This window comes from Mycobacterium sp. UM_Kg1, from assembly GCF_000972925.1.
In the GTDB taxonomy this organism is placed as follows: domain Bacteria; phylum Actinomycetota; class Actinomycetes; order Mycobacteriales; family Mycobacteriaceae; genus Mycobacterium; species Mycobacterium hiberniae.
On sequence record NZ_JRMK01000024.1, the window covers coordinates 1 to 42,471 of the forward strand.

The 42,471-nt window shown below is 69.5% G+C and carries 41 protein-coding genes and 4 tRNA genes; 27 read left to right on the top strand and 18 right to left on the bottom strand.

What is annotated here, in order from left to right; translation table 11 throughout:
* Window positions 1–74: 74 nt before the first annotated feature.
* From LI92_RS23665 to LI92_RS05870, 4 genes are all read right to left on the bottom strand, one after another.
* A complete protein-coding gene (locus tag LI92_RS23665) occupies window positions 75–224 on the bottom strand; it encodes a hypothetical protein (RefSeq protein ID WP_192829989.1) in 150 nt (49 codons plus the stop codon).
* A 559-nt stretch (window positions 225–783) separates the two neighbouring features.
* A complete protein-coding gene (locus LI92_RS05860; protein ID WP_046317000.1) occupies window positions 784–1,938 on the bottom strand; it encodes a thiolase family protein in 1,155 nt (384 codons plus the stop codon).
* 14 nt (window positions 1,939–1,952) lie between these two features.
* Window positions 1,953–2,369 (bottom strand): Zn-ribbon domain-containing OB-fold protein, encoded by a 417-nt coding sequence (locus LI92_RS05865; RefSeq protein WP_046317062.1) that lies wholly within the window; start codon window positions 2,367–2,369, stop codon window positions 1,953–1,955.
* Between the two features lie 222 nt (window positions 2,370–2,591).
* Complete coding sequence (locus tag LI92_RS05870) at window positions 2,592–3,281, bottom strand: TetR/AcrR family transcriptional regulator (RefSeq protein ID WP_082109577.1); 690 nt, start codon at window positions 3,279–3,281, stop codon at window positions 2,592–2,594.
* Between the two features lie 203 nt (window positions 3,282–3,484).
* On the opposite strand from LI92_RS05870, the gene LI92_RS05875 reads away from it, so the two are divergent.
* A complete protein-coding gene (locus LI92_RS05875; RefSeq protein ID WP_046317004.1) occupies window positions 3,485–4,267 on the top strand; it encodes an enoyl-CoA hydratase in 783 nt (260 codons plus the stop codon).
* A gap of 120 nt (window positions 4,268–4,387) precedes the next feature.
* Window positions 4,388–5,740: a cytochrome P450 gene (locus LI92_RS05880; RefSeq protein ID WP_046317006.1), complete on the top strand. Its 1,353-nt coding sequence runs from the start codon at window positions 4,388–4,390 to the stop codon at window positions 5,738–5,740.
* On the opposite strand, the gene LI92_RS05885 is transcribed toward LI92_RS05880, so the two are convergent.
* The 5 genes from LI92_RS05885 to LI92_RS05905 are packed head-to-tail and all read right to left on the bottom strand — an operon-like array spanning window position 5,709 to window position 11,924.
* On the bottom strand, window positions 5,709–7,199 hold the full coding sequence (locus LI92_RS05885; RefSeq protein WP_046317009.1) for an AMP-binding protein: 1,491 nt from the start codon (window positions 7,197–7,199) through the stop codon (window positions 5,709–5,711). The genes LI92_RS05880 and LI92_RS05885 overlap by 32 nt on opposite strands.
* A complete protein-coding gene (locus tag LI92_RS05890) occupies window positions 7,196–7,981 on the bottom strand; it encodes an SDR family NAD(P)-dependent oxidoreductase (protein ID WP_046317011.1) in 786 nt (261 codons plus the stop codon). The genes LI92_RS05885 and LI92_RS05890 overlap by 4 nt, the downstream gene beginning before the upstream one ends.
* Window positions 7,982–7,984: 3 nt before the next feature.
* Window positions 7,985–9,586 carry an AMP-binding protein gene (locus LI92_RS05895; RefSeq protein WP_046317013.1) on the bottom strand — a complete coding sequence of 534 codons (1,602 nt, stop codon included), beginning with the start codon at window positions 9,584–9,586 and terminating at the stop codon, window positions 7,985–7,987.
* Window positions 9,583–10,320 (bottom strand): GntR family transcriptional regulator, encoded by a 738-nt coding sequence (locus LI92_RS05900; RefSeq protein WP_046317015.1) that lies wholly within the window; start codon window positions 10,318–10,320, stop codon window positions 9,583–9,585. The genes LI92_RS05895 and LI92_RS05900 overlap by 4 nt, the downstream gene beginning before the upstream one ends.
* Window positions 10,317–11,924, bottom strand: coding sequence for an SMP-30/gluconolactonase/LRE family protein (locus LI92_RS05905; RefSeq protein WP_046317017.1), 1,608 nt, complete (start codon window positions 11,922–11,924; stop codon window positions 10,317–10,319). Before LI92_RS05905 ends, LI92_RS05900 begins: the two co-directional genes overlap by 4 nt.
* 134 nt (window positions 11,925–12,058) lie before the next feature.
* On the opposite strand from LI92_RS05905, the gene LI92_RS05910 reads away from it, so the two are divergent.
* From LI92_RS05910 to LI92_RS05980, 15 genes are all read left to right on the top strand, one after another.
* A complete protein-coding gene (locus tag LI92_RS05910) occupies window positions 12,059–13,237 on the top strand; it encodes a CaiB/BaiF CoA transferase family protein (protein ID WP_082109578.1) in 1,179 nt (392 codons plus the stop codon).
* Complete coding sequence (locus LI92_RS05915) at window positions 13,234–14,403, top strand: acyl-CoA dehydrogenase family protein (RefSeq protein ID WP_046317019.1); 1,170 nt, start codon at window positions 13,234–13,236, stop codon at window positions 14,401–14,403. The genes LI92_RS05910 and LI92_RS05915 overlap by 4 nt, the downstream gene beginning before the upstream one ends.
* A complete protein-coding gene (locus tag LI92_RS05920) occupies window positions 14,400–15,317 on the top strand; it encodes an acyl-CoA dehydrogenase family protein (RefSeq protein WP_046317021.1) in 918 nt (305 codons plus the stop codon). Before LI92_RS05915 ends, LI92_RS05920 begins: the two co-directional genes overlap by 4 nt.
* Window positions 15,314–16,096: an enoyl-CoA hydratase/isomerase family protein gene (locus LI92_RS05925; RefSeq protein ID WP_046317023.1), complete on the top strand. Its 783-nt coding sequence runs from the start codon at window positions 15,314–15,316 to the stop codon at window positions 16,094–16,096. Before LI92_RS05920 ends, LI92_RS05925 begins: the two co-directional genes overlap by 4 nt.
* Entirely contained in the window at window positions 16,093–17,265 is a 1,173-nt protein-coding gene (locus LI92_RS05930; protein WP_046317025.1) for an acyl-CoA dehydrogenase family protein, read from the top strand. The genes LI92_RS05925 and LI92_RS05930 overlap by 4 nt, the downstream gene beginning before the upstream one ends.
* Window positions 17,262–18,275: an acyl-CoA dehydrogenase family protein gene (locus LI92_RS05935; RefSeq protein WP_046317027.1), complete on the top strand. Its 1,014-nt coding sequence runs from the start codon at window positions 17,262–17,264 to the stop codon at window positions 18,273–18,275. Before LI92_RS05930 ends, LI92_RS05935 begins: the two co-directional genes overlap by 4 nt.
* Window positions 18,276–18,299: 24 nt before the next feature.
* Window positions 18,300–20,006, top strand: coding sequence for a thiamine pyrophosphate-binding protein (locus tag LI92_RS05940; RefSeq protein ID WP_046317029.1), 1,707 nt, complete (start codon window positions 18,300–18,302; stop codon window positions 20,004–20,006).
* A gap of 62 nt (window positions 20,007–20,068) precedes the next feature.
* Window positions 20,069–21,259, top strand: a complete 1,191-nt coding sequence (locus tag LI92_RS05945; RefSeq protein WP_152665349.1) for an acyl-CoA dehydrogenase family protein — start codon at window positions 20,069–20,071, stop codon at window positions 21,257–21,259.
* Complete coding sequence (locus LI92_RS05950; protein ID WP_046317033.1) at window positions 21,259–22,464, top strand: CaiB/BaiF CoA transferase family protein; 1,206 nt, start codon at window positions 21,259–21,261, stop codon at window positions 22,462–22,464. The genes LI92_RS05945 and LI92_RS05950 overlap by 1 nt, the downstream gene beginning before the upstream one ends.
* A complete protein-coding gene (locus LI92_RS05955; protein WP_046317066.1) occupies window positions 22,464–23,270 on the top strand; it encodes an enoyl-CoA hydratase/isomerase family protein in 807 nt (268 codons plus the stop codon). The genes LI92_RS05950 and LI92_RS05955 overlap by 1 nt, the downstream gene beginning before the upstream one ends.
* Window positions 23,271–23,274: 4 nt before the next feature.
* Entirely contained in the window at window positions 23,275–24,420 is a 1,146-nt protein-coding gene (locus LI92_RS05960) for a thiolase family protein (RefSeq protein WP_046317035.1), read from the top strand.
* Between the two features lie 8 nt (window positions 24,421–24,428).
* Window positions 24,429–25,577 (top strand): acyl-CoA dehydrogenase family protein, encoded by a 1,149-nt coding sequence (locus LI92_RS05965; protein ID WP_046317038.1) that lies wholly within the window; start codon window positions 24,429–24,431, stop codon window positions 25,575–25,577.
* A gap of 93 nt (window positions 25,578–25,670) precedes the next feature.
* Window positions 25,671–26,285: a TetR/AcrR family transcriptional regulator gene (locus LI92_RS05970; RefSeq protein WP_082109580.1), complete on the top strand. Its 615-nt coding sequence runs from the start codon at window positions 25,671–25,673 to the stop codon at window positions 26,283–26,285.
* Window positions 26,286–26,305: 20 nt separating this feature from the next.
* Window positions 26,306–26,821 carry a hypothetical protein gene (locus LI92_RS05975; protein WP_046317070.1) on the top strand — a complete coding sequence of 172 codons (516 nt, stop codon included), beginning with the start codon at window positions 26,306–26,308 and terminating at the stop codon, window positions 26,819–26,821.
* A 24-nt stretch (window positions 26,822–26,845) separates the two neighbouring features.
* Window positions 26,846–27,520 (top strand): hypothetical protein, encoded by a 675-nt coding sequence (locus LI92_RS05980; RefSeq protein ID WP_046317072.1) that lies wholly within the window; start codon window positions 26,846–26,848, stop codon window positions 27,518–27,520.
* A 4-nt stretch (window positions 27,521–27,524) separates the two neighbouring features.
* On the opposite strand, the gene LI92_RS05985 is transcribed toward LI92_RS05980, so the two are convergent.
* The gene (locus LI92_RS05985) at window positions 27,525–27,827 is read right to left on the bottom strand and encodes a hypothetical protein (protein WP_046317040.1); all 303 of its coding nucleotides are present in this window, start codon (window positions 27,825–27,827) and stop codon (window positions 27,525–27,527) included.
* Window positions 27,824–29,341: a class I adenylate-forming enzyme family protein gene (locus tag LI92_RS05990; RefSeq protein WP_046317043.1), complete on the bottom strand. Its 1,518-nt coding sequence runs from the start codon at window positions 29,339–29,341 to the stop codon at window positions 27,824–27,826. Before LI92_RS05990 ends, LI92_RS05985 begins: the two co-directional genes overlap by 4 nt.
* Before the next feature lie 96 nt (window positions 29,342–29,437).
* Here LI92_RS05990 and LI92_RS05995 point away from each other — a divergent pair, with 96 nt between their 5' ends.
* Genes LI92_RS05995 through LI92_RS06010 form a run of 4 tightly spaced genes read left to right on the top strand, consistent with a single transcriptional unit; the run spans window position 29,438 to window position 33,841 of the window.
* Window positions 29,438–30,394, top strand: coding sequence for an enoyl-CoA hydratase/isomerase family protein (locus tag LI92_RS05995; protein WP_046317074.1), 957 nt, complete (start codon window positions 29,438–29,440; stop codon window positions 30,392–30,394).
* The gene (locus LI92_RS06000) at window positions 30,391–31,566 is read left to right on the top strand and encodes a CoA transferase (protein ID WP_052740715.1); all 1,176 of its coding nucleotides are present in this window, start codon (window positions 30,391–30,393) and stop codon (window positions 31,564–31,566) included. Before LI92_RS05995 ends, LI92_RS06000 begins: the two co-directional genes overlap by 4 nt.
* Window positions 31,560–32,891, top strand: a complete 1,332-nt coding sequence (locus LI92_RS06005) for an amidohydrolase family protein (protein WP_046317047.1) — start codon at window positions 31,560–31,562, stop codon at window positions 32,889–32,891. The genes LI92_RS06000 and LI92_RS06005 overlap by 7 nt, the downstream gene beginning before the upstream one ends.
* A 35-nt stretch (window positions 32,892–32,926) precedes the next feature.
* Complete coding sequence (locus LI92_RS06010) at window positions 32,927–33,841, top strand: class I SAM-dependent methyltransferase (RefSeq protein ID WP_046317049.1); 915 nt, start codon at window positions 32,927–32,929, stop codon at window positions 33,839–33,841.
* Window positions 33,842–33,891: 50 nt separating this feature from the next.
* On the opposite strand, the gene LI92_RS06015 is transcribed toward LI92_RS06010, so the two are convergent.
* Window positions 33,892–33,967 (bottom strand) — tRNA-Lys (locus LI92_RS06015).
* 134 nt (window positions 33,968–34,101) lie between these two features.
* On the opposite strand from LI92_RS06015, the gene LI92_RS06020 reads away from it, so the two are divergent.
* The 4 genes from LI92_RS06020 to LI92_RS06035 all read left to right on the top strand — a co-directional run bounded on the left by LI92_RS06020 (window position 34,102) and on the right by LI92_RS06035 (window position 35,339).
* Window positions 34,102–34,174 (top strand) — tRNA-Glu (locus LI92_RS06020).
* Between the two features lie 33 nt (window positions 34,175–34,207).
* Window positions 34,208–34,281, top strand: a tRNA-Asp gene (locus LI92_RS06025).
* 29 nt (window positions 34,282–34,310) lie between these two features.
* Window positions 34,311–34,384: transfer RNA gene (locus tag LI92_RS06030), tRNA-Phe, on the top strand.
* A 625-nt stretch (window positions 34,385–35,009) separates the two neighbouring features.
* A complete protein-coding gene (locus LI92_RS06035) occupies window positions 35,010–35,339 on the top strand; it encodes a DUF732 domain-containing protein (protein WP_046317050.1) in 330 nt (109 codons plus the stop codon).
* A gap of 193 nt (window positions 35,340–35,532) precedes the next feature.
* On the opposite strand, the gene LI92_RS06040 is transcribed toward LI92_RS06035, so the two are convergent.
* Window positions 35,533–36,900, bottom strand: a complete 1,368-nt coding sequence (locus LI92_RS06040) for an FAD-binding oxidoreductase (protein ID WP_046317052.1) — start codon at window positions 36,898–36,900, stop codon at window positions 35,533–35,535.
* A gap of 145 nt (window positions 36,901–37,045) precedes the next feature.
* On the opposite strand from LI92_RS06040, the gene LI92_RS06045 reads away from it, so the two are divergent.
* Entirely contained in the window at window positions 37,046–38,182 is a 1,137-nt protein-coding gene (locus LI92_RS06045) for a helix-turn-helix transcriptional regulator (RefSeq protein WP_353585443.1), read from the top strand.
* A 49-nt stretch (window positions 38,183–38,231) separates the two neighbouring features.
* The gene (locus LI92_RS06050; RefSeq protein WP_152665350.1) at window positions 38,232–39,026 is read left to right on the top strand and encodes a chymotrypsin family serine protease; all 795 of its coding nucleotides are present in this window, start codon (window positions 38,232–38,234) and stop codon (window positions 39,024–39,026) included.
* A 3-nt stretch (window positions 39,027–39,029) separates the two neighbouring features.
* On the opposite strand, the gene LI92_RS06055 is transcribed toward LI92_RS06050, so the two are convergent.
* The 5 genes from LI92_RS06055 to LI92_RS06075 all read right to left on the bottom strand — a co-directional run bounded on the left by LI92_RS06055 (window position 39,030) and on the right by LI92_RS06075 (window position 42,348).
* Complete coding sequence (locus LI92_RS06055; RefSeq protein WP_052740716.1) at window positions 39,030–39,584, bottom strand: GXWXG domain-containing protein; 555 nt, start codon at window positions 39,582–39,584, stop codon at window positions 39,030–39,032.
* Window positions 39,584–40,579 carry an oxygenase MpaB family protein gene (locus LI92_RS06060; RefSeq protein WP_046317056.1) on the bottom strand — a complete coding sequence of 332 codons (996 nt, stop codon included), beginning with the start codon at window positions 40,577–40,579 and terminating at the stop codon, window positions 39,584–39,586. Before LI92_RS06060 ends, LI92_RS06055 begins: the two co-directional genes overlap by 1 nt.
* A gap of 46 nt (window positions 40,580–40,625) precedes the next feature.
* Window positions 40,626–41,177, bottom strand: a complete 552-nt coding sequence (locus LI92_RS06065) for a TetR/AcrR family transcriptional regulator (protein WP_152665351.1) — start codon at window positions 41,175–41,177, stop codon at window positions 40,626–40,628.
* A gap of 276 nt (window positions 41,178–41,453) precedes the next feature.
* Window positions 41,454–41,951 carry a DUF5078 domain-containing protein gene (locus tag LI92_RS21810; protein ID WP_082109582.1) on the bottom strand — a complete coding sequence of 166 codons (498 nt, stop codon included), beginning with the start codon at window positions 41,949–41,951 and terminating at the stop codon, window positions 41,454–41,456.
* A 64-nt stretch (window positions 41,952–42,015) separates the two neighbouring features.
* Window positions 42,016–42,348 (bottom strand): DUF732 domain-containing protein, encoded by a 333-nt coding sequence (locus tag LI92_RS06075; RefSeq protein WP_286134888.1) that lies wholly within the window; start codon window positions 42,346–42,348, stop codon window positions 42,016–42,018.
* Between the last annotated feature and the right edge of the window lie 123 nt (window positions 42,349–42,471).

Consider the following 42,471-nt stretch of genomic DNA (forward strand, 5'->3'; position numbering starts at 1 on the left):
TCACGGGGGTAGGGCCTTGCCATGGGGACATCCTTCCAGCCTGCCCACGCTGGGCAAGCCAACTCAGATGTCACCTACGCGTGCAGCAGTCCCACGAGATCGGAGAGTTGCTTGGATTGCCACTTGTACTCGCGCTGGTAGTAGTCGATCGAGTACTTCTTCTTTTCCAGGATTTCGCCTACGGTCTTGGCGACGGCATCGATGGCCCGGTTGGCATTTTTCACGTCAGGCTCCTTCTTGATCGCGGCAATCGTCAGGCGCACGTAGCCTTTATCGACACTCGTCGCAGACGCCGGTGAGTGGCAACTGTAAGAAGCAAGTACTGCAGAGTCTCGTCTCCTCGCGTCGGACGTCACGAGATCGATCGTTGCCGGAACGCACCTGGTTCGTCGGATGCGCCACGTACCAAGTTCCCCTACGTGAACTGGGCCCGCGGTCGGCGCCGCTGCCCGCCACGCGAACCACCTCGTCTTCTGAGACGAACCCGTTGGTGTACCCGTAGTAGATGCGCAGATCGGGGAGGCCATCATGCCTTGTGGCCCGCATATAGGGCTTGTCGGCCTCCGTCACCGCCTGATATCGAGCTATCCCGACGGCCGTAGTAACCCGTTCGATGAACCCGTGATTCTCCGCTGGAATGCGAGCTTTGCTCAGTGCTCCGACAAGGGAGTCAGGTCGGTCGTCTGCTGTAGTCATCGTTAATTGAGGATAGGAACGGACACCGACACTTCGGCGGAAGGATCGAACTGATCACTCCCTGCCTACCAAGGACTAACGACCTCATCAGACGGTGAGAATCGATGCCGAGGCGGTACCCGGCGCGCCGTACACCTGCGCGAAGCCCACCTTCGGGCCCCCGGGAACCTGGCGGTCGCCGGCCTCGCCGCGCAATTGGCGCACCAGTTCGTGGATCTGGCGCAGCCCGGAGGCGCCGATCGGCTCGCCGTTGGCGATCAGCCCGCCGTCGGTGTTGACCGGCAGTGTCCCGGTGATCTCGGTCGCGCCGTCGGCCAGCAGTTTCTCCTGGTCGCCGTCGGCGCAGAAGCCGCACTCGGCCATGTGGATGATCTCGGCGCCGGCGTCGGTGTCCTGCAGTTGGATGACATCGACGTCTTCGGGTGCCACGCCGGACTTTTCGAAGGCGGCACGGGCGGCGTACACGGTGGGGGCCACATCTTCTTCGATGGGGGCGGAGGTGGCGTGCACCTCGTAGGCGCCGTAGCGGCGGGTACGGATCTCGGTGGCCTGCAGGTACACCGGTTTACCGCTGAAGCGGTGGGCGATGTCGGCGCGGCACATCACCACCGCGGCCGCACCTTCGTCGGGTGCGCAGAACATGAACTGGGTAAGGGGGTAGTTCAGCGCCGGCGAGTCGAGGATGGAGTCCTCGGACATCGGCTTGCGGCGAAAGGCGTTGGGGTTCAACGCTCCGTTGCGGAAGTTCTTGGCGGCGACTTTGGCCAGCGTCCGCTGGGAGATGCCGTGGTCATGCAGGTAGCGGTTGGCCTTCATGCCGAAGAACTTGGTGGTGACGAACTGCCCGTTCTCGGCATACCAGGCCGGCAGTGCCAGCTTGGCCGGGTCGTCGGTGAACGCCCCGCGGGGGTGCTTGTCCATGCCGATCGCAATGCCGATGTCGTACTTGCCCGAGCGGATGTTGTCGGCGCAGACCTGGGTGGCGGTGGCCGCGGTGGCGCAGGCGTTGAACACGTTGGTGAACGGGATGCCGGTGAGACCGACCAGCCGCGTCACCGCATCGGGATTGGAGATCTCATAGCTGCCGCCGACCCCGAACTGGATGTCGCGCCATTCGGCCCCGGCATCGGCCAGCGCGAGGTGGATGGCCTCGGCGCCCATCTGCATCGCGGACTTGTCGAATCGGCCGAAGGGATGCAGCCCGACGCCGATGATCGCCACATCGTTGTTCGCTACCGTCATTTGTCCAGGTCTCCTTAGACGGGCTGGAACGCCCAGGTGAGAATCTCGGTTCCGTCGTCGTCGACATAGAACGGCACCATGGTCAGTTCGACGTCCATGCCGAATCGCAGCTTCGCCGGATCGGATTCGGTCAGACGAGCCTCGACCTGAACCACGTCGCCGAGTCGGACCAGCCCTACCCCGTACGGGGTGAAGCCCTCGGCGGTCTCGCCACCGGCGTAGGGCAGCTTCGGCACGAAGCCCTGGGTGGTCCAGGCCTCCAGCGTGCCCTGGCGGGGCAGCAACACATCGCGCATCTGCGGGCCGCTGCAGCGTGGGCAGTGGTCTTGGCGGGGCCAGACCGTCGCCTCGCACTGCGCGCACCGGCTGCCGATCAGGGCCAGATTCTCGTCCGGCCAGTTGGTGACGTCCGGGGCCAGGGGCTTACGCACCGCTGCCACCGGGCCGCTGACCAGTCACACATCGCACGGAAATCACATTCTCGATTAGAGCATACGTGCCTACTGCGAGGGAAGGTGAAGTCCGTGAGTGGCGAGGTGGGAGGGCGGCTCAGGGGCGCCGGGCCAGCGGCAACCGCCGGGATCGGCCCGGTGTGTCAGCGCCTGCCGCGGGTGCGCGCAGGCGCCGCCGCCCGGGCGGCTATCCGGGGCCGGCTACTTGGCGATGCCGTGGGCGCAGAAGTCCCACACTTCTTCGGCGGTGATCGGGTGGGCCGCCGGGTCGTCGGATTCGGCGCTGGACTGGGCGACGAACATGACGGTCTGCATGGTCATCGCCGCCATGCGCCGGGCATTGACGCCCTCGCGCAGGTCGCCGGCCGCCTCGGCGGCCTCCATCAGTTCGGTGAGCAGTGCCAGCAGCGGGGTGAACGCGACGCGCACCTCCGTGGGGTGCGAGACCAGCAGGCGCGGCGCGAAGTCGGTGAACAGCGGCCGCTTGGCGCCGGGGTCCGGCCGGGACAGCTCGAAGAGCAGCTCGACGGCTACTTTCAGCCGCTCCAGCGGCTCGGTCTGTCCTTCGGTGGCGGCCCGGATCTGGTCGGAGGTGCGCACCAGGGCGTCTTCGAACAGTGCCAGCAGCAGCTCATGCTTGCCGTTGAACTGCAGATAGAAACTGCGCAGCGACTGCCGGGAGCGCTCGACGACTTCCTGCACGGTGAAGTCGGTGCTGCCCTTTTCGATGATGATCGCCTGGGCCGCGTCCAGGAAGCGCTGAACGCGCTGGGCGGCCCGCAACCGTGCGGTCTTGATCGACCGCTCGACCGCCCGCTGCTTCCAGACGGGCTCTTCTTCCGGGTTACTCACCAGCGGCTCCAGCTGTTGCCTTTTTGGGAGAACACGCATGCACCCTACCGGAAATAACGGCGCAGCCACGTCGGCTGTCGCAGCGCTGCCGTAGCTATAACGAAGATGGTAACTTTCCGAAAAGGAGAAGTCGCTTCTCGCTCACCCGGTCCACGGCACCGCGGCCCGGTGCGTGACTCGGTGACACCCCCACCGCACCGCCGGCGACCGCCGCGTCCCGGCTCCGCTGACGAAGGGCGCTGATGTACATCGACTATGAGGTCGCCGAGAAGATCGCGACCATCACCCTGAACCGGCCGGATGCGGCCAACGCCCAGAACACCGAGCTGCTCGACGAGCTCGACGCGGCATGGACGCGGGCCGCCGACGACGACGAGGTCGCCGTCATCGTCCTGCGCGCCAACGGCAAGCACTTCTCGGCCGGCCACGACATCAAGGGCGGCGGACCGGTGCCAGACAAGATCACCCTGGAGTTCATCTACAAGCACGAGTGCAAGCGGTACCTGGAGTACACGTTGCGCTGGCGCAATGTGCCAAAACCGTCGATCGCCGCGGTTCAGGGCCGGTGCATCTCCGGGGGTCTCATGCTGTGCTGGCCGTGCGATCTGATCATCGCCGCCGACGACGCCCAATTCTCCGACCCGGTGGTGCTCATGGGTATCGGCGGCGTCGAATACCACGGGCATACCTGGGAATTGGGGCCGCGCAAGGCCAAGGAGATGTTGTTCACCGGCAGGGCGATGACCGCCCAGGAGGCCGAGCGCACCGGCATGGTCAACCGGGTGGTCCCGCGCGAGCAGCTGGACGCCGAGACCCGCCAACTCGCCGCGCACATCGCCACCATGCCGTCGTTCGCGCTGCGGCAGGCCAAACGGGCGGTCAACCAGACCCTGGACGTGCAGGGCTTCCATTCGGCGATCCAGTCCGCGTTCGACATCCACGAAACCGGTCACGGCAATGCGCTCTCGGTGTGCGGATGGCCGATTCTGGTGAACCTTGACCAGATGAAGTCGCAGGTCACCTAGCGGTCCAGCGCCGAGACGGCCTGGTGCTTTTGTTCTCGGGGAATCTAAGGGTTGAGCCGGTCGGCACCGTGCGGCAACGTGGTACGCGCATGTACCGCGGGGTGTTCGAAAGGTGTTGGCGTGGCCGAGAAGACTAGTGATCCGGTGCTGCTGCCACCGGTGGTGCCGATCCCGGCACTGTTGACGGCGCTGCTCTTCCTTTTCGGCCGCAAAGGCGCCTTTCGGGCGGTGCAACGCCGCTACCGCGGTGCGTTCACGGTGCGCCTGCCGGTCGTCGGACGCGCGGTGGTGATCAGCGACCCGGCGTTGGCGAAGAACCTGTTCACCACCAGCAGCGACCTGGCGGCCCGGGCCAACAATCTGGGGGCGGTGCTGGGACCGGGATCGACATTCAGCCTGGCGGGCGCCGAGCACCTTCGCCGGCGCAAGCTGCTGGTACCGCCGTTCCACGGCAAACGGATGGCCGGATATGAGTCGATCGTCGAGCAGGAGGCGCTACGCGAGGTCGCGACCTGGCCCGAAGGGCGCGAGTTCGCCACCCAGCCGTCGATGATGCGCATCACCCTCAACGTGGTCCTGCGGGCGGTCTTCGGCGCTGAGGGAGCCGAGTTCGACGAACTGCGCCAGATCCTGCCCGCACTGGTGGAACTGGGGTCACGACTGGCGGTACTGCCGCCACGGATCCGCCGCGACTACGGTCCGCTCAGCCCCGGGGGGCGCTACGCCTTCTACCGGCGGCGATACGACGCGTTGATCGCGAGACTGATCGCCACGGCGCGCCAGGACCCCGATTTCGCGGAGCGCACGGATGTGCTGTCGCTGCTGTTGGCGGCGCGCTACGACGATGGGGAACCCATCAGCGACGCGCACATCGCCGACGAGTTGCTGACCCTGCTGGCTGCGGGCCACGAGACGACGGCGACCACGCTGGCGTGGGCGGTGGAGCGCATTCGCCGTCATCCGGACCTGTTGGGGCGCCTGGTGGTAGAGGCCGATGCCGGCGGTTCGGAGCTGCTGCAGGCGGTGGTGTGGGAAGTGCAGCGGACCCGTCCGGTGGTCGAGGGAACCGGGCGCCTCACCCACGCGCGGATCAGACTGGGGCCGTGGGTGATCCCCGAAGGGCGCATGGTGGTGGTGCCCTTCCGGATGCTGCACCTCTCGCAGCAGCATTACGACGATCCTGAGCTGTTCAATCCGGACCGGTTCGTGGGCAACCCGCCCGACACCACCTTCTGGGTTCCCTACGGCGGCGGGGTGAACCGTTGTGTGGGTGCGGCATTCGCCAACATGGAGATGTTGGTGACGCTGCGTACCCTGTTGCGCGAGTTCGAGTTCGTCACCACCACCGCACGGGGAGAACGCAACCGCTCCCGAGGAGTGACCACCGCAGCAGCTCGCGGAGGCCGAGCGGTGGTGCGGCGGCGGCACACCGACGCCCGTCTCACCCCAGTTGGCAGCGCAGCCGGCGTTTGAGCACTTTTCCGTAGCTGTTCTTGGGCAGCGTGTCGACGAACTCGTAGCGCTTGGGGCGCTTGAACCGCGCGATGCGTTCCAGCAGGTGACTGTCCAATTCGGCGACGGACGCGTCGCCGACGATGAAGGCGACCACGATCTCGCCCCACTCGGGGTCGGGTGCGCCCACCACCGCGGTCTCGACGACGCCGGGGTGGCTCAGCAGCGCCTCCTCGACTTCGCGCGGGTAGATGTTGCTGCCGCCGCTGATCACCACGTCCTTGGAGCGGTCCCGCAGGGTCAGGAAGCCGCGGGCGTCGAAGGAGCCCCGGTCCCCGGTGAACAACCAGCCGTCGCGCAGCGCCTCGGCGGTGGCGTCCGGGTTGTTCCAGTAGCCGCCCATGACGACATCGCCGCGGCAGACGATCTCGCCGACCTCGCCGGCCGGGGCCCGGCTGCCGTCGTCGCGCAGCACCGCGACCTCGACGCCCGAACGCGGCCAGCCGACCGAGCCCAGGACGGCGTCGTCGCCGAGGTGTTCGGCCCGCCGCAAGCCGGTGATGGTCATGGGCGCCTCACCCTGGCCGTAGAGCTGGGCGAACACCGGCCCGAAGGCGGCCATTGCCCGTTTGATGTCCTCGAGGTACATCGGTCCGCCGCCGTAGATGATGCTGCGCAGGTTGGCCGGGCGGTCCCGGCCGGTTGCCACCAGCCGGTCCCGGCCGGTTGCCACCAGCCGGGCCACCATGGTCGGCGCCAGGAAGGCGGTGGCGCCGGGATGGAGGGCGCACAGGTCCAGAAACTCGCCGGCGTCGAACGCCCCGGACGCCGGCACCACCTGGCGGGCCCCGCGCAGCACATAGGGCGCGATGTAGAGGCCCGATCCGTGCGACATCGGCGCACCGTGGATCAGGCTGCACCCGGCGTCCGGGTCGTCGAGGTCGGCCAGATGTGCCACCGTCATCGCCATCAGGTTGCGGTGGGTCAGCATGGCGCCCTTCGAGCGTCCCGTGGTGCCGCTGGTGTAGAACAGCCACGCCAGCCGGGAGGGATCCGGGTCCGCGGTGTCGGCCGGCGGTCCGGCGAATCGGTCCCGATAGGCGGCGCCGCCGATGGTCTCCACGGGTGCCCCGACCGCCGCCGTGAGTCCCGGGGCGAGTGTCGGGGACGCGAAGACCAGCGCCGCGCCGGCATCGTCGATGATCTGCGCCATCTCCCGCGGATGCAGCTTGTAATTCAGGGGCACCACGACGTGACCGGCCGCCCAGGTGGCGAACATCAGCTCGATGATCTCCGGCCGGTTCTCGCTGGCGATCGCGATGCGCGCCCCCGGGCCGGACAGCCGGCCCAGCGACGTCGCCATCCGCCGGGCGCGTTCGGCCAGCTCGCTCCAGGTGTGCACCAGCCGCTCACCGTGGAACACCGCGCCCCGATCGCCGAACCGGGCCGCCGCCTGATCCAGCAGTGCGAACAGGTTCACGGTTGCACCCAGTCGGAGTCGAGACCGAAGTCGGACAGGTATTTGGTCGCGCTCCAGCCGCCGTCGACCACGATGGTCTGGCCGTTGATGAACGAGCCCGCCTCCGAGCACAGGAAGGCCACGGTGCCGGCGATGTCGTCCACCCGGCCCAACCGCGGATACGGCGTCATCTCGGTGTTCAGCTTGCGAAAGCGGTTGTCGGCAAGGCGTTGTTCGACCATCGGTGTAACGGTGACCCCGGGGGCGACCGCGTTGCACCGGATGCCCTGGGGCCCGTACTGGCAGGCCAGGTGGGTGGTCAGCGCGGTCAAGCCGCCTTTGGCGGCAGAGTAGGCCCCGCCCCGCAATCCGCCCACCACGGCAAAGGTCGAGGTGATGTTGATGATCGCCGAACCGGGTCCCAGATGGGGCAGCACTTCACGCGTCAGGCGGAAGGGCGCTCGCAGCATCAGGTTCAGGAAGTGGTCCAGCGTCTCGTCGTCGGTCTCGTGCAGCGGCTTGGGACTGCCGACCCCGGCGTTGTTGATCAGGTAGTCCACCCGGTCCCAGCGGGACAGGGCGGCGGCGAGGATCTGCCGGGGCGCGTCCGGCTCGGTCAGGTCCACCGCGACCGTGGCGATGCGTCCGGGTTCGACACCGGCGTCTTGGAGGCCGGCCGCCAACCCGGCCAGTCGCCGCTCATCGCGGCCGGTGGCCAGTACCGCCATGCCGGACTCGGCCAGCTTTGTCGCGCAGCCGAATCCGATTCCGCTGCTGGCTCCGGTCACGATCGCTACCCGCATGATCTACCCGCCTACCTCCGTCCGGGTCAGCTGCGCCCGGATCTGTTGTTTGAGAACCTTGCCGGCGTCGTTTTTGGGCAGTTCGTTCCAGACGACCACCTGCTCGGGGGCTTTGAACAGCGCGATGCCGCGTTCGGTCAGCATGGCGCGCAGGTCGCCGACTGCCGGCGCCGGCTCGCCGGCCGCAACGATCACCGCGCAGGCACGTTCCCCGGTCCGCGCATCGGGTATCCCCACCACGGCGACCTCGGCGATCTGCGGGTGGTCGATGAGGATGTCCTCCACCTCGCGCGCGGAGATGTTCTCGCCGTTGCGGATGATCACGTCCTTGACCCGGCCGGTGACCACCAGGTGGTCGCCGTCGACCCACCGGCCGAGATCACCGGTGGCGAAGTAACCCTGCGCATCAAAGCAGTCGCGGTCGTCCTCGGGGTGCAGGTAGCCGCAGAACATCTGCGGCCCGCGGACGTAGATCTCGGCCTCGCCGGCCGGTGTGCCGGGGTGCGAGACCAGCTTGATGTCGGCGATCCCGGGCCGGCCGTCGGTCTCGGCGGCGTGGGAAAGGTGTTGTCGGCCGATCGATCCGACCGTGCTGACCGGTACCTCGCTGGATCCATACACCCGGGTGACGGTGGCGGTGCGGAAGTAGTCGGCCGCCTCGCGGATCAACGACGACGCAACGGAGGCGCCGCCGCAGACGAACAGCTTGAGATCGGGCAGGTGAGTTCCGGCGTCGCGCGCGGCGGCCAGCAGCTGGACCAGAAACGGTGTGGCCCCCGCCATGTGCGTGCAGCGCTCGGCGAGCATGAGCGATACCGCCGCGGCGGGGTCCCAGGTGTCCATCAGCACGGCGGTGGTGCCGAGCAGCAGGGGGGCCTCGAACGCATAGATCGATCCGCCGATGTGCGCGATGGGGGAGGGCACCAGGAACCGGTCGCCGGGCGTCACCAGCCAGTGCCGGCCCAGCTGGCTGATCAGGGCGTTGATCGAATTATGACTGTGCAAAACACCTTTCGGCCGGCCGGTGGTGCCGGAGGTGTAGAGCAGCAGGCGGATCGCGTCGGGGTCCACCGCGGGCAGGGCGGCCGGTGGCTGCGAACGGTCGATCAGCGTGCGGTAGCCGGTGTGCGGGGCGGCCGAGCCGCGGACCAGCACCACTTCGGGTGCCTCGGTGAGCCCCGCGGTCACCCGGTTCAGCATCGCGGCGTAGTCGTGGCCGCGGAAATGGTCGGGGGCAAAAAGCATTCGGCTGCCCGAATCGGCCAGGACGAACCTCAGGTCCGTGTCGCGCAACGACGGCAGGATGGGGTTGACCACCATCCCCGCCAGGGTCGCGGCCAGGTACACCACGGCCGCTTCATGCCAGTTCGGCAGCATGAACGACACCACACTGCCGCTCGGCATCCGCTCGAGCATCGCCCCGGCCAGCTGGGTCGCCTGGCGCTGCAGTTGCCCACAGCGCAGCCGGATGTCGCCGTCGACGAGCAACACCCGGTCGGGATCCCGCTCGGCGGCATCGCGCAGCCGGTCGGCCAGGGTGGTCGAGACCCACAGGCCCGCCGCGTATGCCGCGGCGGCGCGCTCGGCGGTGCTGCGGACGGTCACGGGCCGCTCGGCTCGGTCACCCGGTGCAGCGTCATGGAGTACCGGTAGTCGTCGCCGGCATGGGTGTTCACCGTCACCTGGGCGATCTCGCCTTCGGAGGTGGTGTAGCGGCGTTGCATCTGCAGCCCGGCGGTGCCGGGGGCGACGGCCAGTGCGGTTGCCAGTTCGGGGGTGATGATCACCGCGCGGATGTGCTGGCGCACTTCGACGACGCTGACCCCGAACACGTCCTCGATCAGCGGGAAGATCGGCCCGGTGTGCCGCTGCAGCAGTCGGCCGACCCCGGCGAAGGTCCGGTTGATGTAGTACTCGGTGCGGCAGATCGGTGCGGCATGCCCCGCGGTACGGCGGTTGCCGCGCACGGCCAGCCACTCGGTGCCCGCGGGCAGACCGGTGCGCGCGGCGGTCTCGGCGTCCAGGGTGAGCATCGCATTGGAGTCGATCTCGAATTCCGCGCCGGCGGCGAAGGCCACCAGGTCGTCGATCGACATCACGTCCTGGGCGTAGCGGTTGGTGGCGGCGCGGGGGATGACCACGGTGCCCGCGCGGGGGCGCGAGACCACCAGGTTGTCCTCCCGCAGCCGGCGCAGCGCTTCGCGTACGGTGTAGCGGCTGACGGAGAACCGCTCGCACAGCTCATGTTCGGTGGGCAGTTGCGACCCGATGGGGTAGACGCCGTCGGCGATCTCCTTACGCAACACCCGTGCGACCCGCAGGTAGCGGTGATCGGTCACGGGCCGACCGGGTGCAGGGCCAGCACGCTGCCGTCGCCGTCGGCCGAGACGAACAGGGTGCCGTCGGGCCGGCGGGTGATGCCGGCGAAGGGCCCCTGCGGGCCGGAGAACGGAGGCATGCCGTTGAGCGGTTTGGGCGTGACACCCGGCGGTGGCCCGATCGGCAGCCCCTCGGCGATCACCTGGCGTGCTCCGGTGCCGAGGTCGACGGCCAGCACCTGCCGGCGTCCGGCGTCGACCACATACAGCGTGCGGCCGGCCCGCGCGATCCCCTGCGGCCGAACGAGTTCGTCCACCACGGTCTGATGCTGCGAGCCGTCGACCCGGACCACCCGCCCGGCGCCGGACTCGGCCACCAGGTAGGCGCCGTCGTCGGTGGTATCGATGCCGACGGGTCCGGCCAGCCCGCTCGCCAGCACCTCGTGCGAGCCGGCGCGCACGCCCAGCACCCGTCCGGTGCCGAACTCGGTGACCGCCCCCCCGGCCGGTCCCGCCGCCACCCCGTAGAGCTGATCGAATCCGTCGGCGAGCACCTCGCTGGACGACTGCGCCGGCTGGTAGCGCGCGACCTGCCCGCCGGAGGTGGTGACGACGAACTCGCCGGGGCCGGTCGCGGTCACGCCGCGCACGAAGCCGGGATAGCCGGGACTGAACAGCATGCCCTGGGTTTCCAGGCGGCCGCTCGGCGAGACGGCGTAGAAGTAGGTGCCGTCGGCGACATAGAGCCGCCCGGCGGCGTCCACGGTCAGGTCCAGCGGCCAGTTCAATCCGCCGGGCAGCACGGTACGGGTCTGGCCGGCCCCGGAGATCTCGGTGATCTCGCCGCTGAAGTTGGAGACGAACAGCCGCCCGTCGACGAAGGTGCAGTTGTCCAGGCCGGGTTGCAGCTGCGCCAGCACGGTGCGCTCGCCGGTGCGCGGATCGATGCGCAGTACCTGTCCGCTGGCGGCCTGGGTGGAGACGATGCAGCCCTCGGCGTCGAACTTCACCGAGTCCGGAACGCCCAGATCGGCGGCGACCCGCTGCGGCGTGGCGCCGGCGGCAGACGGGTCGATCCGCCAGATCTCGTTGGCCGTCATCACCGGGAAATACAGCAGGCCGTCCGGCCCCACCTCCATGGCGTTGGGCGACGGGAGGTTCTCGGCCAGGATGCGTTGCGCCCCGGTGCCGCGGTCGAGTTCCATCAGGCGCCCGCCCTCGCGGCATTCCCCGACGAACAGCCGGTCGCGATACACCGTGATCCCGTTGGCGCAGGGCAGGTCGTCGCGCAGGATGCGGCTGCGGCCCGACGGGTCGAGCGCACTGACCCGCGCGTCCATCACCTCGGTGGCATACAGGATCCCGTCGGCGTCGAACGCGACATCGTCGGGTGCGACGACATCGCCGCCGCGCGCACTGACCACCGTCAGCTCGTCGGTGGACACGTCCAGGGCACTGATCTGGCTGCCGGTGACCTGCGCGACGTAGACCCGGCCGTCGGGGCCGGTCCGCAACCCGTTGGCGCCGAAGAGCCGACTCGGTTCGGTGATCCGCTCCAGGCGCCAGCCGGGCGCCACCGTGGGCGTTCCGATCACCTCGCGCGGGCACGGCAGGGCGGCGGTCATGACTCCGGACGTTAGCAAGCTCCGTTAGTCCAGACAATAGCCCGCAGGGGACCGGATTCTCGGCCTTGACGCGTGAATAAGCCCTGCGGAATAGTGTTCTGCAATACGCAGAACGGAGTATTTTGTCCGAACAAATGACGGCAGCCGACGCCGGCCAGGCTGCGGTGGGCGGCCCGCTGCGCGGCGTGCGCGTGGTCGATCTGACGACCATGGTGATGGGCCCGTACTGCACGCAGATCATGGCCGACATGGGCGCCGACGTCATCAAGATCGAGCCGCCCGAGGGGGACGCCACCCGCTACATCTCCGCCGGGCCGGCACCGGACATGAGTGGTGTGTTCGTCAACGTCAACCGCGGAAAACGCAGCATCGTGCTGGATCTGCGCTCGACGGCGGGGCACGCGGCGATCACCGCGCTGATCGGCGGCGCGGACGTGTTCATCCACTCGATGCGGGCCAAAGCGATCGCGAAGCTGGGCCTGGGCTACGACGACGTCACCGCACACAACCCCGGCATCGTCTACACCAACTGCTACGGCTACGGCCGCCGCGGCCCGGCCGCGGATCGCCCGGCCTACGACGACACCATTCAGGCCGAATGCGGTCTGCCTGCCGTTCAAGAGCAGCTCACCGGACGGGCCGACTACGTCGGCACCATCATCGCCGACAAGATCGCCGGGCTGACGGCCCTCTACGCCACCATGATGGCGCTGTTCCACCGCGAACGAACCGGCCAGGGCCAAGAGGTCGAAGTCGCGATGTTCGAGACCATGGCCTCGTTCATGCTCGTCGAACACGCCAACGGCGCGATGTTCGACCCGCCGTTGGGTCCGGCCGTCTACCCGCGCACGGTGGCCCCCAACCGGCGGCCCTATGCCACCAGCGACGGCCGGATCGCCGCGCTGATCTACAACGACAAACACTGGAACGCCTTCATCGCCGCCGTGCAGCCCGCCTGGGCCGGCGAGCAGTACGCCACCTTGGCCCAGCGGGCCCAGCAGATCGACACCGTGTACGGGCTGGTGGCGCAAACCATGAAAGAACGCACCACCGCGCAATGGCTGGCGCTCTTCGAGGAGTTGGAGATTCCCGCCGCCCCGCTGAATTCCCCCGGTGCTTTGTTCGACGATCCGCACCTCAACGCCGTGGGCCTGTTCGAAACCGTGGCCACCCCGAACGGCCCGGTCCGTTTCCCCGGGGTGCCGACCTGGCTGTCGCGTACGCCGGGCAAAGTCGCCGGCGGCGCACCGGAACTGGGGGCGCACACCGCGGAGATCTTCGCCGAACTGGGTCTCGGGCAGGACAGCGCATGACCCTGGACTTCGCCATGGGTCCGCAGGCCGGCGAGCTGCGGGCCCGGCTGCGTGACCTGATCCGCCAGGAGATGCCCGAGCAGTTCCCGGGCGCATTCACCGATGACCCCGCGGACCTTGCTGCGGCGCAACGGTTCTGCGGGCTGCTGGCCGAGCAGGGGCTGCTGTGCCTGTCGTGGCCGGCGCAGTTCGGCGGTGCCGACGCCTCGGTGTGGGAGCAGACCGTGGTGCGTGAGGAGATGTGGGCGCACCACGAGCCGCGCGGCGCGCAGTACATGGGGGTGAACTGGGTCGGCCCGATCCTCATGCGGCATGGCACCCCCGAACAACAGCACCGGCACCTGCCGCCGATCGCCGCGGGGGAGGTGATCTGGTGCCAGGGGTTCTCCGAGCCCGAAGCCGGTTCCGATCTGGCTTCGCTGCGCACCTACGCCCGCCGTGACGCGGACGGCTGGCTGATCAACGGCCAGAAGATCTGGACCTCATACGCGACCATGGCGCAGTGGTGCTTCCTGCTGGTGCGCACCACCCGTGTCGGGGAAGGGTCCGTCACCAAAAAACAGCAGGGCCTGACGGTGTTCCTGGTTCCGATGGACGACCCCGCGATCACCGTTCGTCCGCTGGGCACCATGATGGGCCCGCACCATCTCAACGAGGTGTTCTTCGACAATCTGCGCGTCACCGACGCCGATGTGCTCGGCCAGGTCGACGCCGGCTGGTCGATCGTGGCCGACGTGATGGCTTTCGAGCGGGTCGGCATCGCCCGCTACGCCCGCTGCGAACGACTGCTGGCCGCAGCGCCACACGTGCTGGGCGCGCGCTGGGACGCCCTGCCGGCAGAGCTGATCGCCCGGTGGGTGCGCATGCTCACCCATTGCCGGCGTGCCCGGCTGATGGCCTACCGCGTGGTGGCCTTGCAAGCCGGGGGCCAGGTAGCGCCCGGTGATGCCGCCGCCTACCGGATCGCGGTCACTCGGCTGGATCACGAGAGTGCGGAAGTGCTGATGGAGATCGCCGCCGAAACGCCCGACGACCCGCAGGCGCGGTGGTTCCGTGCCGAGGTGGAAGACCATTGGCGCTATTCGCAGGCGGCCACCGTGTCGTCGGGAAGCATCGAGATGCAACGCATCCTGTTGTCGCGTGCCCTGCTGGCGGCGCCGCGATGAACCTGGAACTGGGCAGCGAAGCGTGCGAGTACGGGCGGGCGGCGCGCCGCGCCTTTGAAGCCGCCGGCGGCGACGAGTTGGTGCTGCGCGCCGACGCCGACCCGGGCAGCCGGGAGCACCTGGTCGGCCCGATTCTGCGTGAGCTGGGGGCAGCCGAGCTCAAGCCCCGCGCCGATGCCGCCGAACTCGAGGCCGCCGCCGCCCTGTGCCGCAGCGCCGGGTACTGGGCGCTGCCGTACCCGGTGGCCGAATGTCTCTCCGCACCCGAGGATCTCGACGTCGACGGGCTGATCGTGGTGGCCGAGCATCTGCCGTCCGGACCGGTGGCGGGACTGACCAAGCGCTGGGCGGCGGTCACGTTGGCCGGCGTTCGCAGCACCGTGGTGGCCCAGTCGCAGACCCGGCCGGCCCTGGTGGCCGAGCTGACCCTGGCCGAAGTCGACACCGACGGCGCCGGCGACATCGCCCTGGCACTGACGCTGCCGTGCTGGGCCTTGCTGGGAATGCTGGACCGGGCAATGGATCTCACCATTTCCCACGTCGGACTGCGCGAGCAGTTCGGTCAGGCGCTCGCGAAGTTTCAGGGCGTTCAGTTTCAGCTCACCGACGCCGAGGTGGAGCGCGCCGGGCTGGACATGCTGGCCAAATACGCGCTGTGGAGTATCGCGACCGGGCGCCCCGAAGCCATCGATGACGCGCTGGCGCTGCGTTCGGCGGCGCTGGAGGCCGCCGACGTGGTGTTCCGGGTGTGCCACCAGCTGCACGGTGCCGTCGGATTCTGCGACGAGACCGCGCTGTCGTGGCTGTCGCGCTACAGCCAGCCGCTGCGGCGCCTGCCCTGGGGGCTGGCGGCGACCCGCGACCGGCTGGCCCGCCGCGCTCCGCGTACCGGGCTGACGGGACTGTACTCATGAAATACGATCTGCCGCAGGAGATCACGGTCACCGGAGACGGGCCGGTCCGGACCGTCACGCTCAACCGGCCCGATGAGCTCAACAGCGTCAACGCCGACCTGCACTGGGGCCTGGCCAATGTGTGGCGCCAGCTGGCCGCCGACAAGACGATCCGCGTCGTGGTGCTGACCGGAGCCGGGCGCGCGTTCTCCGCCGGCGGCGACCTGGGCTGGATCACCACGTTCCTCGACGACGAATCGGCCCGCGACGAGAGCATCCGCGAAGGGGCGCAGATCATCGAGGAGATGCTGCGCTTCCCGCTGCCGGTCATCGCCGCCGTCAACGGTCCGGCAGTCGGGTTGGGCTGCAGCGTCGCGGTGCTCTGCGACATCGTGTTGATCGCCCAGACCGCGTATCTGGCCGACCCGCACGTGGCGGTCGGGCTGGTCGCCGGCGACGGCGGCGCCGCACTGTGGCCCCTGATCACCCCGATCCTGCGGTCCCGCGAATACCTCTACACCGGTGATCGCATCGATGCGGCCACCGCCGTCGAGCTCGGTCTGGCCAGTCGCGCGGTGGCGCCCGAGGAACTGCTGCCGCAGGCCCATCAGCTGGCGGCCCGGCTGGCCGCCCAGCCTCCCGAAGCGCTGCAGGGCACCAAGCGCGTGGTCAACATGTACCTGTCGCAGGTGCTGGGCGGGCCGCTGCAGGCCGGGTTCGCCGCGGAAGTGGCCACCATGAAGACCGCCGAACACCGGCAGCGCCTGCTCGCCTTCGCGGAGCGGGCGGCCCGGCGATGACCGGCGGTTCAGCCACGACCGAATTCCGGCTCCGGGTGCGGCAGTGGTGCCGCGACAACATCCCGGCCGACTGGCGGCGCGCCCAGACCGGGGTGAGCGAGCGGGAATTCGTCGACTTCCAGCGCGCCTGGTTCGCCACCCTGCACAGCGCCGGGTTCGCCGTCCCGCACTGGCCGCGCGAATGGGGCGGCGGGATGTCGGTGGCCGACCAGGCCGTGCTCTATCAGGAACTGGCCGCTCACGACGCCCCCCGGTTGGTTTTGGCTTTCGTGGGCATCCACCACGCTGCGGCGACACTGCTGGCCGCGGGCACCGAGGAGCAGCGCCGCCGCCATCTGCCCGCGATACTCGACGGCGAGATCTGGGTGCAGGGCTTCTCCGAACCCGAGGCGGGTTCGGACCTGGCCTCGCTGCGCACCACCGCGCGCCGCGTCGGGGAGAACTATGTGGTCAACGGCCAGAAGCTGTGGGCCAGCGGCGCCCGCTACGCCCAGTGGTGCCTGCTGTTGGCCCGCACCGATCCGCACGCACCCAAACGCAAGGGCATCTCGTACTTCCTGCTGGACATGGCCACCCCCGGGGTGCAGGTACGGCCGATCCGCAACGCCGTCGGCGACAACCATTTCTGCGAGATCTTCCTCGACGAGGTGGTCATCCCGGCGGCCAACCTGATCGGCGCGGAGAACACCGGATGGCGGGTGGCGCAGGCGACGCTGGGTGCCGAGCGCGGCTTGACCATGCTTGAGCTGGCCGAACGCCTGGGCGGTGCGGGTCTGCGTTGGCTGCGCCAGGCCGCCCCGGTCGACGACCCGGTGACAGCCGACCGGCTGGCGCAGCTGGAAACCGAGGTCACCGCACTGCGCAGCATGTGCCGCAAACTGGTGCGCGACGCCGAAGCCGGCACCGCGGGGCCGGCCGACGCATCGATCGTGAAGCTCGTCTACAGCGAACTGCTGCAGCGGCTCACCGACTTCGGCACCGAGATCGGCGGCGTGGGCGCCCACACCGTGCTGGACAAGCCGCTGTCCAGCGGCTGGGAATCCGGATCGTGGGTGCTGGATTTCATCGGCTCCTGGGAATGGACCATCCCGGGCGGGTCCAGCGAGATTCAGCGCACCATCATCGGCGAACGCGGCCTCGGCCTGCCCAGAGAGCCGAGTGCGCCGTGACCACCGATTTCGCCGAGCTGCACGACGAGCTGCGCGCCGTGGCGGCTGATCTGCTGGCCCGCGACCGCGTGGTCGACTGGACCACCATGGCCGGCGCCGGCTGGCTGGGCCTGGAGGTTGCCGAGGCGCTCGGCGGTGCGGGCGCCTCCTTCGCCGAGGTCGCGGTGATCTGTCAGGAGCTGGGCCGCGCCGCCGCGCAGACACCCTTCCTGGGCAGCGCGGTGCTGACGGTGGGGGTGCTGAACAGCCTGCAGGCCAGTACGGCGGGCAACACGCTGCTCGCCGACGTCGCCGCCGGCCGCACCCAGGTCGCCACCGTCATCGGGGAGTCCTTCGCCATCGATGCGCGCGGACGGTTGAGCGGGCACGCCGACTGTGTGCTCGACGTCGAGGGCGCCGAGCGGCTGCTGGTGCTGGCGACCGAGCCGTCCGGAGCGCAGGTCGCGGTCGTCGCCGCCGGCCTGGAGGTCACTCCGGTGCCGCTGATCGACCAGACGCGCCGCGCCGCCGCCGTCACGGCCGACGGGATCGCGGTGGCCGACTCGGCGGTGCTGCGCTACGCCGAGCCGCAGCGTGCAGTGGACGCCCACCACCGGGCGGCCGTCGCGGTGGCCTGCGACAGCCTGGGCCTGGCAGAGGCCATGCTCGCCGCGACGGTGTCCTACGCCCAGACCCGCAAGCAGTTCGGCCGCCCCATCGGTTCCTTCCAGGCCGTCAAGCACGCCTGCGCCGACATGCTGGTGCAGGTCTCGATGGCTCGCGCGCTGGTGCACGACGCGGTGGATGCGTTGGTGGGCAACGGATCCGACACCGAGGCCGCGGTGGCCATGGCGAAGTCCTACACCTGTGCCGCCGCCGTCGACGTCGTCGGCAAGGCACTGCAACTGCACGGCGGCATCGGCTACACGTGGGAGAGCGGCATCCACGTCTACCTCAAGCGCGCCACCCTCAACCGGTCGCTGTTCGGATCGCCGGCAGCCCACCGGAGACGTCTCGCTCAGCGGTACTGACAAGAAAAACAAGGAGTTTCGACTGTGGGTGTGCCCGTATATCGCCGGATTCTGGAGCTGTTCGAGGCCGAGGGCGTCAACACGCTGTTCGGCATCCCCGACCCCAACTTCGTGCACATGTTCGTCGAGGCCGAACAGCGCGGCTGGTCGGTGGTGGCGCCGCACCACGAGGAGAGCGCGGGCTTCATGGCCGAAGCGGCCTCCCGGATGACCGGCCGGCCGGGCCTGTGCATCGGCACCCTGGGGCCGGGAGTCGCCAATATCGCCGGGGCGATGATGTGCGCGAAGGTGGAGAACTCCCCGGTGGTGTTCCTGGGCGGCCAGCGCGCCCGCATCACCGAGCGACGGGTGCGGCGGGGGCGGATCCAATTCGTGCGCCAGGAAGAACTCTTCACACCGTCGGTCAAATACAGCGCGTCGATCGAATACGCGGATCAGACCGACGAGATCGTGCACGAGGCGATTCGCCGCGCGCTGTCGGGCACTCCCGGCCCGGCCTACATCGAATACCCCTCGCACGTCATCCTCGAAGAACTCGACGTCGCCGATCCGCCGCAGCCGCACCGCTATCGGCTGGTCAACCAGCGCGCCGGCGCACCCGAGATCGCCCAGGCCGCCGAGATCATCGCCCAGGCATCCAGCCCGATCCTGCTGGTGGGCCACGGGGTGCACACCTCACGCACCGCGGCCGAGGTCGCCGAGCTGGCCGAGTTGATGGCCTGTCCGGTCATCCAGACCTCCGGCGGCACCGCGTTCATCCCCGGCCTGGAGGAGCGCACCTTTCCCTACGGTTTCTCCACCGCGGCCGTCGAAGCCGTCGCCGGCTCCGACGTCTGCGTGGCGCTGGGCACCGAGCTGGGCGAGCCGGTGCACTACGGCACCACCCGGCACTGGGCGGACAAGAACGCCGAACGCAAGTGGATCTACGTCGAGCAGGACCCGACGGCGATCGGGGTGAACCGGCCGGTGGACGTGCCGCTGGTGGGTGACCTGCGCGGCATCGTGCCGCAGCTTGTCGACGCGCTCAAGGACAATCCCCGCACACCGTCCCCCGATTTGGCCAGGTGGATCGAACAGGATGCCGGCCAGCTCGCCGAGTTAGCCGAAACCGCACCCGCGGGATGCAGTCCGGTGCACCCCGCACGCTTCGTGGTCGAGGCCACGAAGGCTTTTCCGTCCGACGGCATCATGGTCCGCGACGGCGGCGCGACGGTGATCTTCCAGTGGACCTACTCGCAGGCCAAACCGCATGACGTGATGTGGAACCAGAACTTCGGGCACCTGGGCACCGGACTGCCCTACGCCGTCGGGGCCTCGGTCGCCGAGGGCGGCAAGCGGCCGGTGATGCTGCTGACCAGCGACTCGGCGTTTCTGTTCCACATCGCCGAGCTGGAGACCGCGGCCCGGCTGGGCCTGCCGCTGGTCTGCGTGGTGGGTGTGGACCACCAATGGGGCCTGGAGGTCGGGGTGTACAAGCGCACGTTCGAGCAGCCTTCCCCGCAGCCGGGCGTGCACTGGAGCAAGAACGTCCGGTTCGACAAGATCGCCGAGGGCATGGGCTGCCACGGGGAGTACGTCGACGACGAGGCGCAGATCGGGCCGGCGATCGAGCGGGCCTATGCCGCCGGCGGGACCGCCGTCATCCACGTCTGCATCGATCCCAAGGCGAACTCCGAAGAGATGCCCAACTACGCCGAGTTCCGGACCTGGTATGCCGAGGGAACCCAGTGAATGAGAATATTATTCTCGTTTTCGACTAACAACGTGTAAGCGCGGAGGGGCTGGAGGAGATCATGTCCGGCGGAATGAGCTTCGAACTGACCGAGGACCAGCAGCTGATCCGCAAGTCGATCGCCGACCTGGCGGCGAAGTTCGACGACCACTACTGGATGGCCAAAGACCTGGCGCACGAATTCCCGCAGGAGTTCTACGACGCCATCGCCGGCGGCGGCTGGCTGGGCATGACCATCCCCGAACAGTACGGCGGCCACGGGCTGGGCATCACCGAGGCGACGTTGCTGGCCGAGGAAGTGGCGCGCTCCGGCGGCGGCATGAACGCCGCCAGCGCCATCCACATGTCGATCTTCGGAATGCAGCCGGTGGTGGTCTTCGGCTCCGATGAGATGAAGGCCGAAACCCTGCCCCGCATCGTCAGCGGCGACCTGCACGTGTGCTTCGGTGTCACCGAACCGACTGCGGGACTGGACACCTCACGAATCACCACATTTGCCCGGCGGGACGGCAGCGACTACGTGGTCAACGGCCGCAAGGTGTGGATATCCAAGGCGCTGGAGTCGGAGAAGATCCTGCTCCTGACGCGCACCGAGTCCCGTGAGAACGTGGAAAGGCGGGGGGCCAAACCGACCGACGGCCTCACCCTGTTTCTCACCGACATCGACCGCGACCACGTCGACATCCGGCCCATCACCAAAATGGGCCGAAATGCGGTGTCGTCCAACGAAGTGTTCATCGACGACCTGCGTATCCCGGCCGAGCACCGGATCGGGGAGGAGGGCAAGGGCTTCTCCTACATCCTGCACGGGCTGAACCCGGAGCGCATGCTGATCGCCGCCGAGGCGCTCGGCATCGGGCGGGTCGCACTGGACCGGGCGGTCAGATACGCCAACGAGCGCGTGGTGTTCGACCGGCCGATCGGCATGAACCAGGGCATCCAGTTCCCGCTCGCCGACTCGCTGGCTCGCCTGGATGCCGCCGAGCTGATCCTGCGCAAGGCCACCTGGCTCTACGACAACGGCAAGTCCTGTGGCCGGGAGGCCAACATGGCCAAATATCTGTGCGCCGACGCCGGGTTCGCGGCGGCCGACCGCGCGTTGCAGACCCACGGCGGGATGGGCTACTCCGAGGAGTACAACATCTCCCGGTTCTTTAGGGAGTCGCGCCTGATGAAGATCGCGCCGGTCAGCCAGGAGATGATCCTGAACTTCCTCGGCTCGCACGTGCTCGGCCTGCCGAGGAGCTACTGATGGCCGCAGCACCGCTGGCCGGCATCACGGTGGTGGCGCTGGAGCAGGCGGTGTCGGCGCCCATGTGCACCCGCACGCTGGCCGACTTCGGGGCCCGTGTCATCAAGGTGGAAAACCCCGAAGGCGGTGACTTCGCCCGCTATTACGACGATGTCGTCAACGGCCAGGCCGCGCATTTCGTCTGGGTCAACCGGGGCAAGGAGTCGGTGACCCTGAACCTGAAAAGCGAAGCGGGACGCGATGTCCTGCACCAGCTGCTGGACCGGGCGGACGTCCTGGTGTCCAACCTCGCGCCGGGGGCCACCGCCCGGCTCGGGCTGTCCAGTGAGCAGATGGCGATCCGGCACCCGCAGGTGATCGCCGTGGAGATCGACGGCTACGGCAGCGGCGGGCCGCTGTCGCACAAGCGGGCCTACGACCTGCTGGTCCAGGCGGAGTCGGGAGTGTGCTCGGTGACCGGCCACCCGGGCGCCCCGGCCAAACCGGGTCCGCCGGTGGCCGATGTGACCTCCGGGCTTTATGCCGCGCTGTCGATCATGGCGCTGCTGGTCGGCCGCCGGGCGCAACCGGACTCGCCTGCGCCGTCGGTCGGGGTGAGCCTGTTCGACACCATGGCCGAGTTGATGGGCTACAACCTGACCTACGCGCGGCACTCCGGGATCGACCAGCAGCCACTGGGCATGAGCTCACCGGCCGTGGCGCCCTACGGCGCCTACCCGACCGCCGACGGCCACACCGTGGTGCTGGGCACCACCAACGACCGGGAATGGCAGCGGCTGGCCCGGGAACTGCTGGGCCGCAACGACCTTGCCGACGACCCGCGTTTCGCGGGCAACGCGGACCGGGTCGCGAACCGGCCGATTCTCGACGAAGCGATCGCGGCGTGGTGCGCGCGCCACGACCTGGCCCACATCCAAAACGCCGCCGATGCCGCCGGAATCGGCAATGCGCGCTACAACACCCCCAGCGACGTCCTGGCGCACCCGCAGCTTGCCCAACGCGACCGGTGGCAGCGGATCGACACCCCCGCCGGCCCCATCCCGTCGCTGCTGCCGCCGCCGGTGATCGCCGGCTACCAGCCCCCGATGGGTGCGGTACCGGGCCTGGGCGAACACACCGAGGCGGTGCTGGGCGAGCTCGGGCTGACCGGCGCCGACATCACCGCCCTGCGCCGGCAGGGGGCGATAGGGCAGGCTGAGTGCTGATGGCCTCCGACACCGAACCGCTGCTGCTGCGTGCCGACCGCGACGGCGTGCGCACACTGACCCTCAACCGGCCCGCCCGTAAGAACGCGATCAGCCCGGCGCTGTGGCGCCAGCTACGCGACGCCCTGCGTGACGCCGCCGACGACCGCGATCTGCGGGCACTGGTGATCACCGGTGCCGGCGGGGCGTTCTGCTCGGGTGCCGACATCGGCACACCCGACGAGGTCCACCCGGCCGAGAAGTTGCGCCGGCTGTCCGATGTCGCGTTGGCCCTGCACGAGTTGGCCGTGCCCACCGTCGCGAAGGTGAACGGGGTCGCTGTCGGGGCCGGCTGGAACCTGGCGCTGGGGTGCGACCTGGTGGTGGCCACCCCGGAGTCGCGGTTCTGTCAGATCTTCGCCAAACGCGGGCTTTCGCTGGACCTGGCCGGGTCCTGGCTGCTGCCCAAACTGGTCGGGTTGCAGCAGGCCAAGCGCCTGGCGCTGCTGGCCGACACCATCGACGCCGCCGAGGCGCAGGCGCTGAACCTGGTGACCTGGGTGGTCGGCGCCGAGGAGATCGACGCCTTCGTCGATGACCTCGCCGACCGGCTCGCCGCCGGCCCGCCGCGGGCGCTGGCGCAGACCAAGGCACTGCTCAACCAGGGCGCCGACGCCACGCTGGCCGAGGCGCTGGCCAATGAGACGCGCGCCCAGATCGCCAATTTCGCGGGCACCGATGCCGCCGAAGCCTATGCGGCCTTCGCCGAGAAGCGCCCCGCGCGCTTCACCGGCGGATGGCTGCCCACGTCAATGAGATCGGAGTAGCAAGATGCGACCCACGGTGATCGTCGAAGCGGTCCGCACCCCCGTCGGAAAGCGCAACGGCGGGTTGTCCGGTACGCACGCGGCGGACCTGTCTGCGATCGTGCTCAACGAACTGATGCACCGCGCCGGCGTCGAACCCGAGGTGGTCGACGACGTGGTGTGGGGCTGCGTGTCGCAGATCGGCGACCAGTCCTCCAACGTGGGCCGCTACGCGGTGCTGGCCGCCGGTTGGCCCGAACACGTTCCGGCCACCACCGTCAACCGCGCCTGCGGCTCCAGCCAGCAGGCGCTGGACTTCGCCGTGCAGGCCGTGATGTCCGGCCAGCAGGACATCGTGGTCGCCGGGGGCGTCGAGGTGATGAGCCGGGTGCCGCTCGGCGCCGCGCGCGCCACCGGCGAGCCCTTCGGGCCCAAGGCGCTGGCCCGCTACGACGGGTTCGTGTTCAACCAGGGCTCCGGAGCCGAGATGATCTGTCAGAAGTGGGGTTTGGACCGCACCGCGCTCGACGAGTACTCGGCGCGTTCCCATGAGCTGGCCGCCGCCGCGCAGGACGCCGGGGCATTCCGCGACCAGATTGTTCCCGTCGCCACCGACGGCGGGGTGGTCGACGCCGACGAGGGCATTCGCCGCGGCACCACCGCCGAGAAGCTGGCCGGCCTCAAGCCCGCGTTCCGCGAGGACGGCCTGATCCACGCCGGCAACTCGTCGCAGATCTCCGACGGCGCCGCAGCGCTTCTGGTGATGAGCGAGGACGAGGCCGCCCGGCGCGGGCTGACCCCGCTGGCGCGGTATCGGGCGGGCGCGGTGACCGGGGCCGATCCGGTGCTGATGCTCACCGGACCCATCCCGGCCACCGCGAAGGTGCTCCAGCGTGCCGGACTGGGTATAGCCGACATCGGCGTGTTCGAGGTCAACGAGGCGTTCGCCCCGGTGCCGCTGGCCTGGCTCGCCGAGACCGGCGCGGACGCGGGCCGGCTCAACCCGCTCGGAGGAGCGATCGCCCTGGGCCACCCGCTCGGCGCTTCCGGAGCCGTGCTGATGACCCGGATGATCCATCACATGCGCGACAACGGGATTCGCTACGGGTTGCAGACCATGTGCGAAGGCGGCGGCACCGCCAACGCCACCATCGTCGAGCTGGCCGGATAGGAATTCGCATGCGGAGCGACCTTTTCACCGAAGATCACGAGGCATTCCGAGCACTGGCCCGCGATTTCATCGAGAAGCATGTGGTGCCCGAGTACCCGCAGTGGGAGAAAGCCGGCCGGATGCCCCGCGAGGTGTTCGCGCAGCTGGGCTCGCTGGGCATGCTGGGCATGGCCATCCCCGAGGAGTACGGCGGCGCCGGCATCGACGACTACCGTTACAACGTCGTGTTGCAGGAGGAGGCGGCACGCGCGCTCGTCACGTTGTCCACGGTGCGCACCCAACTCGAGGTGATCCTGCCGTATTTCCTGCACTACGCCAACGACGAGCAGCGGGCGCGCTGGTTTCCCGGCCTGGCGGCCGGCACACTGCTGACCGCGATCGCGATGACTGAGCCGGGCACCGGCTCCGACCTGGCCGGAATGCGCACCACCGCCGTGCGCGACGGCGACTGCTACGTGCTCAACGGCGCCAAGACCTTCATCACCGGCGGCATTCAGGCCGACCTGGTGATCGTGGTGGCCCGCACCTCGACCGACCCGGACAACCGGCGTCGTGGCCTGACCCTGCTGGTGGTCGAGGACGGCATGGCCGGCTTCGAGCGGGGGCGCGAGCTCGACAAGATGGGCTGCAAGGTCCAGGACACCGCCGAGCTGTCCTTCACCGATGTGCGGGTTCCGGTGGCCAACCGGCTGGGGGAGGAGGGGGAGGCCTTCAGTTACCTGGGCCACAATCTGGCCCAGGAGCGCCTCACCGTGGCGGTGGGGTCGGTGGCGCAGGCCCGCTCGGCGCTGACCGCCACCATCGATTACGTCAAGAACCGCAACGTATTCGGCTCTCCGGTTGCGTCGTTCCAGAACACCAAGTTCGAGTTGGCCGCGGTCTCCACCGAGATCGAGGCCGCCCAATGCCTGCTCGACCGGGCGGTCGCCGACCACGTGGACGGCGTCTTGTCGGGTGCCGACGCCGCTCGCACCAAACTCTTCTGCACCGAGATGCAGGCCCGCGTCATCGACCGCTGCCTGCAGCTGTTCGGCGGCTACGGCTACATGATGGAGTATCCGATCGCGCGGCTCTACACCGATGCCCGGGTCGCCCGCATCTACGCCGGGACGTCCGAGGTGATGAAGATGATCGTCGCCAAGTCGCTGGGGTTGTGAGTCCGGGCACAAGAATTCCTTGATGAGACCCTTGTCACAGGCGCCTAACCAACCTACTGTGTGTTCATTCGGTTGGTTGAACGAAGGAGTCCGGTGACATCACCGCGGCCGTACGCCACGCTGCTCGCCAAGGGTGAGGACCGCAGGCAGCGGATCTTGCTGGCAGCCGAACAGCTGTTGGCGCGCAATGGCTGGCGCAACACCTCGCTGGCGCAGATCGCCCGCAACGCCGGGGTCAGCGCGGCCGGCCTGCTGCATCACTTCGAATCCAAGGAGCAGCTGCTGCACGCGGTGCTCGACGCCCGCGACGCCGACGACGACATCCACGCCGATCGCAGCGGCGATCTGATCGCCGAGATTCGGCGGGTGGCCGAGCGGTTCAGCCGGGCGCCCGAGCTGGTCGGCACCTTCACCGTCCTGCTCGCCGAGAACGTCTTGCCCGAGGCGCCGTTGCACGAACGCATGCTGCACCGGTACCGCAGCGCGTGGCAGATCGTCGCCGACCTGATCCGGCACGGCATCGACGAGGGCCGGTACCGCTCAGACCTCGACGCGGACGCCAAGGCCGTGGAGATTATCGCCTTTATCAACGGAATGGAGATGTCATGGCTGCTGGATCCATCAATACCGCTGACCGAGGTGTTCGCGGGGTACGCGGAAACACTGGCCCGCGACTTCGCTCCCCAGGAAAAGGCCACCCTCCGGTGAGCGGGGCCGACGACCCGGACATGCGCTACCGGTTCGACATCGTGGGCCGCAGCGTCATCGACGTCGTCTCCGCGGCCGGCGGCTGGCTCTATGACCGTGCGGCGGCCGGCTGGGACGTCACCGTCATGATCGACGGCGCCGAGGACGTCCGGCCCCTGCAGATCCTCGGGGCCCGGGTGGCAGAACTGGCGTCGGTGCTCCAACAGTGGGATCGCTGGCCGCACCCGCAGACCATCGCGGTGTGCGCGCAGATGTTCGACGGCCATGCCCAGGTACGCCAAGGCGTGCTCGATGCGCTCGACCACAGCAGCACCGAGGTGATCCTGTGGGGCGATGTGCCGGCAGAACTGGACAGCGACGTCGACGTCCGCCAGCACCGGCTCAGCGCGGCGGCGCGCGCCTTCAAGGCGCAGGCGCTGCGAGCGGCCGGCATCGCCCCGGTGGGCGCCCACGACCGCAATGCCCACGTGGAGTTCTTCCGGTGCGGAGCGGCCGCGGGTAGCTCGGTCGCGGCGGATCTGAGCCCGGCCAGTTGAGAGCGCGCCCGCGCGCCCGCGATGATGCCTGATCCACTGGCCCGCTCGGTGGTACTGGTGACCGACTACCGGGTGCCCGACCCGGGCCGGGTCTGGCCGCTGGTGGAGCAGCACCGCGACAGCCTCGCCCGGCTGGGTGCCCACCACGTCCTGGTGTACACCTCGGCGGTGGAGCCGGATCGGGTGCTGGCGGTGATGGCGATCGACGCCGTGCAGCCCGTCACCGAACTGCTGCGCGACGCAGCGTTTCTGGCCTGGTTCGACGCCGTGGGCGTCATCGACATCCCGGCGGTGTTCGCCGGTTACCTGGTGCAGCGCATCGAGCTCACCGAGCCGGTCGGTGCGGGCTTCACCTCGACTCCGCCGAGCTTCGCCGAACCGCCGGGAACAGTGGTCGCGGCGGTAGCCGAAGTCGCCGACGCCCAGACGCTGATCGCCCATGTCCAGGAGACCAAGAAGCACTTCCGTGCCGCCGGCATCCGGCGGGTCTGGATGTTTCAGGCCTTCGACAACCCCCGGGAGATGTTCATGCTCCAGGAGGCCGCCGAGGGCGTGGCCGAGCGCGCAGCGGTGCAGTGGATCAACGAGCCCGAGTTCGCCGCCGAGTGGATCACCCGGGCCGGCGTCGGCGTCTACCCGCCGGTGTTCGTCGGCCGGCTGGCGCAGCTGATGCGCGTCGGCGACGAAACCGCCGGCTGAGCCTTCAGTCGCTGGCCGGCAGCGGCTTTGCTTCCTTGATGGTCAGCGGCACGCTGCCGATGCTCAAGGTCCCGGCGCCCGCCTTGGTCACCAACAGTTCGGCGCCGGCCTCGTCTACGTAGCGCTTGCCCATCACCGACCCGGTGGACAAGTCCGGGTCCAGTACTGCGCCGTCCGAGGGGGTCTCGTCCAGCGGCACCATCGGGGCGCCGCCGGCGCGCAGGTCTTCGAGGCTGTCGGCGGTTTTGACGACGATGACCTGGGTGTCGCACACCTGGCTCTTCAGTCGGGTACCGGACTTGATCATTGCGCCCCTTCGGCATTCACGGTCTGCAGTTCCTCGGTCAGGCCCGCGACCAGTTCCCGGCGCAGCACCTTGCCCGTCGGGGTGGTCGGCAACTCCGCCCGGAAGACCACCCGGTCCGGAGTGCGGGAGCCGCGAAGCTGCTCCCGAACATACTCGCGCAGCGCCGCGGAATCCGGCGACGCACCGGGCGCCGGGACCACGCACGCGACGATGATCTGCCCCCACTCGGGGTCGGGCGCGCCGACCACCGCGACCTCGCGGACCTCGGGGTGCTCGACCAGCACGTCCTCGATCTCGGCGGGGGCGATGTTCTCCCCGCCGCGGATGATCGTGTCGTCGGAGCGGCCGATGATGAACAGGTAGCCCTCCTCGTCGAGGACGGCGAGATCGCGCGTGGGGAACCAGCCCTGTTCGTCGAGCACGGAGCCGATTCCGGTGTAGGTCCCCGACACCTGCTCGCCGCGGACATACAGCTCGCCGGGCTGCCCCGGCTCGAGCACCCGGCCTTCCTCGTCGCGGATGACGGCCTCGATGCCGGGCACCGGGCGCCCCACCGAGCCCAGCCGCCTGCGGACGGATTCGTCGCTGGAGGCATGGGCGGTGCGGTGGTCCTCAGGGGTCAGCACCGCGACCGTCGAACTGGTCTCGGTCAGGCCGTAGGCGTTGACGAAGCCCACTTCGGGCAGCAGTTCCAGCGCTCGGCGCACCAGCGGCAGCGCCACCTTGGAGCCGCCGTAGGCGAGGTTGCGCAGGGCGGGCAGCGGGGTGGGTTCGGCTTCGAGTTGCGAGACGATGCGCTCCAGCATGGTCGGCACCACCGTCGCGGTGGTGACGGCTTCGGTGGTGGCCAACCGGATCCATTCGTCGGCGCTGAACCGGCGCAGATACACCATTCTGCGCCCGGCATACAGGTTGCTCAGCGCCGCTCCGACACCGGCGATGTGATAGGGCGGCACGCAGATCAGCGCGGCGTCCGTGGCCTCGGCCGAACCGAACTCGACGGTGCCGGTCACGTAACTGGTCAGGTTGTTATGCGTCAGCTCAACGGCTTTGGGCTTGGAGGTGGTGCCCGAGGTGAACAGCACCACCGCCACGTCGTCGGGATCGGGCCACTGCACGGCGGGCGCGGTGGTCTGGGTGCGGGCGCAGAAGGTGTCGGAATCCATCACCGCGACACCGATGTCGCCCACCACGTCGCGGTACTCCTTGTCGACCACGACCAACGGCCGGGGCAGCCGCTCGATCAGCTCGCGGAGCGACTGCCCGCTGAGCCGGTAATTCAGCGGTGCCAGCGGACGCCCCGCGCGTGCGCAGGAGAACAGCAGCAACGGCAGCATGTCACCACCCATGCCGACGTAGGCGACGCTGTCGGCGCCGGTCTCGTCGATCACCCCCGCGCCGGCATCGGCCAGTGCGTTGAGTTCGGCGGTGGTGTGGCGCGCGGTCTCGGAGACGACGGCGAGGCGGTCCGGGTCCGCCGACACCGCCATCTCCAGCAGCAGCGAGATGCTCACGGCTCAGCCCTCATGAGAGCGACATTATCATTTTCCGCAAGTCGCGATGTCATGCCGGTGGGCCGCGATCCGGCGCTGGGTAGGCTGACGCGCGAGATGATCCGCACGGTCGACCTCGACGTATCCGAAGACGGACTCGACGCCGAGCCCGGCGCCGGGATCATCGTCGCGACCGGCACCGGGCTGGGCACACCGCACGCCCAACGCTGGCTGGAGCGGGCCGCCTTCACGCTCTCCGAGGCCGACACCGACGACCGCCGGGTGATCACCGTCGCGTCGGTGTCCGAGGCGCTCGCCGATCTCGCCGACCGCTGCCGGCGCCGGCCGCACGCCGCGGCCATCTGCGACGACGTGCTGCGCGCGGTGGACACCGCCGCACCTGCCTCGGCCGGGCTCATCACCGAATCCCTGGCCTACTCGGTGCTGCAGGCCGGCCCGGAGTTCGCCGACTGGCTGGCCGCCCGCGGACCCGCCGATTCCCCGCAGGCCGCCGAGCCGATGCTGCTCGACCGCGACGGCGACACCCTGCGGCTGCGCTTCAACCGGCCGCTGCGCCACAACGCCTTCGACAACGCGACCCGGGCGGTGCTCCTCGACGGGCTGGCCGTCGCCGCCGCCGACCCCGCGATCGACGAGGTGGTGCTCAGCGGCATCGGGCCGTCCTTCTGCAGCGGCGGCGACCTCGCCGAGTTCGGCGGTTTCACTGATGTGCCCAGCGCGCACCTGGCACGGACCCGGCACAGCCCCGCGCTGGCCCTCGATGCGCTGACCGGCCGGCTCGGCGCCCGCTGTCGCGCCGAGATCCACGGCCGGGTGCTGGGCAGTGGCCTGGAGATGGCCGCTTTCTGCGGCTGGGTGCGGGCGGACCCCGGCACCGTGCTGGGCCTGCCCGAGCTGAACCTGGGCCTGATTCCCGGCGCCGGTGGGACGGTCAGCGTGACGCGGCGCATCGGCCGGTGGCGCACCGCCTACCTGGTCCTGTCGGGCCGCACCATCGACGCGCAGACGGCACTGCGGTGGGGCCTGGTCGACGAGATCGCCCCGGTGCCGTGACGCAGGCGGCCTGGGGTGCGTCGGGCTTGGCCTGGCTGACCGGGCGGCCCGAGGGTCCCGCGGATTTCTCCCGGGCCGCGGTGCTGCAGCGCTGCGGGCAGCGGTTGGCTCGCTTCACCGCCGCGACCGGGGTGGCGGCCGACGCCGGGCAGTTGCTGGCCGGCCGTGCCGGGCTGCTCGGCTTCACCCGCGCCGGGCGCATCTCCGCCGGAGGGGCGTCGCGCCTGTTGGCCGCGGCGGACGGCTGGTGGGCGCTGACGCTCTCACGGCCCGATGACATCGATGCCGTGCCCGCGTTGATCGAATCCGACGGCGCGCAACCATGGGATGCCATCGCCGCGTGGGCGGCTCGGCGGTCGGTGAGCGAGGCCGTGGAGCGGGCCAGGCTGCTCGACCTGCCTGCCGCCGCGCTGGGGGAGACCGCTGCCGGTGCACCGGTGATCCGCCGAACAGGTGTGGCCGGACCCGGCCGTGGGGTGCGTGGTGCACTGGTGGTCGACCTCACCGCCTTGTGGGCCGGGCCGCTCTGCGGTCAGCTGCTGGCGCAGGCCGGCGCGACGGTGGTCAAGGTGGAAAGCCCGTCCCGCCCCGACGGCACCCGCCGCGGGCCGAGCGCGTTCTTCGACTGGATGAACGCCGGAAAGCTTTCCTGCTCGCTGGATTTCGACCACGATGCGCAGACCCTGGCCCAACTGCTGGCGGCTGCCGACGTGGTGCTGGAGGGCTCGCGCCCGGCCGCGCTGGCCCGCCGTGGTCTGGGCCCCTTCGACGTCGCGGGCCGGCCCGGCCGGGTGTGGCTGCAGATCACCGCGCACGGCGCCGGGAGCGGCTACCCGGGCTTCGGCGACGACGCCGCGGTCGCCGGTGGCCTGGTGGGCAGCGACGGCCGGGGCGGTCCGGTGTTCTGCGCCGACGCGATCGCCGACCCGTTGACGGGCATCGAGGCGGCGGTGCACGTCGTCGACGCGCTGGCCCGCGGCGGCGGCGAGGTGATCACGCTGGCTCTGTCCGCCGTCGCCGCCGGCTACACCGCACTGCCCTGCCAGGCCGGCTCCAGCGCGGCGCCGGTGCTGGCGCCCACACCCCCGCCCATCGCGGCCCGCGGGCCGGCGCTGGGGGCCGACAACGCCCGGATCGCGCAGCTGGTAGCCCATGCCGAGGCGCAGTGCTGATCCGGCGGGCCGTGCTGCTGGACGGGACCCCGGTCGACATCCGGCTCGGTGCGCGCATCGAGCAGGTCGCCCCGGTGTTGCCGGACCGACGCGGCGAACAGGTTCTCGACGCCCGAGGCGCCACGGTGATTCCCGGACTGCACGACCACCACGTGCACCTGAGATCGGCGGCGGCAGCACTGGATTCGGTGCGCCTGGGCCCACCGCAGGTGCACAATCAGGCTGACTTGGCGGCGGCGCTGGCCGCCGCGCGGCCCGGGCCGGACGGCTGGGTGCGGGCCTACGGCTACCACGAATCGGTGGCCGGGGAGCTGACCGCGCAGCTGCTGGACCGGTACTGCCCGCACTTACCGGTTCGGGTGGCGCACCGCAGCGGCGCGCTGTGGGTGCTCAACTCGGCAGGTCTGGCCAGCTCCGGAATGACCGGCCACCCCGACGGTCGGCTGCTGCGGGCTCACGGCGACCCTGCACCCCGGCTGCCACCGCGGGAACCCGCGCTGGCGCGGTTGAGCCGAGAGCTGGCGGCGCGCGGCGTCACCGGAATCACCGAGGCCACCCCGGGGCACACCGACGCCGACATCGCCGCCTTCGCCGCGGCACGCCGCCGCGGCGACCTGCTGCAGCGACTGCACTGCCTGGCGCCGGCCGGCACCGCCACGCCCGCCGAGGTCACTCTGGGACCGACGAAGGTCATTCTCGACGACGAGCGCCTGGACTTGGACGCACTCATCGCGCTGATGTGCGACACCCATGCCCGCCGGCACGGCGTGGCGGTGCACTGCGTCACCGACGCCCAGCTCGCCGTCGCGATCGCCGCCTGGCAGGCCGCCGGTGCGCACCCCGACGACCGCATCGAACACGCGGCGGTGGTGCCCGACGATCGGCTGACCGACCTGGCCGCGCTCGGGATCACCGTCATCACCCAGCCCAACTTCGTCGCCGAGCGAGGCGACCACTACCTCACGGACGTCGAACCCGACCGCCACCACGAACTGTGGCGGGTTGCGTCGTTGCAGCGCAACGCAATACCGGTGGCGTTGTCCACCGACGCGCCGTTCGGCGACAGCGACCCCTGGGCGGCCATGCGCGCCGCGGTGCACCGGCGCACCCCCGGCGGCACCGTGCTGGGACCGGGGGAGCGGATCTTGGCGGGCGCCGCCCTGCGCGGATTCACCGGCCGCGCCGACCGGCCCGCGACCACGCGCGGTGTGGCAGCCGGCGAACCCGGCGACCTCTGCCTGTTCGACGGTGATCCGCTGGCCCTCGACGCCGGCCTGGTGGCCGTGACGATCGTCGCCGGTGCCGTGGTGCACGACGGTCGGTAGCCTAGCTAGATAACTGGAGTTCGAGAGAGGCATCGATGACGCGCACCGACAGTGACAGCTGGGACCTGGCCACCAGTGTGGGGGCCACCGCGACCATGGTGGCTGCGCAGCGTGCCCTGGCCACCGAGGGGCCGGACAAACTGATCGACGACCCCTGGGCGGCGCCGCTGGTGCGGGCCGTGGGCATCGACTTCTTCACCCGGATGGTCGACGGCGACATTCCCGTGGTCGAAGGCGGCGACTACGACCCGGTCGCGATGGCGCACGGCATGGGCGTGCGGACCCGGTTCTTCGACGAGCACTTCCTGTCGGCGACGCGCTGCGGCATCCGCCAGGCGGTGATCCTCGCCTCCGGCCTGGACTCCCGGGCCTACCGGCTGGACTGGCCAGCCGGAACCGTGGTCTATGAGGTCGACCTGCCCGAGGTCATCGACTTCAAGACCCGCACCTTGGGCGACTTGGGCGCCCAGCCGACCGCGCAGCGCCGCACCGTCGCTGTCGACCTGCGCGACGACTGGCCGAGCGCGTTGCGGGCCGCCGGTTTCGACCCGCAGGCGCCCACCGTGTGGAGTGCCGAAGGCCTGCTGATCTACCTGCCGCCCGAGGCCCAGGACGCCCTGTTCGACACCATCACGTCGCTGAGCGCACCGGGCAGCCGCCTTGCGTGCGAGTTCATCGGCGACACCTCGGTTTTCGCCGGCCCCGAGTGGCGCGCCCACCGGGAAAAGTTGTCGGCGCTGGGATTCGAGGTGGAGATCGGCGATCTGATCTACCACGGCGAACGCAACCACATCGTCGAGTACCTGACGGCCGCCGGCTGGACGGTCACGGGCCGCCAGGTTCGTGAGCTCTACGCCGAGTGCGGCTTGGAGTACGGGGACGACGAACTGGCGATCGCGTTTGACGACTTGACCTATCTGAGCGCCGTGCTCAACGAGCCGTCGGTATGAAACGGGTCACAGCCCGTGGGGCGCGACAAAGCGAGCGTCCGAACTTGGTGTGGTGCCCCCAGCAGGGCTCGAACCTGCGACCTGCGGATTAAAAGTCCGTAGCTCTACCAACTGAGCTATAGGGGCCGTGCTGGAACAGGATACTGCCTGCGCGCTCGGGCTCGATGGGGGCCGGGTTTGAGGTTTCGGCCCACCGTGCCCTAAGCTAGCGAAGCTCCCAACGAGAACCGTTGCGAGTGCCTCGGAGAGATTCGGTTCTGGCCCCCATCGTCTAGTGGCCTAGGACGCCGCCCTTTCACGGCGGTAGCACGGGTTCGAATCCCGTTGGGGGTACTCGCATCGTAGTAACAACGGAGCGAACAGCAAGGCCCTGTGGCGCAGTTGGTTAGCGCGCCGCCCTGTCACGGCGGAGGTCGCGGGTTCAAGTCCCGTCAGGGTCGCTTTAACGGCGAGGCACCTGGGGCCTTCCGGCCAGGTAGCTCAGTTGGTACGAGCGTCCGCCTGAAAAGCGGAAGGTCGCCGGTTCGATCCCGGCCCTGGCCACAGGGGCTGCTCATTCCTTGGCGGCTTTCCTTGGTGGCGAGGCCCATGGGACCCGGCCCGGCGCCCCCGGACTCCACTTTCAGCAATCTCGCAGGCCTGTGAGGCATCCGTCATCGAGCCGTCGCCCGCTATTGAGGCGATTTGCGCCACCGGGGTCATGTGATCTGTTGGGCCGTTTCGGCGCGCCGCTGTTCTCTCCCCGATTGGCGTATGTCCGGAGGGCACGAAGAATTAACCAGAAATGCAGCATTCGTTCGCGCCTGGATTGGTCCGCAACATCAGACAATAAAGCAATCAGCCCGCACGTTGGAACGTTCCACTGCGCGGGGTTCGCCGGATCGATCTCGTTCTGACAGGCGGTGAGACGCTAGGTGGTAAGTGCGCATTGCCATTTGGCGACTCGGCGCTGTCCCGGTAACCGTCAAGGCGTCTCGCTGTACGGGGTGCGGTCCGCCGATCCCTCGAGTGAGCCGTCATGCGGTGAATGCCTTAATGCCGCTGCGGCCAGTTCTCTATGCTGAAAGTGCATGCCCTGAAGGAACCCGCCCCGCAGACGACCTCTGCAACGGGATAGGCCGGAGAAAGGGACCAAATGAAACACATCAGAGTCGGTCGTTTGCGAATCATGTTGGCGACGTTTCTCCTCCCGGTCCTCCTGTCGGCGCTGCCCACATCTGCCGTTGGCCTCGCGCATGCCGATAACAGCGCCTACCTCAACGAGGTGCAGTCAACGGTCAGGGTCCGGATGAACGAGAACCAAGCGATGCGGCTCGGTTCGGCGGCCTGTCAAACGTTGCGCAAGGGGCCGGACGGACAGGTAACCGACCAGTCGCGAGCCGAGGCCGCCCAGGCTGTCGCCAGGGCATCCCGCAGCGTGGGCGTGAACCGCAACGACGGTCTGGACCGCGGCAACGCGATGCGGCTCACCGTCGCCGCCGAACACCACCTCTGCTGAATCACGCCCCCACGTCGGGGCGGTGTCGGGAAGGCTCCGGCTAGGTCAGCAGGCCCCCGCAGCGTCACGCTGTCGTCGGGCGTAACGCAGCACCGAACCGGCGGTCAGGCATGCGGGCGTCGCGATCCGCGGCCTCGATGGGCAGACGCTCGACGGGCGCGGTGGAATGCGGGTTCCCGCAGGAGCAACCCCCTCAGCCCGCGGTGACCTCGTGCACGGCCACCCACACCTGCTGCGGGTCGTACCGTTCGCGCACCCGCTGCAGCCGGCTCCAGGCCGCAGCGCAGAACGCCGTCGAGGCATCGCCGGGGCGGTCGTCGAAATTGCCCAATGATGTGCCGGTGGACCAGGGCGCCAGCGCGGCGACGACATCGGCGGTGTCGCTCAGGGCCCGCGCCGCCAGGTCCGGGGTATCCGCGGTCGCCACCGTGAACAGTGCGTAGCCCGCATCGACGCGCGGCAGAGCGGCGTCGATGTCACGCCGGAGTGCGCCGCCGAGGTGGCGCAGCTCGGCGAACATCAGCGAGGTGTCCGCCTCGGGACCGGCGGCCGACAGCAGGGCCGCGACGGCTGCATCGGGCAGCTCGCCCAGCAGTGCGTGGTCGGCCACGATCGGGGTCGGTCCGGGCGGGTCCATGTGCACGGCGGTCAACTCCTGTGACGGGATCCGCGCGAAGGTGTCGAGTTCGGGTTGCAGTTCGCGCAGCGGCGCGAGTAGCTCGGCGGCCTGCGCGTCCGAACCCAGCACTGCGCCGTCGATGACGACCAGCCGGCGGCCCCGCACGGCGTCGGGCAGCTCGGGCGCCGGGGGGAAGCGCATCAGGCGCAGCGAGGTGGTGGCGGACTCCGGAGCGGTGACGCTCCACCGCGCCCAGGCCGGGAGGACGCGCGGTGCGGCGGCCAGATCCCACAGCAGCATGCCGGCCACCACATCGGGCAGCGGCAGCAGATCGATCTCGACCGAGACGACCACACCGAAACTGCCGCCGCCGCCGCGGATCGCCCAGAAAAGATCGGGCTCCTCGGTGGCCGATACCCGCCGCAGCGCACCGTCGGCGGTCACCACCTCGATCTCGCGCACCCTCGAGGAGCCCAGCCCGTAGGCGCGGCCGTAGAACGAGACCCCGCCGCCCAGCAGGAATCCCACCGCGGACACGTCGCCGGCGCTGCCGTGCACGGCCGTCAGCCCGTGCGGTGCGCAGGCTGCCAGCACATCGCTCCACTGGGTGCCGCCCAGAATCCGGGCGGTGCAGGCCAGCGGGTCGACCTGCACGCCGGTCAGTCGGTGCAGTCGCAACAGCAGGGTGTCATCGAGGGCGTCCGGCGGGAGCGCGGCGGCCGCGTGCCCGGTGCTCTGCGGCGCCACCCGCAGGCCACAGCCCACCGCGGCGTGCACCAGCGCAACCACCTCCTGCGCCGACGTCGGTACACCCACCACCGGTGGCCGCTGCGCGACCGCGACGTTCCATGGCTGGCAGGCGAGTTCGTATTCCGGTTGGCCGGGCAGGTGCGCGAGGCCGTCGTGCACCAGTGCGCCCAGATCTGCGGCGGCGATGGTCATGAAATTCCTTTCTGCGAACCAGCCCCGGAGGGTGGCTGGACGCCCACCAGACTTCTCGGCGTCGCGTGCCGCCACCATCCCGGCCGAGGGGGGATTTTCGACTCCCAGACTTCTGGGATGTTCATCGGCGCCATAGACCGCAATAATGACCCGCATGATCGCGGGTCTGACCGCCGAACGGGCGCGGGGAGACATCGACGTACTGTCGCGCGCCGGACTCGACCTCGACCACTTCCTGCAGGAGGCGGTCGGTGCGGTCGGCCGCGCCGTGCCGTGGGCCGGAGTGTGCGTGGGCACCCATGATCCGGCGTCGTTGATGCTGACCAGCGCCCGCAAGTTCGGAGCGCTCACCCCGAACCTGGAAGACGACCTGCTCTTCGGCCAGTTGGAGTACGGGCTCGGCGAATTCACCTCCTTTCGGTCCCTGGTGCACCACGACATCCGCGCCGTGTCGATGCTGCAGCTTCCGCAGGGCGCCGTCGAGGGCTCGCCGCGCACCCAGCAGCTGATCCGGCCGGTGTACGGGTTCACCGACGAAGCGCGCCTGGTCATGCGCGACGACACCGGAATGTGGGGATGTCTGGCCCTGTTCCGCGACGACGGCGTCGCCTTCGCCGAGGACGATCTGACGTTCCTGGCGTCGCTGTCGGAGGCATTCGCGCGCGGAGTGCGCAGCGGGATCCTGGCCCGCATCGGTGCCGCGCAGGCCCAAGCACCCGCGGCCCGGGGGCCCGCGGTGGTCATCGTCAACGCCGCCGGAGAGATCGTGCAGATCAGCAGAGGCGCAGCGCAAGTGCTCGAAGAGTTGGCCACCCCGGGCGACACCGGCGCCCCCTACGGGGTGATCGTCGGGATCGCCAGTGCTGCCCGGGCCACGGCGAGCGATGCGTCGCTGCCGTTACCCAGCGCGCGGGTTCGGTTGCCCTCGGGTCACTGGCAGGTGTTGCACGCGTCGCCGATGGACGGGCCGGACGGCGCCACCGGCGATGTCGTGGTCACCATCGAAGAGGCCAGGCCGCCGGAGATCGTGGCGCTGGTGGTGGCAGCGTTCGGCCTCACGCCCAGGGAGCGGGACGTGACGCGAATGGTGCTGCAGGGCAGCGACACCAAGGCGATAGCGGCGGCACTGCACGTGTCGGCGTACACGGTCCAAGACCACCTCAAGTCGGTGTTCGCCAAGGCCGGTGTGCGCAATCGCCGCGACCTCATCGCGCGGGTGTACTTCGATCAGTACGTGCCCCGGATGGGTGCGGCGGTGGGGCCGGCCGGCTACTTCCTGTGACCGCGGTGATCCACCGATATCGGCCCAGATCCTCATAGACTGTGCCGCTGTGCACCTGCTATCCCTGCGACGAGCCGCGGCAATCGCCGTGACCGGTGGCGCTCTCATGGCGTGGCACGGCCTTCCCGAGAGTGCGGCGGTCCAAGACAAACTTCTGCTCGGCGGCGGCGCCGCGATCCTGCTCCACGATGACGCGCTGTGCACCTTGACCACCATCGGCTACGACAACGGCGGCCGGCTCGTCGGTTTCACCGCCGCGCACTGCGGCGGGGTGGGCTCGCCCGTGCTGGTCGAGGGCGCCGAGGATCACGGCAGTGTGGGGACCGTGGTCGCCGCCGAGGACGGCCTGGACTACGCGGTCATCGAGTTCGATCCGCTCCTGGTGGCCTCGATCGCCGACTACGAGGGCTTTGGGATCTTCGGGATCGAGTCGGTGGACCCCGAGCCCGCCGAGCCCGCCGGCCCGGAGGCACCCGCCGACGCTGAGCCCGGCCCCGAGCACGGTGCCGGGCACCACGCCGATCCTGGTCCCGAGCACGACGCCCAGCCCGGCCCCGAGCTCGGTGCCGTGCGCCATGCCTGCAAACTCGGCCGAGGCAGCGGCCTGCAGTGCTTCGACATCGGGCCTGCCGGAGTGGAACTCGCCGACGAACCGTGGTGGCTACCCGGTGATGACGGCGCACCGGTCACCGTCGACAACCTGCTGGTCGGCATGGTCCGCGACGGCACCGTGCCGGCCGGCCCGCTCACCGAGCCGGGGCCGGGCATCGTGCTGTTTTCGGCGATCCTCGATGACGTGGACGCCAAAGGCGGGCCGGGCGCCGGTTTCGGCCGGCGCTCCTAGCGCTCAGCGGTCGCGATCGCGCTGCAGCAGGAAGGAATACGGCCCGGGCATCCCGGGGTACTCCATGGCGCCCAGCACGGTGTCCTCGTCGACCAGCCGGAAGTAGTCGACGATCGGCTTGTCGCGGTAGCGCATCGCGGTGGTGGTCAGGCCCCGATGCTCGACTTCGACCAGATCCGCGCCATACCGCCGGGCCGACAGCAGGCGCCGGCTCACCGACATCAGGTGGGGCGCCACCGTGGAGACGAACTGCGGCAGCGGCAGCGGTGAGGTGATGGTGCGCATCGGAATGATCGCGGGGTTCAGTGGGAAGGCGTTGCCGGACGCGTCGCGCACCACCAGCGGGTGGACCGCGTTCGGGGCGTCAAAACGCTTGCCGTACCAGGAGACGTTGGCCAGCACACCGTCGAGGGGATGTCCGGTGTGGATCTCGCGACCGGCCCAGTGGCCGCGGAGAACGCCCTGCGGGCAGGCCGCCAGCGCGTCGAACCGGTCCGACGCTTCGGTGGCCGACATGCGCAGCGGCCCGGTGGAGGTGTGCAGGTTCAGGTCTTTCATCAGTTCACCGTCCGCAATGTTGCTTTCGAGGTCAGTTGGATCTGCCGGCGGGCCTGCGCCAGCTGCAGCCGATCGGATTCGCCCAGATACCAGCGCAGAACCGCCCGCGCGATCGGCGGGATCTCCAGGAGCGCGAAGAAGGGCAGCGCAGCAATGCGTGTCACCGCCATGGCGGGGTCGGTGATCGCCGCAAGGCGGTGCAGCCGGCGCGACGGCTTCGGCAGGGCGGCGTAGGCGACCAGAGTCGATATCACCAGCAGTATGTCGTTGACGGTGGCCGTCACGTCCGACCACGAGTCGGGTACCAGCAGAGCGGCGGCGGTGCGCAGCCGCGCGGACTCCCAGCCCGGCCGGAAGCCGAACTTGGCCGCTATGGACCGGTAGTAGCGATCGACGGCGCCCGCGCTCATCGGGACGTCTTCAGCGGGGACGCCCATCAGCACGGCGATCTGCGCCATTTCGGCGAAGTAGCGGTCGCGCTCGGCTGGGCTGAGCCGGCGCGGAATGGGGCGAGAGTCGAACGCGAAATTCTCGTAGCCGATCAGTGCGGCATGAGAGATGGTCACCGCGGCAAAGAGCATCGACTCCGGTGATGTGGCGGCATACGGCGTCCGGCCGTCGGCACCGACCCCCGTCATGGGGCGGTGATAGTTGAAAAGCCTTGTGGCGCAGCTTCTAGCGGCTTCCTGGTCGCCCAAAACCATGGGTAGCGGCACGGACAGGGTTCGTCGCAGCCGGTCGTGGAAGTGGCCGTCCTTGCGCCGCCCGGCGCCGCGGGGGCCCCGCTGGCGCTTCTTGTTGGTGGGAAACAGCGGGTCATGATCGAACAGCACGGCCTGAAAGTCCAGATGGGGGATCTCGAGCAGGTTGGTGATCTGCGCGATCATCAGCGCTGTCGCCGGGGCGGTCAGTACCCGCCAGGACACCGAGTGCGGGCCGAACGAAGGGGTCTCGCACGGTGCGGGCACGCCGGCTGCACTCGCGTCAGGGGCCATGGGAATCGAGTGTTTCCCGTGCCTTGGCGTTTGTCAACTCGCTCCGTCAGAGCTTGATCGCCAAGATCGCCAACCCCGCCTCCGTGCAATACGCGACCACGTCCTCGCGGGTCCAGGGCGAGGCGCCGGAGGTCCATTCGCCGAGCACGGCAGTCAGCGCCCCCGACAGCAGCGTCGCCTCCAGGTGTGCCTGGGTGGGCGGGATCGGTTGGTGATCCGGGCTTGTCACGGCACGCCGGATCGTCTTGAGAAACATGGGCAGCGCGTTCATCGCTCGCGCGCGCAGGACGTCGTTGTGCAACGCCTCCTGAAAAATGATGCGGCCCGCCCGGGGGTTCTGGTCCAGAAACAACGTTGCGGCTTCGAACACGGCGCGGAATCGAGAACGAAACTGGCGCGGGTCAGAGGTCATGGGTTCGCCGGGTACGGCCGCGGTGACGGTGCGCAGCAGTTCCTCGACCGCGCGTTCGTAGGTCGCAATGAGCAGGGCGTCGGTGTCGGGGAAGCTCTCGTAGAACTTTCGCGGGCTCACGTTCGCGACGCGGCAGATCGACCGGACCACCAGGGCGTCGGAGCCCTCGGTGCCGACGATCTGCATGCAGGCCTCGATCAGCCGCTCGCGTCGCAGTGCCGCTCGGTCCTCGGGCGACGTCCCGCGCCAAAGCACTTCGCCATCGGTAGGCACGCTCGCACGCTACCCGCATGCGGCCGCACCGTTCCACGCTGCGGTGAAGGCCGTGGCATATCGATCGCGGGGAACTGCTCCGGCCGGCCTCGGCGGATCGGCCGGAGCAGCGCAGGCCCTTCTCTCCGATATGGAAAAGGTTGGGCGACCTAGGGTCTCAGCGTCACCGGTTGGGCGGCTGCCCAGCGATCACGCGGCAGTGGGCTCGGTGCTGCCGGGCACACCGGGAGCGGGGGTGGCTTCGGCGGCAGGGGCCTCGGCGGCCGGGGCCCACACCGAGGGATCTTCGGCCGGGAAGGTGCTGCACTGCTCGGCGATCTCCGGAGCAGCAGATTCCTGCGCACGGAACAGCGCCGCGTAGTACGGGAAGACGATGCCGAGCTGATCCACCTCGGCCTGCCGGCCGGCAGGGTCTTTGGCCAGCAGATTCTTCATCCGCAAGACGATCTGCTCCTGCAGCACCTTGGGTTCTTGGTTGTACTTGGTCACGATCGCGTCGTAGGCCGGCTGGTCGACGACCTTGGTTGCGGCCATCAACTGATCCAATGAGCACTGCGTGGTCAGAATCGGCTCCGGTACGGCATTCAGGTCGTCTGCGGCGGCAACTCCCGCGCCGGCGGCAACCAGGGCCGCACCAACTGCTGCAAGGCCCGCGGTGCGCGCGAACCGACTCACTGTGGATGTCATGCGGCGCGACGTTACCAGTGTGGGTGTTGCGGGACTGCCGCTTTCGGCCTTAACAAGTGCGGGGTCAGGGCCGCAGCGTCTCCGGACACAATTCGGCCTGAGCCGCCTGAATCTGAACGTCGGCGGCCTCGGGGCTGTAGTAGAAGGTGTTGGTCAACTGACGCACCAAGTCCCCCGCCGACAGGCCCGAGCGGTAGGTCCCGGTCTGGCCGTACATGCGCAGCAGGGCGCAGACGTAGTGCCCGGAGGTCACCTTGACGTGATCGGCGACCGGGATCGCCACCGGAGCGGTGTTGACCCGGGCCAGGTAGCTGGCGTCGTCGGCGTGCGCCTGCGGCGCGATGGCCAGTGCCGCGACGGCCAATACGGGTGCGGCGATCCGGACGGTCGACACCATGACGTCCATCGTGCCACCGCCACCCCGCCGGCGGGGCGACTCTCGGGAGCGACGCAAATCCCCGCGCGCCCAGGTGCGGCTGGCTAGGGTTTGCAGCCATGGCAGTCAAGGATTCCCGCGAGG

Excerpts from the sequence above, each read along its gene's own strand:
- LI92_RS05870 (WP_082109577.1), bottom strand. The coding sequence starts at position 3,281 with ATGCGTGTTCTCCCAAAAAGGCAACAGCTGGAGCCGCTGGTGAGTAAC.
- LI92_RS05875 (WP_046317004.1), top strand. The coding sequence starts at position 3,485 with ATGTACATCGACTATGAGGTCGCCGAGAAGATCGCGACCATCACCCTG.
- LI92_RS05980 (WP_046317072.1), top strand. The coding sequence starts at position 26,846 with ATGCCTGATCCACTGGCCCGCTCGGTGGTACTGGTGACCGACTACCGG.
- LI92_RS05905 (WP_046317017.1), bottom strand. The coding sequence starts at position 11,924 with ATGACCGCCGCCCTGCCGTGCCCGCGCGAGGTGATCGGAACGCCCACG.
- LI92_RS06075 (WP_286134888.1), bottom strand. The coding sequence starts at position 42,348 with ATGGTGTCGACCGTCCGGATCGCCGCACCCGTATTGGCCGTCGCGGCA.
- LI92_RS06035 (WP_046317050.1), top strand. The coding sequence starts at position 35,010 with ATGTTGGCGACGTTTCTCCTCCCGGTCCTCCTGTCGGCGCTGCCCACA.
- LI92_RS06045 (WP_353585443.1), top strand. The coding sequence starts at position 37,046 with ATGACCCGCATGATCGCGGGTCTGACCGCCGAACGGGCGCGGGGAGAC.
- LI92_RS05920 (WP_046317021.1), top strand. The coding sequence starts at position 14,400 with ATGAACCTGGAACTGGGCAGCGAAGCGTGCGAGTACGGGCGGGCGGCG.
- LI92_RS05945 (WP_152665349.1), top strand. The coding sequence starts at position 20,069 with ATGTCCGGCGGAATGAGCTTCGAACTGACCGAGGACCAGCAGCTGATC.
- LI92_RS05955 (WP_046317066.1), top strand. The coding sequence starts at position 22,464 with ATGGCCTCCGACACCGAACCGCTGCTGCTGCGTGCCGACCGCGACGGC.
- LI92_RS05950 (WP_046317033.1), top strand. The coding sequence starts at position 21,259 with ATGGCCGCAGCACCGCTGGCCGGCATCACGGTGGTGGCGCTGGAGCAG.
- LI92_RS21810 (WP_082109582.1), bottom strand. The coding sequence starts at position 41,951 with ATGACATCCACAGTGAGTCGGTTCGCGCGCACCGCGGGCCTTGCAGCA.
- LI92_RS06040 (WP_046317052.1), bottom strand. The coding sequence starts at position 36,900 with ATGACCATCGCCGCCGCAGATCTGGGCGCACTGGTGCACGACGGCCTC.
- LI92_RS05915 (WP_046317019.1), top strand. The coding sequence starts at position 13,234 with ATGACCCTGGACTTCGCCATGGGTCCGCAGGCCGGCGAGCTGCGGGCC.
- LI92_RS05965 (WP_046317038.1), top strand. The coding sequence starts at position 24,429 with ATGCGGAGCGACCTTTTCACCGAAGATCACGAGGCATTCCGAGCACTG.
- LI92_RS05985 (WP_046317040.1), bottom strand. The coding sequence starts at position 27,827 with ATGATCAAGTCCGGTACCCGACTGAAGAGCCAGGTGTGCGACACCCAG.
- LI92_RS06055 (WP_052740716.1), bottom strand. The coding sequence starts at position 39,584 with ATGAAAGACCTGAACCTGCACACCTCCACCGGGCCGCTGCGCATGTCG.
- LI92_RS05925 (WP_046317023.1), top strand. The coding sequence starts at position 15,314 with ATGAAATACGATCTGCCGCAGGAGATCACGGTCACCGGAGACGGGCCG.
- LI92_RS05975 (WP_046317070.1), top strand. The coding sequence starts at position 26,306 with ATGCGCTACCGGTTCGACATCGTGGGCCGCAGCGTCATCGACGTCGTC.
- LI92_RS05890 (WP_046317011.1), bottom strand. The coding sequence starts at position 7,981 with ATGCGGGTAGCGATCGTGACCGGAGCCAGCAGCGGAATCGGATTCGGC.
- LI92_RS05960 (WP_046317035.1), top strand. The coding sequence starts at position 23,275 with ATGCGACCCACGGTGATCGTCGAAGCGGTCCGCACCCCCGTCGGAAAG.
- LI92_RS05860 (WP_046317000.1), bottom strand. The coding sequence starts at position 1,938 with ATGACGGTAGCGAACAACGATGTGGCGATCATCGGCGTCGGGCTGCAT.
- LI92_RS06010 (WP_046317049.1), top strand. The coding sequence starts at position 32,927 with ATGACGCGCACCGACAGTGACAGCTGGGACCTGGCCACCAGTGTGGGG.
- LI92_RS06065 (WP_152665351.1), bottom strand. The coding sequence starts at position 41,177 with ATGCAGATCGTCGGCACCGAGGGCTCCGACGCCCTGGTGGTCCGGTCG.
- LI92_RS05995 (WP_046317074.1), top strand. The coding sequence starts at position 29,438 with ATGATCCGCACGGTCGACCTCGACGTATCCGAAGACGGACTCGACGCC.
- LI92_RS05910 (WP_082109578.1), top strand. The coding sequence starts at position 12,059 with ATGACGGCAGCCGACGCCGGCCAGGCTGCGGTGGGCGGCCCGCTGCGC.
- LI92_RS05930 (WP_046317025.1), top strand. The coding sequence starts at position 16,093 with ATGACCGGCGGTTCAGCCACGACCGAATTCCGGCTCCGGGTGCGGCAG.
- LI92_RS06060 (WP_046317056.1), bottom strand. The coding sequence starts at position 40,579 with ATGGCCCCTGACGCGAGTGCAGCCGGCGTGCCCGCACCGTGCGAGACC.